The sequence below is a fragment of the Stenotrophomonas sp. YJH_SMC_120 genome (assembly GCF_059368675.1).
The window spans coordinates 109,486-166,620 of the sequence record NZ_JCAFRY010000007.1 but is presented as its reverse complement, the minus strand read 5'-3'; the positions used below and the strand labels follow the sequence as shown (position 1 = coordinate 166,620).

General features: G+C 66.4%; 49 protein-coding genes (2 of these 49 cut by a window edge). 30 read left to right on the top strand and 19 right to left on the bottom strand.

From position 1 onward, the window contains the following. The 8 genes from rplO to AC5P60_RS11445 all read left to right on the top strand — a co-directional run. Positions 1-64: the 3' portion of a 50S ribosomal protein L15 gene (gene rplO / locus AC5P60_RS11480; RefSeq protein ID WP_004154498.1), read on the top strand. 380 nt of this gene lie to the left of the window's left edge; the window shows 64 of its 444 coding nt (coding positions 381-444); its start codon lies off the left edge, out of view; it ends in the stop codon at positions 62-64. Positions 65-71: 7 nt separating this feature from the next. Beyond that, on the top strand, positions 72-1,439 hold the full coding sequence (gene secY / locus AC5P60_RS11475) for a preprotein translocase subunit SecY (RefSeq protein ID WP_005408215.1): 1,368 nt from the start codon (positions 72-74) through the stop codon (positions 1,437-1,439). A 347-nt stretch (positions 1,440-1,786) separates the two neighbouring features. Then, complete coding sequence (rpsM, locus tag AC5P60_RS11470; protein ID WP_004154500.1) at positions 1,787-2,143, top strand: 30S ribosomal protein S13; 357 nt, start codon at positions 1,787-1,789, stop codon at positions 2,141-2,143. 11 nt (positions 2,144-2,154) lie between these two features. Next, complete coding sequence (gene rpsK / locus AC5P60_RS11465; protein WP_004145443.1) at positions 2,155-2,544, top strand: 30S ribosomal protein S11; 390 nt, start codon at positions 2,155-2,157, stop codon at positions 2,542-2,544. 15 nt (positions 2,545-2,559) lie between these two features. Beyond that, entirely contained in the window at positions 2,560-3,189 is a 630-nt protein-coding gene (gene rpsD / locus AC5P60_RS11460; protein WP_004145446.1) for a 30S ribosomal protein S4, read from the top strand. Between the two features lie 55 nt (positions 3,190-3,244). Then, positions 3,245-4,243 (top strand): DNA-directed RNA polymerase subunit alpha, encoded by a 999-nt coding sequence (locus AC5P60_RS11455; RefSeq protein ID WP_005408216.1) that lies wholly within the window; start codon positions 3,245-3,247, stop codon positions 4,241-4,243. Positions 4,244-4,434: 191 nt separating this feature from the next. After that, complete coding sequence (gene rplQ, locus AC5P60_RS11450) at positions 4,435-4,818, top strand: 50S ribosomal protein L17 (protein ID WP_005408217.1); 384 nt, start codon at positions 4,435-4,437, stop codon at positions 4,816-4,818. Between the two features lie 241 nt (positions 4,819-5,059). Then, entirely contained in the window at positions 5,060-5,566 is a 507-nt protein-coding gene (locus AC5P60_RS11445; RefSeq protein WP_005412342.1) for a disulfide bond formation protein B, read from the top strand. A 121-nt stretch (positions 5,567-5,687) separates the two neighbouring features. On the opposite strand, the gene AC5P60_RS11440 is transcribed toward AC5P60_RS11445, so the two are convergent. Beyond that, a complete protein-coding gene (locus tag AC5P60_RS11440) occupies positions 5,688-7,814 on the bottom strand; it encodes a TonB-dependent receptor (RefSeq protein WP_483693530.1) in 2,127 nt (708 codons plus the stop codon). A 221-nt stretch (positions 7,815-8,035) separates the two neighbouring features. Between AC5P60_RS11440 and AC5P60_RS11435 the strand changes: the two genes are divergently transcribed. Further along, positions 8,036-9,421 (top strand): class II 3-deoxy-7-phosphoheptulonate synthase, encoded by a 1,386-nt coding sequence (locus AC5P60_RS11435; RefSeq protein WP_033835443.1) that lies wholly within the window; start codon positions 8,036-8,038, stop codon positions 9,419-9,421. Between the two features lie 850 nt (positions 9,422-10,271). Beyond that, complete coding sequence (locus tag AC5P60_RS11430) at positions 10,272-11,456, top strand: mechanosensitive ion channel family protein (RefSeq protein ID WP_033835444.1); 1,185 nt, start codon at positions 10,272-10,274, stop codon at positions 11,454-11,456. Positions 11,457-11,547: 91 nt separating this feature from the next. Here AC5P60_RS11430 and AC5P60_RS11425 read toward each other — a convergent pair whose 3' ends face one another. The 3 genes from AC5P60_RS11425 to typA are packed head-to-tail and all read right to left on the bottom strand — an operon-like array spanning position 11,548 to position 15,538. Continuing rightward, the gene (locus AC5P60_RS11425) at positions 11,548-13,170 is read right to left on the bottom strand and encodes an amidase (protein ID WP_049433061.1); all 1,623 of its coding nucleotides are present in this window, start codon (positions 13,168-13,170) and stop codon (positions 11,548-11,550) included. Positions 13,171-13,211: 41 nt separating this feature from the next. Next, the gene (locus AC5P60_RS11420) at positions 13,212-13,679 is read right to left on the bottom strand and encodes a DUF2127 domain-containing protein (protein WP_483693529.1); all 468 of its coding nucleotides are present in this window, start codon (positions 13,677-13,679) and stop codon (positions 13,212-13,214) included. An 11-nt stretch (positions 13,680-13,690) separates the two neighbouring features. Next, on the bottom strand, positions 13,691-15,538 hold the full coding sequence (gene typA, locus AC5P60_RS11415; protein WP_005412346.1) for a translational GTPase TypA: 1,848 nt from the start codon (positions 15,536-15,538) through the stop codon (positions 13,691-13,693). A gap of 273 nt (positions 15,539-15,811) precedes the next feature. Between typA and AC5P60_RS11410 the strand changes: the two genes are divergently transcribed. The 6 genes from AC5P60_RS11410 to AC5P60_RS11385 all read left to right on the top strand — a co-directional run bounded on the left by AC5P60_RS11410 (position 15,812) and on the right by AC5P60_RS11385 (position 22,506). Further along, on the top strand, positions 15,812-16,303 hold the full coding sequence (locus AC5P60_RS11410) for a peptidylprolyl isomerase (protein WP_005408225.1): 492 nt from the start codon (positions 15,812-15,814) through the stop codon (positions 16,301-16,303). A gap of 118 nt (positions 16,304-16,421) precedes the next feature. Continuing rightward, positions 16,422-17,408, top strand: coding sequence for a malate dehydrogenase (locus AC5P60_RS11405; RefSeq protein ID WP_004153634.1), 987 nt, complete (start codon positions 16,422-16,424; stop codon positions 17,406-17,408). A 122-nt stretch (positions 17,409-17,530) separates the two neighbouring features. Next, on the top strand, positions 17,531-18,145 hold the full coding sequence (locus AC5P60_RS11400) for an RluA family pseudouridine synthase (RefSeq protein ID WP_483693528.1): 615 nt from the start codon (positions 17,531-17,533) through the stop codon (positions 18,143-18,145). Between the two features lie 658 nt (positions 18,146-18,803). Continuing rightward, a complete protein-coding gene (gene prpE, locus AC5P60_RS11395; protein ID WP_005408227.1) occupies positions 18,804-20,684 on the top strand; it encodes a propionate--CoA ligase in 1,881 nt (626 codons plus the stop codon). 216 nt (positions 20,685-20,900) lie between these two features. Further along, on the top strand, positions 20,901-21,404 hold the full coding sequence (locus tag AC5P60_RS11390) for a hypothetical protein (protein WP_033835447.1): 504 nt from the start codon (positions 20,901-20,903) through the stop codon (positions 21,402-21,404). Positions 21,405-21,450: 46 nt separating this feature from the next. Continuing rightward, positions 21,451-22,506, top strand: a complete 1,056-nt coding sequence (locus AC5P60_RS11385; protein WP_005408229.1) for a suppressor of fused domain protein — start codon at positions 21,451-21,453, stop codon at positions 22,504-22,506. 67 nt (positions 22,507-22,573) lie between these two features. On the opposite strand, the gene AC5P60_RS11380 is transcribed toward AC5P60_RS11385, so the two are convergent. The 5 genes from AC5P60_RS11380 to AC5P60_RS11360 all read right to left on the bottom strand — a co-directional run bounded on the left by AC5P60_RS11380 (position 22,574) and on the right by AC5P60_RS11360 (position 28,152). Next, entirely contained in the window at positions 22,574-23,185 is a 612-nt protein-coding gene (locus tag AC5P60_RS11380) for a glutathione S-transferase N-terminal domain-containing protein (protein WP_005408230.1), read from the bottom strand. A gap of 84 nt (positions 23,186-23,269) precedes the next feature. Next, complete coding sequence (locus AC5P60_RS11375; RefSeq protein ID WP_004154513.1) at positions 23,270-23,728, bottom strand: cell wall hydrolase; 459 nt, start codon at positions 23,726-23,728, stop codon at positions 23,270-23,272. Between the two features lie 298 nt (positions 23,729-24,026). Beyond that, positions 24,027-26,057, bottom strand: a complete 2,031-nt coding sequence (locus AC5P60_RS11370; RefSeq protein WP_483693527.1) for an FAD-dependent oxidoreductase — start codon at positions 26,055-26,057, stop codon at positions 24,027-24,029. Positions 26,058-26,296: 239 nt separating this feature from the next. Next, positions 26,297-26,926, bottom strand: a complete 630-nt coding sequence (gene yczE, locus AC5P60_RS11365; protein ID WP_005408232.1) for a membrane protein YczE — start codon at positions 26,924-26,926, stop codon at positions 26,297-26,299. Positions 26,927-27,132: 206 nt separating this feature from the next. Beyond that, positions 27,133-28,152, bottom strand: coding sequence for a zinc-binding alcohol dehydrogenase family protein (locus AC5P60_RS11360; RefSeq protein ID WP_038645543.1), 1,020 nt, complete (start codon positions 28,150-28,152; stop codon positions 27,133-27,135). A 357-nt stretch (positions 28,153-28,509) separates the two neighbouring features. Here AC5P60_RS11360 and AC5P60_RS11355 point away from each other — a divergent pair, with 357 nt between their 5' ends. The 4 genes from AC5P60_RS11355 (at position 28,510) to AC5P60_RS11340 (ending at position 31,587) form a co-directional block, all read left to right on the top strand. After that, positions 28,510-29,610: an OmpA family protein gene (locus tag AC5P60_RS11355; protein WP_005408234.1), complete on the top strand. Its 1,101-nt coding sequence runs from the start codon at positions 28,510-28,512 to the stop codon at positions 29,608-29,610. Positions 29,611-29,829: 219 nt separating this feature from the next. Beyond that, complete coding sequence (locus AC5P60_RS11350) at positions 29,830-30,336, top strand: hypothetical protein (protein WP_005408235.1); 507 nt, start codon at positions 29,830-29,832, stop codon at positions 30,334-30,336. 20 nt (positions 30,337-30,356) lie between these two features. Continuing rightward, on the top strand, positions 30,357-31,166 hold the full coding sequence (locus AC5P60_RS11345) for a pseudouridine synthase (RefSeq protein WP_033835451.1): 810 nt from the start codon (positions 30,357-30,359) through the stop codon (positions 31,164-31,166). An 85-nt stretch (positions 31,167-31,251) separates the two neighbouring features. Beyond that, positions 31,252-31,587, top strand: coding sequence for a hypothetical protein (locus tag AC5P60_RS11340; RefSeq protein ID WP_005412356.1), 336 nt, complete (start codon positions 31,252-31,254; stop codon positions 31,585-31,587). An 84-nt stretch (positions 31,588-31,671) separates the two neighbouring features. On the opposite strand, the gene kbl is transcribed toward AC5P60_RS11340, so the two are convergent. Beyond that, positions 31,672-32,880 carry a glycine C-acetyltransferase gene (gene kbl / locus AC5P60_RS11335; protein WP_005408238.1) on the bottom strand — a complete coding sequence of 403 codons (1,209 nt, stop codon included), beginning with the start codon at positions 32,878-32,880 and terminating at the stop codon, positions 31,672-31,674. A gap of 198 nt (positions 32,881-33,078) precedes the next feature. Here kbl and AC5P60_RS11330 point away from each other — a divergent pair, with 198 nt between their 5' ends. After that, positions 33,079-33,774, top strand: coding sequence for a TorF family putative porin (locus tag AC5P60_RS11330; RefSeq protein WP_005412357.1), 696 nt, complete (start codon positions 33,079-33,081; stop codon positions 33,772-33,774). Between the two features lie 132 nt (positions 33,775-33,906). On the opposite strand, the gene tdh is transcribed toward AC5P60_RS11330, so the two are convergent. After that, positions 33,907-34,929 (bottom strand): L-threonine 3-dehydrogenase, encoded by a 1,023-nt coding sequence (gene tdh, locus AC5P60_RS11325; RefSeq protein WP_010483949.1) that lies wholly within the window; start codon positions 34,927-34,929, stop codon positions 33,907-33,909. A 399-nt stretch (positions 34,930-35,328) separates the two neighbouring features. Between tdh and AC5P60_RS11320 the strand changes: the two genes are divergently transcribed. The 7 genes from AC5P60_RS11320 to AC5P60_RS11290 all read left to right on the top strand — a co-directional run bounded on the left by AC5P60_RS11320 (position 35,329) and on the right by AC5P60_RS11290 (position 43,921). Continuing rightward, positions 35,329-37,491: a S46 family peptidase gene (locus tag AC5P60_RS11320; RefSeq protein WP_483693526.1), complete on the top strand. Its 2,163-nt coding sequence runs from the start codon at positions 35,329-35,331 to the stop codon at positions 37,489-37,491. A 191-nt stretch (positions 37,492-37,682) separates the two neighbouring features. Then, positions 37,683-38,327, top strand: coding sequence for a histidine phosphatase family protein (locus tag AC5P60_RS11315; RefSeq protein WP_005408242.1), 645 nt, complete (start codon positions 37,683-37,685; stop codon positions 38,325-38,327). Between the two features lie 40 nt (positions 38,328-38,367). After that, positions 38,368-39,639: a bifunctional tetrahydrofolate synthase/dihydrofolate synthase gene (gene folC / locus AC5P60_RS11310; protein ID WP_483693525.1), complete on the top strand. Its 1,272-nt coding sequence runs from the start codon at positions 38,368-38,370 to the stop codon at positions 39,637-39,639. 81 nt (positions 39,640-39,720) lie between these two features. Beyond that, positions 39,721-40,764, top strand: a complete 1,044-nt coding sequence (locus tag AC5P60_RS11305; RefSeq protein WP_483693524.1) for an SPOR domain-containing protein — start codon at positions 39,721-39,723, stop codon at positions 40,762-40,764. A 46-nt stretch (positions 40,765-40,810) separates the two neighbouring features. Continuing rightward, positions 40,811-41,590: a CvpA family protein gene (locus AC5P60_RS11300; RefSeq protein ID WP_495201741.1), complete on the top strand. Its 780-nt coding sequence runs from the start codon at positions 40,811-40,813 to the stop codon at positions 41,588-41,590. A 30-nt stretch (positions 41,591-41,620) separates the two neighbouring features. After that, positions 41,621-43,087, top strand: coding sequence for an amidophosphoribosyltransferase (gene purF / locus AC5P60_RS11295; protein WP_005408246.1), 1,467 nt, complete (start codon positions 41,621-41,623; stop codon positions 43,085-43,087). Between the two features lie 9 nt (positions 43,088-43,096). Continuing rightward, the gene (locus AC5P60_RS11290; RefSeq protein WP_483693523.1) at positions 43,097-43,921 is read left to right on the top strand and encodes a ferritin-like domain-containing protein; all 825 of its coding nucleotides are present in this window, start codon (positions 43,097-43,099) and stop codon (positions 43,919-43,921) included. Positions 43,922-43,988: 67 nt separating this feature from the next. On the opposite strand, the gene AC5P60_RS11285 is transcribed toward AC5P60_RS11290, so the two are convergent. Then, positions 43,989-45,446 (bottom strand): T6SS phospholipase effector Tle1-like catalytic domain-containing protein, encoded by a 1,458-nt coding sequence (locus AC5P60_RS11285; protein ID WP_483693522.1) that lies wholly within the window; start codon positions 45,444-45,446, stop codon positions 43,989-43,991. A 225-nt stretch (positions 45,447-45,671) separates the two neighbouring features. On the opposite strand from AC5P60_RS11285, the gene AC5P60_RS11280 reads away from it, so the two are divergent. Next, positions 45,672-46,925: a M12 family metallo-peptidase gene (locus tag AC5P60_RS11280; protein ID WP_033835456.1), complete on the top strand. Its 1,254-nt coding sequence runs from the start codon at positions 45,672-45,674 to the stop codon at positions 46,923-46,925. An 87-nt stretch (positions 46,926-47,012) separates the two neighbouring features. On the opposite strand, the gene lpxH is transcribed toward AC5P60_RS11280, so the two are convergent. From lpxH to AC5P60_RS11260, 4 genes are all read right to left on the bottom strand, one after another. Continuing rightward, positions 47,013-47,759, bottom strand: a complete 747-nt coding sequence (lpxH, locus tag AC5P60_RS11275) for a UDP-2,3-diacylglucosamine diphosphatase (RefSeq protein WP_033835457.1) — start codon at positions 47,757-47,759, stop codon at positions 47,013-47,015. 94 nt (positions 47,760-47,853) lie between these two features. Further along, positions 47,854-48,393: a phosphatase PAP2 family protein gene (locus AC5P60_RS11270; protein ID WP_005408251.1), complete on the bottom strand. Its 540-nt coding sequence runs from the start codon at positions 48,391-48,393 to the stop codon at positions 47,854-47,856. Next, positions 48,374-49,519 carry a glycosyltransferase family 4 protein gene (locus AC5P60_RS11265; protein WP_111109071.1) on the bottom strand — a complete coding sequence of 382 codons (1,146 nt, stop codon included), beginning with the start codon at positions 49,517-49,519 and terminating at the stop codon, positions 48,374-48,376. Before AC5P60_RS11265 ends, AC5P60_RS11270 begins: the two co-directional genes overlap by 20 nt. Before the next feature lie 142 nt (positions 49,520-49,661). After that, a complete protein-coding gene (locus AC5P60_RS11260; protein WP_483693521.1) occupies positions 49,662-52,586 on the bottom strand; it encodes a TonB-dependent receptor plug domain-containing protein in 2,925 nt (974 codons plus the stop codon). A gap of 143 nt (positions 52,587-52,729) precedes the next feature. Between AC5P60_RS11260 and AC5P60_RS11255 the strand changes: the two genes are divergently transcribed. Beyond that, a complete protein-coding gene (locus tag AC5P60_RS11255; protein WP_231522206.1) occupies positions 52,730-52,903 on the top strand; it encodes a hypothetical protein in 174 nt (57 codons plus the stop codon). Positions 52,904-52,980: 77 nt separating this feature from the next. Here the strand turns inward: AC5P60_RS11255 and ppx are convergent, their stop codons facing one another. The 3 genes from ppx to phoR form a co-directional block, all read right to left on the bottom strand. Next, positions 52,981-54,507 carry an exopolyphosphatase gene (gene ppx / locus AC5P60_RS11250; RefSeq protein ID WP_005408255.1) on the bottom strand — a complete coding sequence of 509 codons (1,527 nt, stop codon included), beginning with the start codon at positions 54,505-54,507 and terminating at the stop codon, positions 52,981-52,983. A 271-nt stretch (positions 54,508-54,778) separates the two neighbouring features. Then, complete coding sequence (gene ppk1 / locus AC5P60_RS11245) at positions 54,779-56,866, bottom strand: polyphosphate kinase 1 (RefSeq protein WP_005408256.1); 2,088 nt, start codon at positions 56,864-56,866, stop codon at positions 54,779-54,781. A 4-nt stretch (positions 56,867-56,870) separates the two neighbouring features. Next, positions 56,871-57,135, bottom strand: the 3' end of a protein-coding gene (phoR, locus tag AC5P60_RS11240) for a phosphate regulon sensor histidine kinase PhoR (RefSeq protein WP_005408257.1). 1,067 nt of this gene lie beyond the right edge of the window; only the last 265 of its 1,332 coding nucleotides appear in the window; its start codon lies off the right edge, out of view — the gene reads right to left on this strand; its stop codon occupies positions 56,871-56,873.

The following is a 57,135-nucleotide window of genomic DNA, read 5'->3' as shown; positions in this document are numbered from 1 at the left end:
TATTGCTGCCACGGCGGGTGCCAAGGCCGCGATCGAAGCTGCCGGCGGCAGCGTAACGGAGTAAGAAAATCATGGCGCAAGCTGGCATCGGTAACCTCGCGGGCGGAATGGGCAAGTTCACTGAACTTCGCCAACGTTTGCTGTTCGTCGTCGGGGCTTTGATCGTCTATCGCATCGGCTGCTACGTGCCGGTGCCGGGCGTCAATCCCGATGCCATGCTTGCCATGATGCAACAGCAGGGCGGCGGCATCGTGGACATGTTCAACATGTTCTCGGGCGGCGCCCTGCACCGTTTCAGCATCTTCGCGCTGAACGTGATGCCGTACATCTCGGCATCGATCGTGATGCAGCTGGCCGTGCACATCTTCCCCGCCCTGAAGGCGATGCAGAAGGAAGGTGAGTCCGGCCGCCGCAAGATCACCCAGTATTCGCGCATCGGCGCCGTGCTGCTGGCAGTGGTGCAGGGCGGCTCGATCGCGCTGGCCCTGCAGGGCCAGGTCTCGCCGTCGGGCGCTCCGGTCGTGTACGCGCCGGGCATGGGCTTCGTGCTCACCGCCGTGGTCGCGCTGACCGCCGGCACCATGTTCCTGATGTGGGTCGGTGAGCAGGTCACCGAACGCGGCATCGGCAACGGTGTGTCGCTGATCATCTTCGCCGGTATCGTCGCAGGCCTGCCGGGTGCGATCATCCACACCTTCGACGCCTACCGCGACGGCAACATCCAGTTCATCCAGCTGCTGCTGATCGCCATCGTCGTGCTCGCCTTCACCTTCTTCGTGGTGTTCGTCGAACGTGGCCAGCGCCGGATCACGGTCAACTACGCGCGCCGCCAGGGCGGTCGCAACGCGTACATGAACCAGACCTCGTTCCTGCCGCTGAAGCTCAACATGGCCGGCGTCATCCCGGCGATCTTCGCCTCGAGCCTGCTGGCGTTCCCGGCCACCCTGGCCATGTGGTCCGGCCAGGCTGCCAATCAGAGCAGCTTCGGCCAGGTCCTGCAGAAGGTCGCCAATGCCCTCGGCCCGGGCGAGCCGCTGCACATGATCGTGTTCGCTGCGCTGATCACCGGTTTCGCGTTCTTCTATACCGCGCTGGTGTTCAACTCGCAGGAAACCGCCGACAACCTGAAGAAGTCGGGCGCGCTGATTCCGGGCATCCGCCCGGGCAAGGCCACCGCCGATTACATCGACGGCGTGCTGACCCGCCTGACCGCAGCCGGCTCGGCCTACCTGGTGATCGTCTGCCTGCTGCCGGAACTGATGCGCACGCAGCTGAACGCCTCGTTCTACTTCGGTGGTACTTCGCTGCTGATCGTGGTGGTGGTGGTGATGGACTTCATCGCCCAGGTGCAGGCGCACCTGATGTCCCACCAGTACGAGAGCCTGCTGAAGAAGGCCAACCTGAAGGGCGGCAACCGCGGCGGTTTTGCCCGCGGCTGATTGGCCTGTTATACTTTCGTCTTCCTGACGTGATGGTCCCTCCGCTTCGCGGACTCCGGCCACACAAACGAAGGGCGGCCCCCGCAGCGGTTCCGGGTGGGGGTGTGATGAGGTGGTCCCGCGCTGGAGTAGCGCGGGCGGCCCCGGGGGGAACCCCAGGTCCAACCCCATCCGGCGCCGGAGCCTGGGCACACTCCCCAGGCCGGGTTCATGAAACCAATGGTTTCACGGGCTTCCATGTAAACCGGAACCTTGTTAGTATCGCTAGTTCACTTTTTTGATCCATCCCGCCGGATTGGCGTGCCCGAGGCGCGCTGTCGGCCATCACTCAGCTGGAGAACCGCGTCATGGCGCGTATTGCAGGCGTCAACCTGCCAGCCCAGAAGCATGTCTGGGTCGGGTTGCAAAGCATTTACGGCATCGGCCGTACCCGTTCGAAGAAGGTCTGCGAAGTCGCAGGCGTTGCTTCGACCACCAAGATCCGCGATCTGTCGGAGCCGGAAATCGAGCGCCTGCGCGCCGAAGTCGGCAAGTACATCGTGGAAGGCGATCTGCGCCGTGAGATCGGCATCGCGATCAAGCGCCTGATGGACCTGGGCTGCTACCGCGGCCTGCGTCACCGTCGTGGCCTCCCGCTGCGTGGCCAGCGCACCCGTACCAACGCCCGCACCCGCAAGGGTCCGCGCAAGGCGATCAAGAAGTAAGGGACTGAGAAATGGCTAAGCCCGCTGCTAAGACCAAGAAGAAGATCAAGCGCGTCGTCACCGACGGCGTTGCCCACGTCCACGCTTCGTTCAACAACACCATCGTCACCATCACCGACCGCCAGGGCAACGCTCTGTCGTGGGCGACCTCCGGTGGCGCTGGCTTCCGCGGTTCGCGCAAGTCGACCCCGTTCGCTGCCCAGGTGGCCGCTGAAAAGGCCGGTCGTGCTGCTCTGGACTACGGCGTGAAGTCGCTGGAAGTTCGCATCAAGGGCCCGGGTCCGGGCCGTGAGTCGGCCGTGCGTTCGTTGAACAACGTCGGCTACAAGATCACCAACATCATCGACGTGACGCCTATCCCGCACAACGGGTGCCGTCCGCCGAAGAAGCGTCGCGTCTAAAGGGAGCGATAAGAAATGGCTCGTTATATCGGTCCTACCTGTAAGCTCGCCCGCCGCGAAGGCGCCGACCTGTCCCTGAAGAGCCCGGCGCGTGCGCTGGACTCGAAGTGCAAGCTGGAGCAGAAGCCCGGCCAGCACGGCGCCACTGCCCGCAAGGGCAAGCTGTCCGACTACGCCACCCAGCTGCGTGAAAAGCAGAAGGTCAAGCGTATCTACGGCCTGCTGGAGCGTCAGTTCCGCAACTACTACAAGAAGGCCTCGACCAAGAAGGGCAACACCGGCGAGAACCTGCTGCAGCTGCTGGAAACCCGCCTGGACAACGTCGTCTACCGCATGGGCTTCGCCGTGACCCGTCCGGCTGCCCGTCAGCTGGTGTCGCACCGCGGCGTCACCGTGAATGGCAAGTCGGTCAACCTGGCTTCGTACCAGGTCAAGGCTGGCGACGCCATCGCTCTGTCTGAAAAGGCTGCCAAGCAGCTGCGCGTCCAGGAAGCCCTGACCGTCGCCGCCCAGCATGACCTGAGCCCGTCGTGGGTTGAAGTGGATTCCGGCAAGTTCACCGGCATCTTCAAGGCTGTTCCGGATCGTTCGGATCTGCCTGCGGACATCAACGAAGCGCTGATCGTCGAGCTGTATTCGAAGTAATTCACATTGGAGAGCCCCCGGCGACGGCCGGGGGTTCACTAGGAGAACCCGCAACATGACGGTTACCGCCAACCAGGTTCTGCGTCCTCGCGGTCCGCAGATCGAACGCCTTACCGACACCCGTGCAAAGGTCGTTATCGAACCTTTGGAGCGGGGTTACGGGCATACGCTGGGTAATGCCCTGCGTCGCGTGCTGCTGTCGTCCATCCCGGGCTTCGCCATCACGGAAGTCGAAATCGACGGCGTGTTGCATGAGTACACCACGGTCGAAGGTCTGCAGGAGGACGTGCTCGAAGTCCTGCTGAACCTCAAGGACGTGGCCATCCGTATGCACTCCGGCGACAGCGCCACCCTGTCCCTGTCCAAGCAGGGCCCGGGCGTTGTCACCGCTGCCGACATCAAGGTCGACCACAATGTGGAGATCCTGAACGGCGACCATGTGATCTGCCACCTGACCAAGGACACGGCAATCAACATGCGTCTGAAGATCGAACGTGGTTTCGGCTACCAGCCGGCTGCCGCGCGTCGTCGTCCGGACGAAGAAACCCGTGCCATCGGCCGCCTGGTCCTGGATGCCTCGTTCTCGCCGGTCCGCCGCGTCGCCTATGCCGTGGAAGCGGCCCGCGTCGAACAGCGTACCGACCTGGACAAGCTGGTCATCGATATCGAGACCAACGGCACCATCGACGCCGAGGAAGCCGTGCGCACCGCCGCCGACATCCTCAGTGACCAGCTGTCGGTGTTCGGTGACTTCACCCACCGCGACCGCGGTGCGGCCAAGCCGGCAAACAACGGCGTGGATCCGGTGCTGCTGCGCCCGATCGACGATCTGGAGCTGACCGTGCGTTCGGCCAACTGCCTGAAGGCTGAAAGCATCTACTACATCGGCGATCTGATCCAGAAGACCGAAGTGGAGCTGCTGAAGACCCCGAACCTGGGCAAGAAGTCGCTCACCGAGATCAAGGAAGTGCTGGCTCAGCGCGGCCTGTCGCTCGGCATGAAGCTGGAGAACTGGCCGCCGGCCGGTGTCGCCAGCCACGGCATGCTGGGCTGATATCGGTAATGCCTGAAGGCTCCACCGTTCGCGGTGGGGCCTTCAATGCAACACACCATGCCATGACGAACCGCAGGTTCGCGCGGCAGGTCGTCCAGGACGGGCGGCCAGGACCATCCGCAGTCCGCGCAGCAACGCCAGGATGGCGACAACGATCTACACAGCCACATCATTAACCAAGGAATATCACCATGCGTCACCAGAAGTCTGGCCGTAAGTTCAGCCGCACCAGCGCCCACCGCGAAGCGATGTTCAAGAACATGGCCGCCTCGCTGTTCAAGCACGAGCTGATCAAGACCACCCTGCCGAAGGCCAAGGAACTGCGCCGCGTTGCCGAGCCGCTGATCACCCTGGCCAAGGTCGACTCCGTCGCCAACCGCCGTCTGGCCTTCGCCCGCCTGCGCGACAACGAAGCCGTGGGCAACCTGTTCACCATCCTGGGCCCGCGCTACGCGAACCGTCCGGGCGGCTACCTGCGCCTGCTGAAGTGCGGCTTCCGCGCCGGCGACAACGCGCCGATGGCCTACGTTGAGCTGGTTGACCGTCCGGTCGTGGCCGAGGAAGTGGCCGAGTAATCGGACCGCTCCAACGCGACACAGCGAAAGCCCGGCCTCTGCCGGGCTTTTGCGTTTCCAGGGCTCGGATCCCTTTCCGCAGGAAAGGGCCCTGACCCCGGGCAGGCAGCACCGCAGGCCAGAGCCCTTTGCATTCGCACTGGGATCTGACCCGCACCGTTCCGACAGGCGTCACCTGTGGCGGTTCGAATGGCACGCACTCTCGGTTACGCTTGGCGCCTGATCCATTTGAGCGTTGACGATGAATCCACTGCGCTGGCCCTTCCGCGCCCAGTTCTTGCTGGGCTTCCTGATCTGCGCGGGCCTGCTTGGCTACGCGATCTTCCTGCAGTTGAAGATGGGCCTGGAGCCGTGTCCGCTGTGCATCTTCCAGCGCCTGGCCTTTGCCGCGCTCGGCCTGCTGTTCCTGATCGGTGCGCTGCACGGGCCCTCCAACCGCCCGGGACGCGCGACCTATGGCGTGCTGGCGTTCATTGCCGCCGCAGTGGGTGCCGGCATCGCCGCGCGCCACGTCTACGTGCAGATGCTGCCGCCGGAAATGGGCTCCACCTGTGGCCCGCCGCTGGCGTTCCTGAGCGAGACCATGGGACCGCTGGAAGTATTCCGCACGGTACTGACCGGTACCGGCAACTGCGGCAACATCGACTGGACCTTCCTGGGCCTGACCATGCCGATGTGGTCGGGCGTGTGGTTCGTACTGCTGGCGTTGTGGGCGCTCGTGGTGTCGCTGGGCAAGGTCAAGCGCTGAAAGCGAAACGGGGTCGGGTCCCTTGGCATCGCAAAGGGCTCTGACCCCAATCGTTGACGAAGGGTAGTGCCGGCCGCTGGCCGGCACACCGTGAGGATGCCGGCCAGCGGCCGGCACTACCTCAGAAGTCCTGCTGCAGGCTCAGGTAAGCACCTCGGCGCGGTCCCCACTGCGGGGCGAAGACGCCGACACCGCCACCGTCGCGCAGCTGGTAGCTGCGATCCAGTGCGTTGATCACGGCCAGTTGGACGTGCAACGGATGGCCGCTGTCGGCATTGAAGTCGTGCCCGGCGCTGAGGTTCACCTGCAGGTACGACGGCAGCTCGCCGCCGTTGGGTACGCCCTCGATGTCCGAACGCAGGCCGCTGCCGAACACGTAGTTGGCACCGATCCGGTTGTGTCCGGCAAAGGCGTAGCTGAAGCCACCCGATGAGGTCAGTTTCTGGTCGTGGTCGAGGTAGATCCAGTGGTCGGCCACATAGGCCAGCGCGTCCGGATCGAGGTTGTACTGGCTGGTGATCACCTGGGTGCCGATGGCCTTGTTGTACGCCGCGTTGAAGTAGGCGCTGAACGGGCCGTTGCTGTAGTCGGCACTGAACTCCAGTCCACGGATGTGGCCACGGCGATAGTTGAACGTCGAGTAGATGTAGGCGGCGCCGAACTGGCCTTCGTCCTGCAGGCGTGCGACGCGTCGGTCATACGCGTCCAGGCCCAGGGTCAGGTGCTCGCCCAGTTGCTGCGAGACGCCGATGTCGTAGTAGTCGCTGCGCTCGGCCAGCGGCGTGTTGTTGCCGCCGCTGGGCTGCTGGTTGGTGGTGCCGTCGTACAGCGCGATGTCGCTGCTGGCAATCAACTCGCTGGCCGGTGGCGTGAAGTAGCGCGAATAGCCGGCGTGCACGGTGGTGCTGTCGCTGGCATTCCAGACCACGCCCACGCGCGGGCTGAGCTGGCCTTCGGTGCGGCCGAAGGCCTTGTAGCGGTCGCCACGCAGGCCGTAGTTCACGGTCCAGTCGTCGCCGATCTTCCACTCGTCCTGTACGTACAGTGCCAGCGTACTGGCGTGGAACGCGCTGCGGTCGGGGATCAACAGCGGTGTCGTGCCGGACTGCTGGCCGCCGTCATCAACCGGGAACACCCAGCTGTTGCTGCTGGCCCGCGCGTTCTCGTAATTGCCGTACAGGCCATAGCGCAGCGTGTGGTCGTTGCCCAACGGCGTTGAGAAGTCGGCCTGCAGGGTGTTGGCGCGGTTGCTGCGCTGGACCTGCGAGGCGACGCCACTGAACACCAGGTCGCCCACCACGTCCGGGTTGAACGCCACGTCGCTGTAGCGCTGTCCGGCCGATAGCTGGTACGCGGTGCCGCCCAGCGTGCCCTGCAGCACCAGCATGCCGAAGCGGGTGGTCTCGCGCTGGGTCTCATCCAGCTGGCTGGAGTCGAAGGTGGTGGTGTCCAGATAACCGAACTGTGGGGTCTGCCCGGGGTTGACCGGGATCTGGAAGCGGTTGTTGGCGAAACCGGCGAACACGCTCAGGCGGGTGTTGTCATTGACCAGGTAGGTCAGGTCGGCGAAGGCCTTGCCCTGGTGGGTGTCGTCGTGCAGCGGCTTGCGTGAGTTGGTGGGGTTCTCCAGGCCGACCTCGTTCTGGTCGTAATTGCCGGTCAGGAACCAGCTCCAGCGCCCCTGGCTGCCCCACCACGAGGCGTTCGGATTGATCTTGCCGAACGAGCCGGTGGTCAGCCCCGCGCTGCCGCCATTGCCCAGCCCGGCACCGTTGCGGGTGGTGATGTCGACCACCGCTGCGGTGCGCTCGCCGAACTGCGCCGGCAGTGCGCCGTCCATCAGGCGGATGCTCTTGATGGTGCGCGCGTCCAGGGTCTGGCCGAAGCCGGAGATCGATTCGGGCAGCAGCACGCCGTTGATGCGGTACTGCAGGTTGGCGTGGTCGCCACGCACATGCACGCCGCCATAGGAGTCCTGGACCATGCCAGGGGCCTGCAGCAGTACCTGGCTGAGTGGCGCGGAGGCACCCAGCGGCTGCTTCTGGATGTCCTCGGCGGTGATCTGGTACTGGCTGCTGCCGATGTCCGGCGACAGCGTGTTGCGGGCCTGGTCGAGCTGGGCGTGGACGGTGACCGCATCCAGATCCTTGACGGACGAAGCGGGGGCGTCGGCTGCCGAGGCGAAGGCGGGCAGGCTGGCCAGAGCCAGGGCGAAGGTGATGCCGGTAGCGAGGGGCGAGGGCTTCATGGTGGGAGAGGTGGCGGCTGGATGTGGAAGGGGCCGGTCCATGACATTGAAGTGTTACTCCGTAACAAATCATGCGCCTGTCCCGGGCGGCTGACCATGCAGGATCTGGCCGCTGGCGTCGGCCTTTCTCTGCCGTTCAGGCGAGCCGGTAGGCCGGACCGGCCCTTTGCGTCAGCGGCCGGCTCTGCGACCATGACCGCCCCCCATCCCGGAAGTCTGCAATGAGCCTGTCCGCCGTTCCGCCTGTGCCCGATCCCGCCGCGACCGCCGCTGCCTGGTCGCCGGAGAGCTGGCGGGGCAAGACCGCGCTGCAGATGCCGACCTATCCCGACCCGGTAGCCCTGGAGGCGGCCCTGCACGAGCTTAAGCGGCTGCCACCGCTGGTCACCTCATGGGAGATCCTGGCGCTGAAGCAGCAGCTGGCCGAGGCCCAGGAAGGCAAGCGCTTCCTGCTGCAGGGCGGCGACTGCGCCGAGAACTTCAGCGACTGCGAATCGGGCACCATCTCCAACCGGCTGAAGGTCCTGCTGCAGATGAGCCTGGTGCTGGTGCACGGCCTGCGCCAGCCGGTGATCCGCGTTGGCCGCTTTGCCGGCCAGTACGCCAAGCCGCGTTCGGCCGATACCGAGACCCGCGACGGCGTGACCCTGCCGAGCTACCGCGGCGATGTGATCAACGCCCCCGCTTTCACTGAAGCAGCGCGTCTGCCGGACCCGAAGCGGATGCTGCAGGCCCACGCGCATTCGGCGATGACGATGAACTTCGTGCGTGCGCTGATCGACGGTGGTTTCGCTGACCTGCACCACCCCGAATACTGGAACCTGGAGTGGGTAAGCCACTCGCCGCTGGCGGCCGAGTACCAGAAGATGGTGGCCTCGATCGGCGATGCGGTGCACTTCATGGAGACCCTGGCCGGGGCCCGCGTGCACAACCTCAACCGCATCGACTTCTACACCTCGCATGAAGCGCTGCTGCTGCCCTACGAGCAGGCGCTGACCCGCCAGGTGCCGCGCCAGCAGGGCTGGTTGAACCTGAGCACGCATTACCCGTGGATCGGCATGCGCACGGCTGCGCTCGATGGCGCGCACGTGGAATACCTGCGTGGCGTGCGCAATCCGATTGCGATCAAGGTCGGCCCGTCGGTGACGCCGGACCAGCTGCTGCGCCTGATCGATGTGCTCAACCCGCACGACGAACCGGGTCGACTGAGCTTCATCCATCGCATGGGTGCGGCGCAGATCGCCGAGAAGCTGCCGCCGCTGCTGGATGCCGTCAAGCGTGATGGCCGCCGCGTGCTGTGGGTGTGCGATGCGATGCATGGCAACACCGAAAGCACTGCCAATGGCTTCAAGACGCGTCGCTTCGACAACGTGCGTGGCGAAGTGGAGATGTCGTTTGATCTGCATGCGGCCGCGGGCACGCGCCTGGGTGGCGTGCACCTGGAGCTGACCGGCGAGGACGTGACCGAATGCACCGGTGGTGCGCGCGAACTGACCGAGCGTGACCTGGAGCGTGCGTATCGCTCAACGGTGGACCCGCGGTTGAATTATGAGCAGTCGCTGGAGATCGCGATGGCGATCGTGCGCAAGCAGGAGCAGGTGCGGTAAGGGGTTTTCGGCAGGGCTTGCAGCCCTGCACCTGCTGCAATCAACGTCAACGGCAAAAGCCGAAGCCGAAGCAGCGGCAACAGCATGCATTCCATGGGCTGGCGGGGCGGTGTCGGAGTGCGGGGACGCTGCAAGTACGTCCCTGTGAGCTTGGCAGCCGCATCCATGCGGCTGACACCCCGCACTCCGACACCGCCCTACCTTCGACAGGTTCAGGTCGCTATTGGTGGGTGCCGACCGTTGGTCGGCACATCTGTCAGATGTCGAATGAATCATCCACGCATGGCGTGGATCTACTGGTAACTGCGGCGATTGGCATGCGCGCCTGTTGGTAGGTGTCGACCGTTGGTCGACACGATTTTTCTGTCAGATAGCAGTATTCAAAATGGGCTCCGACCCCGTGCCGACCAACGCTCGGCACCCACCATCAGCAGCAGGTTCCGACAGATCGCAGAAAACTGTCGAAGGCGGGGTGGGTCCGGTTGCGGGGGCGTGAGCCGCATTGGCCCGAGGCATGCCTCGGGCGGGTTGGGCAGGACGCCCAACCCCGGTCTTGCCGTGTGCGCAGGACTGCGCACACGAGCAAGCGGCGACCGAGCTTACATGGGTGAGGGCGCTTTGCTTGCGAAGCACCGCTTCGCAAGCGCCCGAACGCACAGCCGCCGGCGGCTGGGCCGAGCCCCGGAGGGGACTTGCAGCGCCCCCCGCAACCGGACCCACCCCGCCATCCCACAGGAAACCCGCTTCTGCTTCGGCTGTTGCTGTTGCCCCAGCACGCAGCAGGTGCAGGGCTGCAAGCCCTCCCGACCAACACCCTGCTTACGAACGGCTGACGTGACGCTCATGCGCCATGCGCGAGGCTGTCCACCTGGTTGTTCGACTGGAGGTGGCAACGGTGCACTGGCAGAGCGCACAGGCCTACGCATGGCCGTTGGGATTGGCCGTAGTGGTGGGCGGCATAGGCGCGTGGCTGATCCTGTGGATCTATCACCGGCTGAAAGGGCGTGATCGCCGACGTGCGCGTATCGGTCGAGTACTCGGGTTGCCGCTGGCTACCGCGTGGCCGCTGCTGCTGCTGATTCCCGCCTTGCAGGCGACGCCGCTGCAGGATCCGTTGCTGGGCCATCTGCAGCACGGACTCCACATTGCATTGATGGCCTGCTTCGTCTGGCTGCTGGTACGCGCGGTGGCGGCGGGCGAGCGCGCGATCCTGCGCAGCCATCCCATCGATGTCTCCGACAACCTGGAGGCACGCCGCATCCAGACCCAGACGCGCGTGCTCAGCAGGGTGTTGATGGGCGGCATCATCGTGCTCGGTGCGTCGCTGGTGCTGTTGACCTTCCCGATGGTGCAGAAGATCGGCACGGCGCTGCTGGCGTCGGCAGGCCTGATCGGGCTGGTGGCGGGCATCGCCGCCAAACCGGTGTTCGGCAACCTCATCGCCGGCCTGCAGATCGCACTGACGCAGCCGATCCGCCTGGACGACGTGGTGATCGTCGAAGGCGAGTGGGGACGCATCGAGGAGATCGGCAGCAGCTACGTGGTGGTGCGGATCTGGGATGAGCGGCGGATGGTGGTGCCCTTGACCTGGTTCATCGAGAACCCGTTCCAGAACTGGACGCGGCGCAGTGCCGATCTGCTCGGCACTGCGTTTCTGTGGCTGGACTATCGGGCACCGATCGCGGCGATCCGGGCCGAGCTGGAGCGCATCTGCCATGGCCAGGCGCTATGGGATGGGCGCGTCTGCGTAACCCAGGTGACCGAAACCAACGAGCGCGCGATCCAGGTGCGCCTGCTGGTCAGCGCGCGCAGTTCCGGTGATGCCTTTGATCTTCGCTGCCTGGTGCGCGAACGCATGCTCGATTTCCTCGCACGTGAGCACCCGCAGTCGTTGCCGCAGGTGCGTGCGCGGCTGCAACACGAAGACGAGCTGGATATGCCGCGTGGTCCACGTGCACGCACTGCGGATGTGCGTTCACCGGGTGCTGAAGATGGTGAGGCGGCGATCGTGCCGGTGGAGCCACAGGATCGGTAGTGCCGGCCGCTGGCCGGCAACGCCGGAGCGATCGAGCTGCCGGCCAGCGGCCGGCACTACCGGAAGCAAGATGTCGCGGCGTCACCGGAGCTCAGGGCTCGCCGGCGTCGATCAGCGCATCGGTATCAAAGTGTGGCGGCCGCCGCGCACGGGTGCGCTGCTCGTAGGCGTAGGCCATTTCGATCAGCTTCGGCTCGCTCCAGGCGGTGCCCATGAACAGCAGGCCGACGGGAAGGCCGTTGATCTGGCCCATCGGCACGGTCAGGCTGGGGTAACCGGCCACGGCAGCGGCGCTGTAGCTCTCGCCCGGGAAGTCGTCGCCTTCGCTGCGGATCGGCCACGCCACACCGGTGGTCGGCGCCACCAGCGCATCGAGCTGATGGGCGACGAGGGCTGCATCGATGCCTTCCGGACCGGCCAACCGGCGCGCATCACTGCGCGCGCGGATGTAGGCAGGGTCTGCCAGGCCGGTGGTGGCATCGGCCTCCACCAGCAGCTCCTGGCCGAACAGGCCCAGTTCCTGCTTGCTGTGCGTCTGGTTGAAGGCGATCAGTTCGGCCAGGCTGCGCAGTGGCGCGCGGTGGGTGCTGAAGTAGCGCTCCAGCCCGGCCTTGAATTCGTACAGCAGCAGCGTGCGCTCAGCCTCGGCCCACGCGCCCTGGTTGGGCAGCTCCACCGGCACCACCACGGCGCCGGCGCGACGCAGCTCGGTCGCTGCCTGATCGATCAGCGGCGGCATGCCGCGGTACTTCAGCAGCGGCGTCTGCAGCAGACCGATGCGTTTGCCGCGCAGACCCTGCGGGTCCAGGCGCGCGGTGTAGTCGTAGACCGCACGGCCGGGCATGGTCGCGGTGGCGGGATCGGCGTCATCGCGGCCGGCGATCGCAGTCAGCACGGCGGCAGCATCGGCGACGCTGCGGGTCATCGGGCCGGCGGTGTCCTGGCTGAAGGAGATCGGCACGATGCCATCGCGACTGACCAGCCCGACCGTCGGCTTCAGACCGACCACGCCGTTGATCGCGGCCGGGCAGACGATGCTGCCGTCGGTTTCGGTGCCGATCGCCACGCTGGCCAGGTTGGCGGCCACGGCCACCGCGCTGCCGCTGCTGGAACCGCACGGTGAATGGCTGATGCGGTAGGGGTTGCGGGTCTGGCCGCCGCGCGCGCTCCAGCCGGAGATGGAGTCATTGCCGCGGAAGTTGGCCCACTCGCTGAGGTTGGTCTTGCCCAGCACTACGGCGCCAGCCTCGCGCAGCCGGCGTACCAGGTAGGCATCGTCCGGACGGAAGCCCTGCAGGGCCAGCGAGCCGGCACTGGTGACCATCGGTGCGGCGTTGATGTTGTCCTTCAGCAGCAGGGGGATGCCATGCAGCGGCCCACGCAGGCGCCCTTCGCGGCGCTCGCGGTCGCGTGCGGCGGCTTCCTTCAGGGCCTCGGGGTTGAGCTCGATCACCGCGCGCAGGCGGGGCCCGGTGCGGTCCAGGGCGGCGATACGCTGCAGGTAGGCCTGGGTCAGGGTGGTGCTGTCCAGATCTCCGGCAGTCATCCGCGCCTGCAGGTCGGCGACATCGGTTTCGGCGTACGGGAACGGCACGTTGCGGCTCGCAGGTTCGGCCGCATGCGCGCTGGGTGTGGCCGGGCTGCAGCCAGCCGAAAGCAGCGCCGGCAGCGCGGCGAGCAGGCAGGTCAGCAGAGGCGGCAAGGACGGGCGCATGGGGCGGCTTGGTCGGCTCCAATCCCCAGTGTAGCCGGTGCTCAGCGGTGGCGCTTGCGCAGGTCGCGGGCGAGGACGTAGACCACGATCAGGTTGATCGCCAGGATCGTCCATGACGGCCAACCGGGATGGCGGATGATCGCGAAGACGTCGAAAGGCAGGTACAGGGCGGCGGTCAGGCAGCCCAGCCAGGACGCCCAGGCCTTGGCCCGCCACAGGCCCCAGGCTTCGACCAGGTGCAGCAGGCCGTAGCCGATCATCCCCGCCGCGGCCAGGTGGACCGCGTCGGGACTGATCATGTGCAGCAGCGAGGGCAGGGTGCCATGGTCCGGATCCAGGCTGAAACGCCGGATCAGGGCCATGATGCCGTGCCGCAGCGGCTGCGGTCCGAGCACTTCCAGCCCGGTGGCGGCCAACAGTGCCAGCATCGCCTTGCTCGCTTCGAGCAGGGCGATGACGTGCAGACCCGGATGCCGGTGTGGATCCGGGTTGTAGCCGTTCTGGTTCACGGGGTGCTGGCTCAGCCGCCGCGCGAAGCCTTCTTGCGATCGCTCTCGGTCAGGAACTTCTTGCGCAGGCGGATCTCCTTCGGGGTGATCTCGACCAGCTCGTCGTCTTCGATGAAGTCCAGGGCCTGTTCCAGCGAGTACTTGATCGCCGGGGTCAGCTGGATCGCATCGTCCTTGCCCGAAGCGCGCATGTTGGTCAGCGGCTTGGTCTTGATCGCGTTGACGGTCAGGTCGTTGTCCTTGGAGTGGATGCCGACCAGCTGACCTTCATACACGTTGTCGCCTTCAGCAGCGAACAGCTTGCCGCGCTCCTGCAGCGGGCCCAGCGAGTAGGCCGGCGTGGTGCCCGGTGCATTGGCGATCATCACGCCGTTGATGCGCTTGGCAATCGCGCCCTGTTCCTTCGGACCGTAGTGGTCGAACACGTGGAACAGCAGGCCCGAACCCTGGGTCAGGGTCTTGAACTCGTTCTGGAAGCCGATCAGGCCACGGGCCGGGATCTGGTACTCCAAGCGCACGCGGCCCTTGCCGTCCGATTCCATGTTCTTCAGCTGGCCCTTGCGGGTGCCCAGCTTTTCCATCACGCCGCCCTGGTGGATTTCTTCGATGTCCACCACCAGCTGCTCGATCGGCTCCATCAGCTGGCCGTCGATTTCCTTGATGATCACTTCCGGGCGCGACACGGCCAGCTCGTAGCCTTCGCGGCGCATGTTCTCGATCAGCACCGACAGGTGCAGTTCGCCACGGCCGGAGACCAGGAACTTGTCGGCGTCTTCCAGCTGCTCGACCTTCAGGGCCACGTTGTGGACCTTTTCACGGTCCAGGCGGTCCTTGATCTGGCGGCTGGTCAGGAACTTGCCACCGGACAGGTCCTTGTTGCCGGCGAACGGCGAGTTGTTGACCTGGAAGGTCATCGAGATGGTCGGCTCGTCGACGGTCAGCGCCGGCAGCGCTTCCGGGAAGTCCGGTGCGCAGATGGTGTCGGAGATGGTCAGCTCCTGGATGCCGGAGATGGCCACGATGTCGCCGGCCTCGGCCGAATCCTGCTCGATGCGCTCCAGGCCCATGAAGCCCAGCACCTGCAGCACCTTGCCGTTGCGCTTCTTGCCTTCACGGTCGATGACCGCGACCTGCATGTTCTTCTTCAGGGTGCCACGCTGGATGCGGCCGATGCCGATCACGCCCACGAAGTTGTTGTAGTCCAGCTGGCTGATGCGCATCTGGAACGGGCCTTCCGGATCCACTTCCGGCTTCGGCGCGTGCTGCATGATCGCTTCGTACAGCGGGGTCATGTCGCCGTCGCGCACGGTGTCTTCCAGGCCGGCATAGCCGTTCAGGCCCGAGGCGTAGACGATCGGGAAGTCCAGCTGCTCGTTGGTGGCGCCGAGCTTGTCGAACAGGTCGAAGACCTGGTCGATCACCCATTCCGGACGGGCGCCCGGACGGTCGACCTTGTTGACCACGACGATCGGCTTGAAGCCCATCGCGAAGGCCTTCTGGGTCACGAAGCGGGTCTGCGGCATCGGGCCGTCCATCGCGTCGACCAGGATCAGCACGGTATCGACCATCGACAGCACGCGCTCGACCTCACCACCGAAGTCGGCGTGGCCGGGGGTGTCGACGATGTTGATCCGGTTCTTGATGCCGGTCTTCTTGTCTTCCCAGGTGATGGCGGTGTTCTTGGCCAGGATGGTGATGCCGCGTTCCTTTTCCTGGTCGTTGCTGTCCATCACGCGCTCGGCGAGGACGGTGCGCTCGGACAGGGTGCCGGACTGCTTCAGCAGCTGGTCGACCAGGGTGGTCTTGCCATGGTCGACGTGGGCGACGATGGCGATGTTGCGAAGATTTTCGATGGACATACGAAAGGGGGCCAGTCGGCGCCGGATTTGGAAAAAGAAGTCCAACATTATACGTCGAACTTGACGATTCGCGAAAAGGTGGATTTCACATCCGTCGCGGGGCCCATTCAGCTGGCTGTCCGCCGCGTCGGCCGGGGCCGCCAGCGCCCGGAGACGCGGCTTCCCGTCCATGGGCTGAAGCCGGGTTCTTCACCGATGGTCGAAGCCGCCGCCGCCACGAGGCAGGTGTAAACTAGGTGGCTAGACGCGTTCCCCTCTGCATCAAGGATCTTCATGTCCCTCATCGCCACTTTCGACACCACCCAGGGCCCGATCAAGGTCGAGCTGTTCGCCGACAAGGCGCCGCTGACCGTGGCCAACTTCGTGAACCTGGTCAAGCACGGCTTCTATGACGGCCTGATCTTCCACCGCGTGATCGCCGACTTCATGATCCAGGGCGGCTGCCCGCAGGGTCGTGGCACCGGCGGCCCGGGCTACAAGTTCGAAGACGAGAAGAACGGCGTGAAGCACGAGGTCGGCTCGCTGTCGATGGCCAACGCCGGCCCGAACACCAACGGCAGCCAGTTCTTCATCACCCACATCAAGACCGACTGGCTGGACGGCCGCCACACCGTCTTCGGCAAGGTCCTGGAAGGCCAGGCCATCGTTGATTCGGTCAAGCAGGGCGACGTGATCCATTCGATCACCCTGGAAGGCGACGTCGACGCCGTGCTGGCCGCCCAGGCCGACCGCGTCGCGGAGTGGAACAAGCACCTCGCCGCCTGATCCCCCTTCGAAACGGCCACCCATGGGTGGCCGTTTCCCTGTTCCCCGCCGCCCGCCTGGCCTGCGTGGCTCTGCCCGCGGCGTCCCATCAAACGCTTGCAAGCAAGAGGAAACCCCCATGAAAGCACCCGTTCGTGTTGCCGTGACCGGCGCCGCCGGCCAGATCGGTTATGCCCTGCTGTTCCGCATCGCCTCCGGCGAAATGCTGGGCAAGGACCAGCCGGTCATCCTGCAGCTGCTGGAACTGCCGGTGGACAAGGCCCAGGCCGCCCTGAAGGGCGTGATGATGGAGCTGGAAGACTGTGCCTTCCCGCTGCTGGCCGGCATGGTCGGCACCGATGACGCCGAAGTCGCGTTCAAGGACGCCGACATCGCCCTGCTGGTCGGCGCACGTCCGCGCGGCCCGGGCATGGAGCGCAAGGACCTGCTGCTGGAGAACGCCAAGATCTTCACCGCCCAGGGTGCAGCGCTGAACAAGGTCGCCAGCCGTGACGTGAAGGTGCTGGTGGTCGGCAACCCGGCCAACACCAACGCCTACATCGCGATGAAGTCGGCCCCGGACCTGAAGCCGGAAAACTTCACCGCCATGCTGCGCCTGGACCACAACCGCGCGCTGAGCCAGCTGTCGACCAAGCTCGGCAAGCCGGTCGGTGGCATGGAGAAGCTGGTGGTGTGGGGCAACCACAGCCCGACCATGTACCCGGACTACCGTTTCGCCACCGCCGATGGTGCGTCGATCGCCGATGCGATCAACGACCAGGAGTGGAACGCCAACACCTTCATCCCGACCGTCGGCAAGCGCGGCGCGGCGATCATCGAAGCCCGTGGCTCGTCCTCGGCTGCTTCGGCCGCCAATGCAGCGATCGACCACGTGCGTGACTGGGTGCTGGGCAGCAACGGCAAGTGGGTCACCATGGGCGTGCCGTCCGACGGTTCCTACGGCATTCCGGAAGGCGTGATCTTCGGCTTCGCGGTGACCACCGAGAACGGCAAGTACACCCTGGTCAAGGATCTGCCGATCGACGACTTCAGCCAGAAGTACATCGACAAGACCCTGGCCGAGCTGGAAGAAGAGCGCGCCGGCGTCGCCCACCTGCTGGGCTGATGCAGGCGGTACCGGCTCCGGCCGGTACGTCTTCCATCAAGGTAGGTACCGACCGTTGGTTGGTACGCAGAAAACGGGGAGGCTTCGGCTTCCCCGTTTTCATTTGGAGCTCCTGGAACCGCATGATCCACCTGCACTACATCGATGACGCACTGCTGGTGGCCGAGAAGCCGGCTGGCCTGTTGTCCGTACCCGGCCGCAGCGCCGAGAACCAGGACTGCGTGGTCGCGCGCCTGCAGGCGCTGTATCCGGATGCGTTGACCGTGCACCGGCTGGACCAGGTGACCTCCGGCCTGCTGCTGCATGCGCGTGGCAAGGACATGCAGGCGACGTTGTCGATGCAGTTCGAGCAGCGCCAGGTTGGCAAGCGGTATGAAGCGGTGGTGCAGGGGCTGCTCGAGGGTGATTCCGGTGAAGTGGACCTGCCGTTGATCGTTGACTGGCCGAACCGGCCGAAGCAGATGGTCGATCACGAACGCGGCAAGCCGGCGTTGACGCGTTGGCGCGTGCTGGTGCGCGATGTTGAAGCGCGGCGCACGCGCGTGGCGTTGGAACCGATCACTGGCCGCAGCCATCAGCTGCGGTTGCACATGGCCACTATTGGCCATCCGATTGTTGGCGACGTGCTGTATGACGCGGCACCGGCGCACCGCGTGCATCTGCATGCGTGCAGCCTGCGGTTCACGCATCCGCTGACGGGCGAGGCGCTCGCGTTCGATTCCGCGGCTCCGTTCTAGGGGGTCGGCAGGGCTTGCAGCCCTGCACCTGCAGAATCAACGTCAACATCAACATCAACGTCAAAAGCGGGCTGTCCGTGGGTTGGCGGGGAGGTATGGGTGGGCAGGACACGCCGTAAACCCATCCATGGGGGCTCGATGGCGCCATCCATTGCGCCAACGGTCCTGCCCACCCACACCGCCCCGCCTCTGACAGATTCCCGCGGCTGTTGGTAACTGCGGCCGTTGTTCCGCACGGCTGTTGGTAGATGTCGACCTTGGTCGACACGATTTTTCTTTCAGATATCGAATGAGTCATCCACGCATTGCGTGGATCTACCGTGTCGACCAAGGTCGACACCTACCAGCGCAATCCGCCGTTCCGACAGATGGCAGGAAACTGTCGAAGGCGGGGTGGGTCCGGTGGCGGGAGTGTCCGCGGCATGGATGCCGTGGCCAAGCCCCCATGGACGGGTTTACGGCGTCTCCCGCCACCGGATCCACCCCGCCATCCCCCAGTAAGCCAGCTTCTGCTGTTGCTTTGGCTTTGGCTTCGGCTTCTGCAGGTGCAGGGCTGCAAGCCCTGCAGAACAAACCCACCCCCTACCAAGGTAGGGCGGCCCGCGCGGCAGCACCGGACTATCCTCGAACCCATGACTTTGTCTGGGAGGGCTGCGTCATGAACTACGAGGAAACCTACCGTCGCTCGATCGACGAGCCGGAGGCCTTCTGGGGCGAGGAAGCCAAGCGCATCCATTGGCATAAACCGCCGCAGCAGGTGCTCGACTACAGCAACCCGCCGTTCCGGCGCTGGTTCGTCGGCGGCGAAACCAATCTCTGCTACAACGCCGTCGACCGCCACCTGGCCGAGCGCGCCGACCAGCTCGCGCTGGTCGCCATCTCCACCGAAACCAACAGCACACGCGAGATCACCTATCGCCAGCTGTACCGCGAAGTGAACGACTTCGCCGCGGTACTCAAGCACCTCGGTGTCGGCCACGGTGACCGCGTGGTGATCTACATGCCGAACATGGCCGAGGCGGTGTTTGCGATGCTGGCCTGCGCGCGCATCGGTGCGGTGCACTCGGTGGTGTTCGGTGGCTTCGCCGCGCACAACCTGGCGCTGCGCATCGACGATGCCAAGCCCAAGCTGCTGATCGCGGCCGACGCCGGTATGCGCGGTGGCAAGCTGATTCCGTACAAGCCGATGGTCGACGCCGCCTGCGCCGAAGCGGCGTCGCCGCCACCGCATGTGCTGATCGTGTCGCGCGGGCTGGATGCCGCCGAACCCCGCGTGCCGGGCCGTGATGTGGACTACGCCACGCTGCATGCACAGATCGGGGAAGTGGATGTGCCGGTGCAGTGGCTGGAAGCGAGCGAACCGAGCTACCTGCTGTACACCTCCGGCACCACCGGCAAGCCGAAGGGCGTGCAGCGCGATGTGGGCGGCTATGCAGTGGCGATGGCGCAGTCGATGGAGACCGTGTTCGACTGCAAGCCGGGCCAGGTGATGTTCTCCACCTCCGATGTCGGCTGGGCGGTGGGCCACTCCTACAATGTGTACGGCCCGCTGATCGGTGGCTGCACCTCGCTGCTGTACGAAGGCCTGCCGACCAATCCGGATCCCGGCATCTGGTGGGCGCTGTGCGAGCAGTACAACGTGCGCACGATGTTCTCCTCGCCCACCGCCATCCGCGTGCTGAAGAAGCACGACGCGGACTTCATCCATCGCCACGACCTGCGTGCGCTGAAGTACCTGTTCCTGGCCGGCGAGCCGCTCGACGAGCCGACCGCGCACTGGATCAGCGAAGCGCTCGGCAAGCCGATCATCGACAACTACTGGCAGACCGAAACCGGCTGGCCGGCACTGACCCTGCTGCCGGGCCTGGAGATGAAGCCGGTGCGTTTCGGCTCGCCCGGGTTCCCCAATCTCGGCTATCGGATGAAGGTGATCGACGAGAACACTGGCGAGGAAGTCGCACCGGGGCAGAAGGGCGTGCTGGTGGTGTCGCCACCGCTGCCGCCGGGTTGCATGAGCACCGTGTGGAATGATGACAGCCGCTTCCTGCAGAGCTACTTCAGCCACTTCAAGGAACTGCTGTACAGCTCGCTGGACTGGGCGATCCGCGACGACGATGGCTACACCTTCATCCTCGGTCGCACCGATGATGTCATCAATGTAGCCGGGCACCGTCTGGGCACGCGCGAGATCGAGGAGGCCATTTCCAGCCATCCGCGGGTGGCCGAGGCCGCCGTGATCGGGGTCAAGGATGAACTGAAGGGGCAGGTGCCGCTGGTGTTCGTCACCCTCAAGCAGGGCCTGGATGGCGAGGATCCGGCGCCGGTGGTGGCCGAGATGATGGCGACGGTGACCACCTCGCTCGGCGCGGTCGCACGCCCGGCGCACGTACACGTGGTCAATGCACTGCCCAAGACCCGCTCCGGCAAGCTGCTGCGGCGCTCGCTGCAGGCGCTGGCCGAACAGCGCGACCCGGGTGACCTGTCGACGCTGGACGACCCCAGCGCGCTGGAGGAGATCCGCCGCGCGCTGGGCCGTTGATCCGGTAGTGCCGGCTACTGGCCGGCCCCCCCCCTCAATCCCGAGGTTGCCGGCCAGCGGCCGGCACTACCCGCGGCACTTGCGCTAAGCTCGGCCTGTCATCGACCTGCAATACGCGGCGCGCGCCGGGGAAGGCGCGTGCCGTCCGGGGATGGCACACAGGGGGGCGTGCCCGTCAGGGCGCGCCGGCATTGTGCATCGAGGGAGGGGGAGGCAATGGCATTGCTGCACGCCAAGACGGCTGCTGGCCGTCAGGAAATCGAAGACCGTGGCCGGCGCCTGCCGGCGGCACTGCGTTCGATCCTGCTGATGGTCGACGGCCATCGCGATGACACCGAACTGCGTGGCCTGTTCGAAGGCCTGCGCGCGCCGGCCGATGCACTGGAGCAGCTGGAAGCGCAGGGCCTGATCGAAGTGATCGGTGGCAATGCCGAGCTGGCACCGGTACGTGGCATCAGCACCGGCCGCGAACAGGATCCGGCGTTGTACCAGCAGCTGTACGACGCGATGAGCGAGGCGGTGCGGCGCCACCTGGGCCTGAAGGGCTACTTCATGCAGTTGAAGATTGAACGCTGCACCGATGCACTTGCACTGGAACGCCTGTGCCCGGAACTGCTGGCGGCGGTGGGCAAGGCGCGCAGCCCGGCGCTGGCGCAGCGCTGGTGGCAGGAAACCCAGGCCGCCGTGGTCAATGGTGGCGGCGAGGTCGTGCAGGCATGAGCCACCGCGTAAAGTGATCGGTTCACTTCCCCACAAGGAGTCCCGCGTGCAGGACGACCACGACGACACCGACACCCCAGGCTGGGACGCGATCAATGCGGCGCTGGCGCCGCTGTATGCCGGCCAGGAACCCCGTCACTACGGTACGGCGTTGCCGTACACGCTGGGTGGCCAGGATCCACTGGATGGCATCAGCGTTTACTGGGTGGATGCACCGGTACCGCATTGGCACTACATCACCTACGGCTTCTCCGAGCTGTACACCAAGGAGAGCAGCGATGCCGCCGCCAGCGGCTATGGTTTCGAGCTGACCTTCCGCCTGGCTGCTGAAGCCGGTGAGCACGCCGGCAGCAACCCGCCGGTGTGGCCGATGAACCTGCTGCAGAACCTGGCGCGCTACGTGTTTGGCAGCGGCAACGTGTTCGAGGATGGTCACCATCTGAACGCCAACGGCCCGATCGCGCTGGAGACCGGCACGCGCCTGTGCCACCTGGCCTTCATCGCCGATCCGCAGTTGCCTGCGCGCGACACCGCCAATGGCCACCTGCAGTTCCTGCAGCTGGTCGGGCTGACCGATGAGGAGATGGAAGCGGTCAAGCGTTGGTCGACGCGCGGCGTGCTGCAGGCGCTGCAACCGGCGATGCCGCTGTGGATCAGCGACCTGCATCGCGGCAACCTGTTGGAGGATCCGACACTCGCCGCACAGGTGCGGGCCGGCAGCGAGCGCGAGGGCTCCAGCACCGGCATGTTGTTCATCGAGACACTGGATTGGCGGCAGGAGGCGGGGGTCACCACCCTGGTGCTCGGCGCCGGGCAGGTGGCCAGTGTGTGCGAGCTGCTGCCATTGCGCCTGCGCCACGGCAAATCGCTGGAACTGGCCAGCCGCGAGCGGCAGTGGGAGTTCATTCCGGCAGCGCGCGGTGAAACCGGCGAGGTATCGGCCGACAGCGCGCGCTGGGCGCTGGACGAGACGGGGCTGCAGGCCCTGGCGGGCGTGCGTGCCGAACGTGGCATCTACCCGGTGGCGGGAGCGCTGCGCATCGAAGTGGTGCCGACCTACCTGCGCGATGCCAACGGTGAAGTGATCCGCCAGATCGGCTGAGTGTGGTGATGGCGCCGGTGGGGTCAGAGCCGCCTGCTGTGCAGACGGATCCGACCCCGGGTCAGGCTCAGGCCAGGCCTTCGGCCTTCAGTGCGGCCTGCACGCCGGCATCGGCGTCCATGCGTGCCTTGTAGGCGGCCAGGTTGTCCAGGCCCGACAGGTCGACCTTGGTGCCGGCGGCCCAACGCAGGGTGATGTAGAAGTACGGGTCGGCGAAACTGCGGAAGCCGGCCAGCCAGGGCTTGTCGGCCAGCTGCCTGTCAGCGGTCTCGAACAGGCCACGCAGGCGCTTGTGTGCGGCGGCGCGGATCGCATCGAACTGGCTTTCGTCGGCGATGAACTTGCCCGGTGCGAACAGCGGCGAGAAGGCCGGATGCACGTCGGAATTGACGAAGGCCAGCCAGCGGGTAGCTTCGGCACGCTGGCGCGCGCTGCCATCGCCGCCGAGGCCGGCCTGCGGGTAGGTGTCGGCGATATAGCCCATGATCGCGGCGTTCTGCAGCAGCACGAAGTCGCCATCGACCAGCGCGGGAACGGCGCCGGCCGGATTGATCTTGAGGAATTCCGGACCCTTGAGGGTGTCCTTGTTCAGCAGTTCGACCTCGAACGGCTGGCCGGTCCACTGCAGGGCGATGTGGTCGGCGGTGGAACAGGCACCGGGCTTGCTGTACAGCTTCATGGGAACTCCAGGTGATGCGGGCGGGAAACGCCCACTATCCCAGAGCCTGCCAGCGGGCGGCAACGCTGCCGCCAGCACGGATCGTTACGACTGCCGCGGCTTGAGGTTCTGCACCTTATAGAAGGTGTGATCGCCGATGGTGGCCACCTGGTAGGCGTTGCGCCAGTTCGGGCTGGCGATGGACAACGCGGCGAAGTGGCTGGCACCGGGCACGATCTCGCGGCGCTCGCCGGCCGGCAGCGCCCAGTTGCGCTCGGCGTCGAAGGCCACGTTCATTGCCTCGCTCCAGGCCGCGTCATTGCCCAGCTGGGTGCCGGGGGAGACGATGGTCGGCGCGAACTGCTTGCGCGCGGTGACCACCTGGCACATCGAGTCGCCCCACAGGCCACTGTCGAGGCGGCGCAGGGCGACCTCGGCAACGGCTTGCTGGCCGCGCAGGGTCTGGTCGCGGGCTTCCAGATAAACGGTGGTGCTCAGACACAGTGAATCAGCGGCCGGCTGCGGCAACAACTGCGACAGCCAGAGAATCCAGGCCAGTTTCATATAACTCCTTGCTCCGTATGGGCCGCACTCTCCGCTTCCAGTCGAGGGGGCGACAGGATGCGGGGTACGACTTGGCGTCATGGGGAGGCGGCCATCGGGGCCGCCCCGTGGGCAGCCCCAAAAGAAACGACCAGTACCGATCGTGGGGGCTGCGCCGGCTCACCGGAAACTGGCTGGTGAGCGGAAAGATGGCGCAAGGTAGGGGGGCGTAGCCGAACGCATCGTGAACCGTCCGGCTTGACATTCAGGTTCGGGAGGGGTGACGGAAATCACATTCCGTCCCCCATTCATGCGCTCATCAGAGCGCGGCGGCCACCCGGCTGCCCTGGTCGATGGCCCGCTTGGCGTCCAGTTCGGCCGCTACATCGGCACCGCCGATCAGCTGCGCGTTGATGCCGGCGGCCTGCAGCTCGGCCTGCAATGCGCGGTTCGGTTCCTGCCCGGCGCAGATCACCACATGATCGACCGGCAGCAGCTGTTCGCTGCCTTCCACGCGGATGCGCAGGCCTTCGTCGTCCACGCCCAGGTACTCGACGCCGCCGAGCATGCGCACGCCCTTGGCCTTCAGCGTGGCGCGGTGGATCCAGCCGGTGGTCTTGCCCAGCCGCGCGCCGGGCTTGCCCGGGCTGCGCTGCAGCAGCCACAGCCGCCGCGGCGATGCCTCGGGCTGCGGCCTGGCCAGCGAGCCGCGGGCCTCGAACGTGCTGTCCACGCCCCATTCGGCCATCCAGCGCTGTGGGTCCAGCGAGGGGGACTCACCAGCGTGGCTGAGGAACTCGCCGACATCGAAGCCGATGCCGCCGGCGCCGATGATCGCCGCACTGGCGCCCACTTCGACCCGGCCCAGCAGCACGTCCAGGTAGCTGACCACCTTGGCGTGGTTGGCGCCGGGGAAGTCGACCTTGCGCGGCGTGATGCCGGTGGCCAGCACCACCTCGTCGAAGCCGGCCAGGCTGGCCGCGTCTGCTCGCGTGCCCAGGCGTAGCTGCACGCCGGTTTCAGCCAGCTTGTGGCGGAAATAGCGCAGGGTCTCGTGGAACTCTTCCTTGCCGGGGATGCGCTTGGCCATGTTGAACTGGCCACCGATCTCGTCGTTGGCATCGAACAGGGTGACCTGGTGGCCGCGCTCGGCGGCCACCGTGGCGCAAGCCAGGCCGGCCGGACCGGCGCCGACCACCGCCACCTTTTTCGGCGTGGCAGCCGGGCGGTAGACCAGCTCGGTCTCGTGTGCGGCACGCGGATTGACCAGGCAGCTGGCCAGCTTGTTCTCGAACACGTGGTCCAGGCAGGCCTGGTTGCAGGCGATGCAGGTGTTGATCGCCTCGGCGCGGCCGGCGCGGGCCTTGTTGGGCCATTGCGGGTCGGCCAGCAGCGGGCGCGCCAGCGACACCATGTCGGCGCCGCCGCTGGCGAGGATGTGCTCGGCGACGTCGGGCATGTTGATGCGGTTGGTCGCCACCAGCGGCACCGTTACATGCGGCTTGAGCTTGGCGGTGACACCGGCGAAGGCGGCGCGCGGCACCGAGGTGGCAATGGTCGGGATGCGCGCTTCGTGCCAGCCGATGCCGGAATTGATGATCGTCGCGCCAGCCGCCTCGATGGCCTGGGCCTGCTGCACGATCTCTTCCCAGTTGCTGCCGTCGTCAACCAGATCCACCAGCGACAGGCGGTAGATGATGATGAAGTCCGGGCCGCAGGCCTCGCGGATGCGGCGCACGATCTCCACTGCAAAACGCATGCGTTGGTTGGCGTCGCCACCCCAGCGGTCGGAGCGCTTGTTGGTGCGCGGGGCGATGAACTCGTTGATGAGGTAGCCCTCCGAGCCCATCACTTCGACGCCATCGTAGCCGGCTTCGCGGGCCAGCTTTGCGCTGCGTGCGTAGTCGGCGATATGCCGCTCGACGCCGCTGGCCGACAGCGCACGGGGGGTGAACGGGTTGATCGGCGCCTTCAGCTTCGACGGTGCCACCGAAAGGGGATGGTAGGCATAGCGGCCGGCATGCAGCAGCTGCAGGCAGATCTTCGCGCCGTGCTGGTGCGCGGCCGCGGTGAGCTGCCGGTGCGGGCGCACTTCCCAGGGCCAGGACAGCTTTCCGCCAAAGGGCTTCAGCCAGCCGACCACGTTCGGCGCGAAGCCACCGGTGACGATCAGGCCGACGCCACCTTCGGCGCGTTCGGCGAAGTAGGCGGCCAGGCGCGGGAAGTCGCGGGCGCGATCTTCCAGGCCGGTGTGCATCGAACCCATCAGCACGCGGTTGCGCAGCTGGGTGAAGCCCAGGTCCAGCGGGGCGAACAGGTGGGGATAGGCGCTTTCGTTGGCTGGCGACATGATCGATACGCTTGCGTACGGAAGCGCGAAGCGTGCCGGGAAACGGCGGCTGGGGCAAGGGGCGCGGGCGGTAGTGCCGGCCGCTGGCCGGGTACGCTCGGCACATGCGTGCTGTCGCTCCCGCATTTCGCTGCGCGAACCGCGGGCCCCACTTACCTGCCTCCACCCCCCGCGCCTGCGGCGCTGCCCCCGAACTCCGGGGGCGGTAGTGCCGGCCGCTGGCCGGCATCCCGATCAGCTCAGGGTGATTGCGGTTGCCGGCCAGCGGCCGGCACTACCGGGGGACGCCCAATCCCGAACCAGCCCAGCGTTACTCCGCACAGGGGGCCGATCAGCAGGGCGAAGGCGAGGGTGCCGACACCGACATTGCCGCCGAGCCACCAGCCCAGCAGCAGCACGCTGCCCTCGATCAGGCTGCGCACCTTCCAGATCGGCCAGCCGGTGCGGGCATGCAGGCCGGTCATCAGGCCGTCGCGCGGGCCGGGCCCGAGCTTGGCGCCGATGTACAGGCCGGTGGCCAGGGCGACCAGCAGCATGCCGGCGCAGAACATCGCCAGCTGCCAGCCAAGGCCGACCGCCGGGGGAAGCAACCACAGCCCGAACTGTGCGGACGGGCCGATCAACATCACGTTGAGCACGGTGCCGACGCCCGGCTTCTGTCGCAATGGCCACCACAGCAGCAGCACCAGCGCACCGATCACATTGGTGGCCAGGCCGAACGATAGCGGCGTCTGTGCGGCGATGCCCTGCGACAACACGTCCCAGGGGGCCACGCCGATCGCTGCACGGATCATCAGCGAGGCGCCGAAGCCGTACAGGAACAGGCCGATGATCAGTTGCAGCAGACGCAGGGGCAGGGCGGTGGGCATGGCGGCGCTCGGGGAGAGGGGGGATCTGTTTCCACCGTAATCCCAATTCAGTCACTCCCATAGATACAGATGCCGGCCGATCCACCGCTACAGGAGTCGTCGATCCTGCGTATGGGCCGTTCTGTGGAGCTGGGCCATGCTCGGCTGCTTTGCCTGGCACCGCCAGCCGAACATGGCCCGGCACTGCACCGGCGTTCCAGCCTGGCTCAGTCGCCCCAGCCGGCCAGCGCCAGCTTGCCCACCGTGCGCCCGCTGGCCAAGCGCTGATGCGCGATGTCCAGATTCGCCGCATTGATCGCGCCCAGCGTCTCGCTGAGGGTGCCGCGCAGCTGGCCAGCGTCGATCATGCTGGCCGCGCGGCTGAGGATGCGGTGCTGTTCGATGCGGTCCGCCGTGGCGAAGCGCGAACGCGCGAACATGAACTCCCAGTGGATGCCGATGCACTTGGCCTTGTAGGGATCACCGATGCGCAGCGCGCCGCGCGGTTCGACGATGAGGCCGACATGGCCCTGTGGCGCCAGCAGCTGACCCAACGCATCCCAGTAATGGTCGGTGTCGGCCAGGTTGAGCGCGACCTGTACTGCGTCGATGCCCAATGCCTGCAGCTGGGGCAGCAGCGGCTGCCGGTGGTCGATTACATGCTGGGCACCCATCTGCCGGCACCAGTCGATCGACGACTCACGCGAGGCGGTGGCGATCACCTCGAATCCGGCGTGCCGGCCCAGCTGGATCGCCATCGATCCAACACCGCCTGCTCCGCCGATCACCAGCAGGTGCTGGCCGGCATGGCGGCGATCATCCAGCTGCAATGGCATGCGCTGGAACAGCAGTTCCCATGCGGTGAGCGTGGTCAGTGGCAGTGCGGCCGCTTCGGCGAAGTCGAGCGTGGTCGGCTTGCGCGCTACCAGCCGTTCGTCCACAAGATGGAACTGCGCATTGCAGCCCGGCCGGGTGACATCACCGGCGTAGTAGACCTCGTCGCCGGACGCGAACAGGCTGGCGTCCTCGCCGATCGCTTCGACCACCCCGGCGGCGTCCCAGCCGAGTACGCGGGGTGCTTCGAGCGTGGCCGGATCGGTGGCCGCCCGCTGCTTGCCGTCGACCGGGTTCACCGAGACGGCCTCGACCCGGATCAGCAGGTCGCGGCCACCCGGAGGCAGCGGCGGGGGGAGGTGGATATCGCAGAGGGCGGGGGCGGATTCACGACTCAGGGCGACGGCTTTCATCTCGGCTCCGGCTGGGTTCGTGGCTCCATCATAGAGTTCCTCACGTTTCAGCAGATACGCTGAATCGGGTGGAGCAAGCTGTTGCGCAATATGTCGTATTCCGCACTTAAACCCCGTCAAACCCTTGCAGCGTGAGGGTCTTGCGGATTTTCATCATCCTGTATAGGGTTTCAACGTCGGACCGGTGGAGGGTCGGGCGCGATACTTCACATGTTACGGGACTGTTAACATGACCTTCACCCGCCTGAGCATAATGTTCGCGGCGGTGGCGTGCTGAATCGGCTGTCGAACATCGACGCACTAGTGCTGGCCCATGCCTCTACCGGTTTCATACCCCCGAAATAGGAGCTGTACTCAATGAACAAGAAGATCCTTACTGCCGCGCTGCTGGGTGGTCTGGCTTTCGCCCAGGCTGCGTCCGCGCAGGAGTTCGATGACCGCTGGTACCTGACCGGTTCGGCCGGCTTCAACTTCCAGGACAGCGACCGCCTGACCAATGACGCCCCGTTCGTCACCCTGGGCCTGGGCAAGTTCATCAGCCCGAACTGGTCGCTGGACGGTGAGCTGAACTACCAGAACCCGAACTTCGACGCCAACAAGGACATGAACTGGTCGCAGTACGGCGTCTCGCTGGACCTGCGTCGCCACTTCATCAAGGAAGGCCGCGGCTGGAACCCGTACCTGCTGGCCGGCCTGGGCTACCAGAAGTCGGAAGAAGAGTACAACCCGATCAGCGGTGGCCTGGCTGACCGCAAGGACGGCAACTTTGCCGCCAAGGTCGGCGTCGGTCTGCAGACCACCTTCGAGAAGCGCGTCGCTGTCCGTGCCGAAGTCGCCTACCGCGCTGATTTCGACGACCAGAGCGTGAACCCGAAGCGTGCCGGCAACGATGAAAGCTGGTTCGGCGACGTGCTGGCTTCGGTCGGCGTCGTGATCCCGCTGGGCCCGGCTCCGGTCGCGGCTGCTCCGGCTCCGGCTCCGGTTGCCCCGAGCTGCGCCGACCTGGATGACGACGGTGACGGCGTCAACAACTGCGACGACAAGTGCCCGAACTCGCAGCCGGGTCAGACCATCGGTCCGGACGGTTGCCCGGTGCCGGTCTCCATCGACCTGAAGGGCGTCAACTTCGACTTCGACAAGTCGAACCTGCGTCCGGACGCCGTGGCGATCCTGAGCGAAGCCACCGAGATCCTGAAGCGTTACCCGGATCTGCGCGTTGAAGTCGCCGGTCACACCGACTCGAAGGGTACCGACGCTTACAACCAGAAGCTGTCGGAGCGTCGTGCTACCGCCGTGTACAACTACCTGACCAAGAACGGCGTTGACGCCGGTCGCCTGGTCGGCCCGATCGGCTACGGCGAGAGCCGTCCGATTGCTCCGAACACCAACCCGGATGGTTCGGACAACCCGGAAGGTCGCGCCAAGAACCGTCGTACCGAGCTGAACGTCCAGAACTAAGTTCTGACGCTCTGCCAGTAGGACACAGCAGGACCTGGCTTCGGCCGGGTCTTGTTGTTTCTGCGGCCCGGAATCCGGTGCCTGCCGGTCCGGGGGTAACCGTTCGTCGGGTTTTTGTCCGTAAAACCAATGGGTTGCCGTATTCATTGAAAGTGGCGCTTGAAAGCTGTCGCGGCATTGCTAAACTCGCCGCGTCACTTCCTTTCCTGGATGCCCTTCATGCTGCGCTCTGCATCGGCCGCCGTTCTGGCGCTGGCCCTGGTTCCCGCCGCCCACGCTGCGGTCGATTGCTCGGTCAACACCAGCGCCTCGCCGCTGCCGTTGCCGGCCACGACCATCGCGCCGGTGGCCGACGAGCTCTACATCCGTGGCAACCAGCTGGGCATGCCGGCCGGCGTGCTGAGCAGCAATTACGATCCGTCGCAGTCGCTGGACCAGGTGCTGCAGCGCCTGCGCATCGATGGCTGCCAGAACATCGCCAAGGCCATTCCGAGCGCACCGGCGGTGAAGCCGAACGATCCGGCGGCCTACAAGCCGCAGACCGAATTCGACAACACGCCCTGGCGCTTCGACATGAGCCAGAACGGCAAGCGCATGACCGCCGAAGAGTTCGACGCCTGGATGAAGGCGCGTGGCGTGCGTGTGGTCAAGGCGCGTCCGGCTCCGGCCGCCACTCCGGCCCCGGCCGAAGCACCGGCCGAGACCAAGCCGGTCGACAAGAAGTAAGCACCGCGGGGAGCAGAGGCTTGCGCACGCGCCGCCCACCTGCCGCCCCCGCCGCCCGCTCCCACGCATCGCGTGGGCGTGCGACTCCCGCTGCCACAGCCGCCGGTGTCCGTCATGGCCTGGCGCGCGTGCTGTCCAAGGCCGGCGTCTGCTCGCGCAGCGAGGCCGCGCGCTGGATTGCCGAGGGCCGCGTACGCGTCTCCGGCCGCATCGTGCGGGATCCCGAGTTCCCGATTGGCCAGCCGGCGCCGCCGATCGAGGTCGATGGCCAGCCGATGGGCGCGCCGCAGCGCCTGTACCTGATGCTCAACAAGCCACGCGGGGTGGTGACCACCGTGCAGGACGAGCGTGGCCGCGACACCGTCTACCGCTGTTTCGATGGTGCAGGGCTGCCGTGGATAGCGCCGGTCGGGCGCCTGGACAAGGCCAGTGAAGGGCTGTTGCTGTTCAGCAACGATCCGCAGTGGGCCGCGCGCCTGACCGATCCGGAAACGGGTCCGCAGAAGACGTACCACGTGCAGGTCGACCGCCTGCCCGATGACGCCACGCTGGCGGCCCTGCAGGCCGGCGTGGAGGACGAGGGCGAGTTCCTCGTGGCCCAGGCCGTGCGCGTGCTGCGCAGCGGCGACAAGACCGCGTGGCTGGAGGTGGTCCTCGACGAGGGCCGCAACCGCCACATCCGCCGCCTGCTGGCGGCCTTCGACCTGCAGGTGCTGCGCCTGGTCCGGGTTGCGATCGGCGGGCTGCAGCTCGGCGATCTCGGCAAGGGTCAGTGGCGGATGCTGGAGGTCAATGACCAGCAGCGGCTGGGGGCCGCTGCACCGGGCTGATCATCGCCCGCGGCCGGCGGTTGCCGGCCACCGTTCCAGGCGTAGGGGGCGCCTGGTTGCTGAACTTCCCGAACGGAGCCTGCCCATGTACCACCCGACCCTCAACCAAACCCTGCGCTGCGCAGGTCTGCTGCTGCCGATGGTGCTGCTGACCGCCTGTGGTGGCCACAAGAAGGTGGCCAAGGCAGAAACGCCGGCCGAAACCCCGGTGGTGGAAGTGAAGACCCCGGAGCTGGATGGCCGCGGCAGCTACCGCTTCCTGATGAGCAACGGCGACAAGAAGATGACCGCCGACGAGTTTGATGCCTGGATGAAGGCCAACGGCATCCGCGTTGCCAAGGGCAACGGCCAGGACGCTGCCGCCAAGCCGGTGGTGGTGGCCAGCAAGGACGAGCCGAAGGGCAAGAAGAAAAAGAAGTGATGCCGGGAAGGTGCCGACCTCGGTCGGCACGCCCTCAAGCTCTGGTAGGTGCCGACCTTGGTCGGCACGCTTTGACCGCTGGGATCAACCCTTGATCACGCCCAGCTCGACGCCAATGCGGGTGAACGCATCGATCGCGCGGTCCAGGTGCTCACGGCTGTGCGCAGCGCTGATCTGGGTGCGGATGCGCGCCTGGCCCTTGGGCACTACCGGGAAGAAGAAGCCGATCGCGTAAATGCCTTCTTCCAGCAGGCGCTCGGCGAACTTCTGCGCCAGCGGCGCGTCGTACAGCATCACCGGGCTGATCGGGTGTACGCCCGGCTTCACGTCGAAACCGGCGGCGACCATCTTTTCGCGGAAGTAGCGGGTGTTCTCCACCAGGGTGTCGCGCAGGTCGTCAGCGGCGGCCAGCATCTCGAACGCCTTGATGCCGGCGGCCACCACATGCGGCGGCAGCGAGTTGGAGAACAGGTACGGCCGCGAACGCTGGCGCAGCAGCTCGATCACCTCGGCGCTGGCGCAGGTGAAGCCGCCCAGTGCGCCGCCCATGGCCTTGCCCAGGGTGCCGGTGATGATGTCGATCTTCTCCAGCACGCCCTTCACTTCGGCCGAGCCACGGCCGGTGGCGCCGAGGAAGCCGGTGGCGTGGCACTCATCGATGTGCACCAGCGCGTTGTACTTCTTCGCCAGCGCGGTGATCTCGTCCAGCGGGGCAATGAAGCCGTCCATCGAGAACACGCCGTCGGTGGTGATCAGCTTGGTCTTGCAGCCGGCGGCATCGGCGGCCTGCAGCTGGGCTTCCAGGTCGGCCATGTCGCAGTTGGCGTAGCGGAAGCGCTTGGCCTTGCACAGGCGCACGCCGTCGATGATCGAGGCGTGGTTCAGTGCATCGGAAATGATCGCGTCGTTCTCACCGAGCAGCGGTTCGAACAGGCCGCCGTTGGCGTCGAAACAGGCGGCGTACAGAATGGTGTCCTGCTTGCCGAAGAAGTCGGCGATCTGCTTCTCCAGCTGCTTGTGCAGGTCCTGGGTACCGCAGATGAAGCGCACCGAGGCCATGCCGAAGCCGTGGGTATCCAGCGCATCCTTGGCGGCCTGGATCAGGTCCGGATGGTCGGCCAGGCCCAGGTAGTTGTTGGCACAGAAGTTCAGCACCTTGCGGCCATCCTCGAGGGTGATCTCGGCCGACTGCGGGCTGGTGATGATCCGCTCGGACTTGAACAGGCCCTGGGCGCGGATGGCGTCCAGTTCCTCGGCGTAGTGGCGGGTCAGGGCGGAGGAGGCGTCGGTCATGGCGTGGGCACGGCTCTGAACGGGGAAACCGTTGATTCTACCGGGCTACGACGGCCTTCGACCGGGCCGGGCAGGGCACCGCCACGGGTGGCACATGTTGCATCGCAATAGCAAACGGGTTAAAAATTCGTGAACCGCGCCTGTCTGGCGCCGGTTGCCCGCTCCCCCTTCCCGCCCCCGCCACCCTCGGAGACGCCCATGAAGCACGCCCGTGCCTGCCTCGCCATTGCCGCTGCCCTGACCCTGGCCGCCCCGTTCGCCGCCAGCGCCCAGGAAAACGAATCGCCGTACAGCTGGAACGTCACCGCTGTTTCCGATTACCTGTTCCGTGGTGTGTCGCAGACCGACGAGGATCCGACCCTGCAAGCCGGTTTCACCTACACCAGCCCGGTTGGCCTGTACGCAGGCGTGTGGGGCTCGGGCGTGGATTTTGGTGCGGGTGACCCGAAGACCGAGGTCGACTACCTGATCGGCTACGGCGTGGACGTCACCGAGCGCGTCAACTTCGACGTGCTGCTGAACCGCTACACCTACCTGAAGTCCAGCCACCAGAACTACAACGAGCTGATCACCACCACCACGCTGGATGACACCTACAAGCTGACGGTGGCCTACACCAACGATGTCTGGAACAGCAGCACCGATGGCTGGTACTTCGGCCTGGGCGGCAGCTGGGGCCTGCCGAAGGACTTCACCTTGAATGCCAACGTCGGTCGCAGCACCTTCGAGGACGGCATCGCCAAGGACTACACCGACTGGAACGTCGGCGTCGCGCGCCAGTTCGGCCTGTTCAACGTCGGCCTGGGCTACTACGGCACCGACGGCAACGGCCGTGACAATTCCGGCAAGCTGGCCCACAGCCGGGTGATGCTGAGCGTCGCCGTCGGCAAGTAACGCCGCAGGCGTTACGGGTAGTGCCGGCCGCTGGCCGGCAACACCAAAGAAAAAGGCGCCCATCGGGCGCCTTTTTCAATTTCAAGGTGTGCCGAGCAAGCTCGGCACCCACCCATCGCGCACGGCGAAGGGTCAATTCCAGCTCAAAACAACCTTGCCGGCCTTGCCTTCTTCCATCAGGTCGAAGCCCTTCTGGAAGTCGTCGATCGGCAGCTGGTGGGTCATCACCTTGCCGAGCGGGAAGCCGGACAGCACCAGCTGGGTCATCTTGTACCAGGTCTCGTACATCTTGCGGCCGTAGATGCCCTGAACGGTCAGGCCCTTGAAGATGATCTTGTCCCAGTCGCAGCCGGCGCCCTTGGGCATGATGCCGAGCATGGCGATCTTGCCGCCGTGGTACATGCAGTCGAGCATGTCGTTGAACGCACGCGGGTTGCCGCTCATTTCCAGGCCCACGTCGAAGCCCTCCATGTGCAGTTCCTTCATCACGTCCTTCAGCGACTGGTTGGCCACGTTGACCACGCGGGTGGCGCCCATGTCGGCGGCCAGCTTCAGGCGGAAATCATTGACGTCGGTCACCACCACGTTGCGCGCACCGATGTGCTTGCAGATGCCGGCGGCGATGATGCCGATCGGGCCGGCACCGGTGATCAGCACGTCCTCGCCGATCACGTTGAACTCCAGCGCACAGTGCGCGGCATTGCCGTACGGGTCGAAGAACGCAGCCAGCTCCGACGGGATCTGGTCCGGGATCGGCCACAGGTTGCTGGCCGGCATCACCATGTATTCGGCGAAGGCGCCGTTGACGTTGACGCCGATGCCGACGGTGTTCGGGCACAGGTGCGGGCGGCCGCCACGGCAGTTGCGGCAGTGGCCGCAGACGATGTGGCCTTCGGCCGAGACGCGCTGGCCGATTTCATAGCCGGTCACGGCCGAGCCGAGTGCGGCGACGCGACCGACGAATTCGTGGCCGATGGTCAGGCCCGGCTTGATGGTGCGCTGACTCCACTCGTCCCACAGGTAGATGTGCAGGTCGGTGCCGCAGATCGCGGTCTTCTCCAGCTTGATCAGGACCTCGTTCGGGCCCGGGGTCGGCACCGGAACTTCTTCCAGCCAGATGCCCTTGGCCGCTTCGCGCTTGACCAGGGCCTTCATCGTTTGCTGCGCCATCGGGGTGGAACTCATCAGGGGGAAAGCGCGGATTATAGGGTGCCGCGCGGATTTCCCATGTTGCGCTGCGGGTGCATTGGCGGAACGAAAGGCGTGCGCCGGCGGGCGTTTCGAACGTGCCGCAAACAGCAGCGCCTCCTTGATTCCGGGGGAGGGGGCGTGGTCACCCTGGCCGGGACACGCAAAAGCCCATCCATGGTGCTCGATGGCGCCATCCATGGCGCCAACGGTCCCGGCCAGGGTGACCACGCCCCCTCTGGACCATTCCATGTGCGCGGCCGACGTGCGCATGGCAGCGCGAGAAGCAGGCCCATGACTTCCGGGGTTCGGGCCGGGGCGGGGCGGCGGGCTACAATCGAGGGTTCCACTACCAGGGGCCGCTCCATGCGCTCGAACCTGCTTGCATTCTCCATCGTCGCCAGCCTCGGGCTGGCCCAGGTCGCCCATGCCGCTGAAGGCATGTGGGTGCCGCAGCAGCTGCCGGAAATCGCCGGCCCGCTGCAGAAGGCCGGCCTGAAGCTGTCCCCGGAACAGCTGTCCAACCTGACCGGCGACCCGATGGGCGCGGTCGTCGCCCTCGGCGGCTGCACCGCCAGCTTCGTCTCGCCGCAGGGCCTGGTGGTCACCAACCACCACTGCGCTTATGGCGCCATCCAGCTGAATTCGACCGCGCAGAAGAACCTGATCAAGGACGGCTTCAACGCGCCGACCCTGAAGGACGAACTGAGCGCTGGCCCGAACGCCCGCGTGTTCGTGCTCGACCAGATCACCGACGTCACCACCCAGGCCAAGGCCGCCATCGCTGCCGCCGGCAACGACCCGCTGGCCCGCAGCCGCGCGCTGGACGCCTTCGACAAGGCCCAGGTCGCCGCCTGTGAAGCCGATGCCGGCTTCCGCTGCCGCCTGTACAGCTTCTCCGGAGGCAACACCTACCGCCTGTTCCGCAACATGGAAATCAAGGACGTGCGCCTGGTCTACGCGCCCCCGGGCAGCGTCGGCAAGTTCGGCGGCGACGTCGACAACTGGATGTGGCCGCGCCACACCGGCGATTTCTCGTTCTACCGCGCCTACGTCGGCAAGGACGGCAAGCCGGCCGCCTTCGCCGCCGACAACGTGCCGTACCAGCCCAAGCACTTCCTGAAGTTCGCCGACCAGCCGCTGGGTGCCGACGACTTCGTGATGGTGGCGGGCTACCCGGGCCGCACCAACCGCTATGCCCTGGCCGGTGAATTCAACGAAACCGCCAGCTTCACCTACCCGACCATCGCCAAGCACTACAACGCCGTGCTGAAGATGATCGCCGACGCCGGCAAGGCCGACGCCGACGTCAAGGTGAAGTACGCCGCCACCGCCGCCAGCATGAACAACGTGGCCAAGAACTACCTGGGCCAGCTGGAAGGCTTCAAGCGCATCGACGCCGCTGGCCAGAAGCAGGCTGAAGAAGCCGCCGTGCTGGCGTGGCTGAAGAAGCAGGGCGCTGCCGGCAAGCCGGCCCTGGCGGCACACGCGCAGCTGCTCAAGCATCTGGATACCAGCAAGTCGACCCGCGAACGCGACCTGTTCGTCGGTCAGTTCAACAACACCTCGGCCGTTGGCGCGGCGATCACCCTGTACCGCCTGTCGATCGAGCGCAGCAAGCCGGATGCCGAACGCGAAGCCGGTTACCAGGAACGCGACCTGACCACCATCGAAGGTGCCCTGAAGCAGATGGACCGCCGCTACGTGGCGAAGATGGACCAGCAGCTGCAGGCCTACTGGCTGGACCAGTACGTGGCCCTGCCGGCCGCACAGCGCGACAACGAAGTGCTGAACAAGTGGCTGGCCGGCAGCGATGCCGCTGCGGTGAAATCGCTGGTGGGCAAGCTGTCGGGCACCGAGCTGGGCAGCCTGGATGCACGCCTGAAATGGTTCAAGGCCGACCGCGCCGCGTTTGAGGCCAGCAACGATCCGGCCATCCAGTACGCCGTGGCCGTCATGCCGGCACTGCTGAAGCAGGAAGAGCAGAAGAAGATCCGCGAAGGCGAATCGCTGACCGCGCGCCCGCTGTACCTGCAGGCCGTGGCCGACTACAAGAAGAGCCAGGGTGAGTTCGTCTACCCGGACGCCAACCTGTCGCTGCGCATCACCTTCGGCAACGTCATGGGCTATGGCAAGGACGGCGTGAAGTACACCCCGTTCACCACCCTGGAAGGCGTGGCGGCGAAGGAAACCGGTGAGGATCCGTTCGATTCGCCGAAGGCGCTGCTCGATGCGGTCAAGGCCAAGCGTTACGGCGGCCTGGAAGACAAGCGCATTGGTTCGGTGCCGGTGAACTTCCTGTCCAACCTGGACATCACCGGTGGCAACTCGGGTTCGCCGGTGCTGGACGCCAACGGCAAGCTGGTCGGCCTGGCCTTCGATGGCAACTGGGAATCGGTCAGCTCCAACTGGGTGTTCGACCCGGTGATGACCCGCATGATCGCCGTCGACAGCCGCTACATGCAGTGGATCATGCAGGAAGTGGCGCCGGCGCCGCAGCTGCTGAAGGAACTGAACCTGGCGAAGTGAGGTAGTGCCGGCCGCTGGCCGGCAACCTCGACCGGATAGCCGGAGTTTCCCAAACCCCGCGACCCACGTCGCGGGGTTTTTTCATGCCCGGCCCGGCCCGGTGCGCCGAACAGGTATCATCCCTGTTCCGCGTACTTCACAGGATGTGAACGAAACGCGGAAACCTCCTCCCCCCAGGACCCCTTGCACGCATGCGCATCCTGCTTGCCCGCCACGGCGAAACGCCGTGGAACGCCGAAGGCCGCTACCAGGGCCAGATCGATATTCCGCTTTCGCCGATCGGTGAAGCCCAGGCCCAGGCACTGGGTGCCCGCCTGGCCTCGGTGGACATCACCCGTGCCGTCGCCTCGCCGCTGTCGCGCGCGCAGCGCACCGCGCAGCTGGCGCTTGGCGCCGCCCGCGCCGACATGCTGCTGACCGAGCCGGAGCTGCAGGAAATCGCCCACGGTGAATGGGAAGGGTTGCTCGCCAGCGAGATCCACGAGAAGGATCCGTCGCGCCTGCAGGCCTGGCGCGAGGAGCCGGATACGGTGCTGATGCCCGGCGGCGAATCGCTGCGCTTGGTGCTGGAGCGCAGCTGGCGTGGGCTGGCGCGTGCCACCGAAGGCCTCGGCGAGCACGACACCCTGCTGGTGGTTGCGCACGATGCGGTCAACCGCGTGATCCTGTGCAAGGTGCTGGGCCTGCCGCTTTCCCGCCTGTGGACCTTCCGCCAGGCACCGACCACGCTCAACCTGCTCGAAGGCGCCGACCTGGACAGCCTGGAAGTGGTGCGCCTGAACGACTGCGCCCACCACACGCCGTTCTTCGGCGAAGCCAAGCACCGCGCCCTCTGATCCATCCCCCGCATCAACTGCTTCTGCTGGAACCGCTGCCGTGACGAACACCCCGACCACCCTGGCCGACTGGCTGGACTACATTGAACGCCAGCACCCGGCGAGCATCGACATGGGCCTGGAGCGCGTGCGCGCTGTGGCCGCGGCGATGGGCCTGGGCGCGCCGGCCAAGCGCACCATCGTGGTCGGTGGCACCAACGGCAAGGGCTCAACCGTGGCTTTCATCGAAGCCATTGCACGCGCCGCCGGCTGGAAGGTCGGTGCCTACACCTCGCCGCACCTGCTGCGCTACAACGAGCGCGTGCGCATCGACGGCCAGGACGTGGACGATGCCGCGCTGGTCGCCGCGTTCAATACGATCGAAGCCGTGCGTGGCGAGATCACGCTGACCTATTTCGAGTACGGCACGCTGGCCGCGCTGCAGCTGTTCGCCGACGCCGGGCTGGACCTGGCGGTACTGGAAGTGGGCCTGGGCGGCCGCCTCGATGCGGTCAACATCGTGGACGCCGACGTGGCGGTGATCACTACCGTGGACATCGACCATGCCGAGTGGCTGGGCGAGGATCGCGAGGCGATCGGGACCGAGAAGGCCGGCATCATCCGCGGCTGGAAGCCGGTGATCCTGGGCGAGACCGATCCGCCGTCGAGCGTGCTGCGCCGTGCCTATCTGGTTGGCGCCAATGCGATCCGTGGTGGCAGCGACTATTTCTACGAGCCGATCGATGCGCAGCGTTGGCGCTGGCGCGATGTCGGCCTGCGCATGGAACTGCCGACCCCGGCGCTGGCCGGCCCGATCCAGCTGGCCAATGCGGGTGCCGCCATCGCCGCGCTGCGCGCGCTGGACAAGCCGGTGCCGCGTGCGGCGTGGGCCGCCGGTGTCGCAGCGGCGCGCATTTCCGGCCGGCTGCAGGCATTCGAGCGCGATGGCGTGCAGATCCGCGTCGACGTCGGCCACAACCCGCAGGCGGCGAGCCAGCTGGCGCGTGCGCTGAAGGCCGAGGTCTCTGCCGGGCGCACCCTGGCGGTGTACGCCGCGCTGCAGGACAAGGACGCAGCGGGGGTGGTGCAGGCGCTGGAGGACGTGGTGGGCGAGTGGACCCTGGCCGGGCTGGAAGGCCCGCGCGGGCAGAGCGCCGCCCAGCTGCAGGCACGCCTGGCCGGCACCACCGCCGCCACGGCGCTGCTGGCTGACAGCGTCGAACAGGCACTGGCGCAGGTGCTGGCCCAGGCCGAGCGCGGTGACCGCGTGCTGGTGTTCGGCTCCTTCCATACCGCTGCGGCCGCCCTGCAATGGCTGCAGGGCGATGCCTGATACGCGTTCAGCCAACGCCGACGCCGTCCGGTCCGGCACCCGTATAATCGATGCCAATCTCCGGACAGTTGCCTGCCTCACGTGGATACGCCTCTGAAACAGCGTCTGATTGGTGCCATCGTGCTGGTGGCACTGGCCGTGATTTTCCTGCCGATGCTGGTCAAGGGGCCGGCACCGGACAGCGGCGTGGCCAATGTGCCGATCGCCGCGCCGGATGCACCGGCCGATGGCCAGTTCGAAACCCGTGAGCTGCCCCTGGTCGCCCCGGCCGGTGGTGCCACCGGCCTGCAGACCGGGCAGGCCAAGCCGCTGCAGGACGCCGCCACGCCGGCCACTGCGCCGACCGTGGACACCTCGCCGACGGTCGCCGCCGGCAACTATGCGGTTACCTTCGGTGCCTACGGCAGCAAGGCCGACGCCGACGCGGTGATCGCCTACCTGAAGCGCTCGCAGCTGCCGGGCTTCGCCGAAACGGCGACCATCAACGGCCGCCAGGCATGGCGCGTGCGCGTGGGGCCGTACGCCGACCGTGCACAGGCCGAGGCCGCCCGTCTGCAGGCGGTGAAGATCCGTGCCGATGTGAAGGCCGAAGTGATCACCCTGGATGCCGCAGCGGACAGCAGCGCCCCGGTGGCAGCCACCCCGGCACCGGCTAAGCCGAGCGCCAGTACCCCATCTGCCGCCACCGCGCCGTCGGCCAGCAGCAACCCGGTGCGCAGTGAAAGCCTGCCGCCGAGTACGCCGACTGCAACGACCACTCCGGCGGCCAAGCCCGAGCCGCCGAAGCCGGCGCCGAAGCCCGAAACCCCGAAGCCCGAGCCGAAGCCGGAGGCCACCGCCAGCAAGCCGGCAACGGCCCCGGCCACGCCGGCAGCACCGGCCGCCAGCGGCGTCGGCTTTGCCGTGCAGCTGGGCGCGTTCGGCCAGGCCAACGATGCCAACGCCCTGCGCGACAAGGTCCGCGCCGCCGGCTTCAGTGCTTTTGTCGAGCAGGTGCGCACCGAAAAGGGCACCCTGCATCGCGTCCGCGTCGGGCCGGTGGCCAACCGTGGCGATGCCGAGCAGCTGAAGGCGCAGGTTGCCGCCAAGGTCGGCGTGGCCGGCATGGTCCGACCGCACCCATGACCCACGCGCAGCCTCGTTGCCAGCGCCGCCGAAGGAGCGGGGCGCCATGATCGACGTGGTGCTGCTGATCGTGATCGCCGCCTCCACCCTGCTGGGGATGCTGCGCGGCTTCGTGGGAATCGTCATCGGCACCCTGTCGTGGCTGCTGGCTGCGTGGGCGGCCTTCGCCTTCGGCAATGACGCCGCCCATTGGTGGGCCGCCCCGGCGGCCCCCGGTGGCGAACACTTCGTCGGTGGCTACCTGGGGGTCGGCATCGGCGTGATGATCGGGGTTGCGGTGATCGGCATGGTCATCAAGGCTCTGGTCCACCGCAGCATGCTGACCAGCCTGGACCGCCTGCTGGGCGGGGTGCTGGGCGCCGTGCGGGGCGGCCTGATCGCCGCGATCCTGCTGCTGCTGGGCAGTTTCACCCCGCTGACCGCCGAGCCCTCCTGGCAGCGCTCGGCGGTGCGGCCACTGCTGAACCCCACCGTTGCCTGGATGAACAGCAAGCTGCCGCACTGGGAGGTTCCCGGGGCCGATCTGCTGCCCAAGGCCTTGCCGACCGACGGGCTGTCCCCATCTGCATTGATGGAGTTGGGCAAGAACGCGGGCGCCGGGTTGGGAAAGCCGGGCGCGGCAGGCGATAATGGCATCCTCAACCAGGTAGTGGCAGGCAGCGGATGGCTGCGGCCTGCGAAAGCGGAACAGGGCGATTCCTACGATCCGGCCGAAGTGCGTCCGGACGCCCCAGCACTGCCGGACACTATCGAGCCGGGCGATCCGGCCAATGTCGACCGCAGGCGCGGCGACCACCGCGGCCAGGTACGGCCACCTTCCTTGTAACTGGGCACAGCCCAGCGGAGACCTCGCACCATGTGTGGCATCGTCGGAATCGTCGGCAACCAGAACGTCGCCGGGCAGTTGTATGACGGCTTGACCGTCCTCCAGCACCGTGGCCAGGACGCGGCGGGCATCGCCACCGCCAACGGCAGCCGCCTGCGCGTGCAGAAGGCCACCGGCCTGGTCCGCGATGTGTTCGATGCCCGCACCATGTCCACCCTGGAAGGCAGCGTCGGCATCGCCCACGTGCGTTACCCGACTGCCGGTTCGGAAGGCATGGACGAGGCGCAGCCGTTCTACGTCAATTCGCCGTACGGCATCGCGCTGGCCCACAACGGCAACCTGATCAATACCGAGGCGCTGCGCCAGCAGGTGTTCGAACAGGACCGCCGCAACGTCAACACCGATTCGGACAGCGAAGTGCTGCTGAACGTGTTCGCCTATGAACTGGAGCAGCAGCGCCAGCTGAGCCCGGAAGCCGCGATCCGCGCTGTGGCTGGCGTGCATCGCCGCTGCAAGGGTGGCTATGCAGTGGTCAGCGTGGTGCTGGGCCTGGGCCTGGTCGCCTTCCGCGACCCGCATGGCATCCGTCCGCTGGTGCTGGGCAAGCGCAGCCATGCCGAGGGCGACGAGTACATCGTGGCGTCCGAGTCGGCCGCGCTGGACGTGCTGGGCTTCCAGCGCGTGCGCGATGTGCAGCCGGGCGAAGCGCTGGTGATCACCGCGCGCGGCGAGCTGTTCTCGGAAATCTGCGCCGAGCCGGCCGAGCACACCCCGTGCATCTTCGAATACGTGTATTTCGCACGCCCGGATTCGATGATCGACAACGTGTCGGTGCACAAGGCGCGCATGCGCATGGGCATCAAGCTGGGCGAGAAGATCCTGCGCCTGCGCCCGGACCACGACATCGACACCATCATCCCGATCCCGGATACCTCGCGCGACGCTGCGCTTGAGATCTCCAACGTGCTCGGCGTGAAGTATCGCGAAGGCTTCATCAAGAACCGCTACATCGGCCGTACCTTCATCATGCCGGGGCAGGGCGAACGCGTGAAGTCGGTGCGTCGCAAGCTCAACCCGATCCACCTGGAGTTCCGCAACCGCGTGGTGCTGCTGGTGGACGATTCGATCGTGCGTGGCACCACCAGCCAGCAGATCGTGCAGATGGCCCGTGACGCGGGCGCGCGCAAGGTCTACCTGGCCAGCGCCGCGCCGCCGGTGCGCTACCCGAACATCTACGGCATCGACATGCCGGCGGCCGAGGAACTGGTCGCGCACAACCGCACGGTGGAAGAGATCGAAGCCCACCTGGGCTGCGACTGGCTGATCTACCAGGACCTGGAAGACATGGAAGCGGCAGTGAGCGAGGGCAATCCGGCGCTGCGCAACTTCGATTCGTCCTGCTTCAACGGCCACTACCCGACCGGCATTGAACCGGGCTACTTCGAGCGCATCCAGCAGCTGCGGTCGGACGACGCCAAGCACAAGCGCCGCGCCTGAGGACCAGGCGTGGTTGACGTGCCCGATGTTGCTGGCGACCTGCTGCGCGCAGCGCAGCAGTGCCTGGCCGAAGCCGACCCGCTGCGCAAGGTTGCGCTGACCCAGGCCTACGCCGCTGCGTTCCGTGCCGGCCGCCTGAAGGTGGCTGCCGACGCGCCACCGCCAGAGCCGATCCGCATGCCGGGCCGGCCGGCGCAGCTGGTGCTGGTGCATCCGCGCGAAGTGCCGCGGCGCGGACTGGGCGGTGTGGAAGGACGGGCTGCCTTCATCCACGCCATCGCGCATATCGAACTCAACGCGATCGACCTGGCTTGGGACGCGGTGTACCGCTTTCGCGGCCTGCCGCCGGCGTTCCATGCCGACTGGGTCAGCTGTGCCGACGACGAATCGCGGCACTTCATGTTGCTGCGGGAGCGCCTGCAGGTGCATGGCCACGACTACGGCGACTTCCCCGCGCACAACGGCCTGTGGGAAATGTGCGAAAAGACCGCGCACGATGGCCTGGCACGCATGGCGCTGGTGCCGCGCGTGCTGGAAGCGCGCGGCCTGGACGTGACGCCCGGCATGATCGGGAAACTGCGCAATGTCGGTGATGGCGAGACCGCCGATGTGCTGGAAGTGATCCTGCGCGAGGAAGTGGCACATGTGGCTGCCGGTTCGCGCTGGTACCGCTGGTACTGCGACCGCGCCGGCGCCGAACCGCGTGCACGTTTCAAGGAACTGCTGGTGGAGTACGCCGGCGGCTACCTGCACGGACCGTTCAACATGGAAGCGCGCCTGCTGGCCGGTTTCGATGCGGATGAGCTCGCCAACCTGGTCGAACAGGCCGGTTGAAGAAAAGGGGACGGAGGGGATCAAGTCGTTTGTGGCACAAACGACTGATCCCCTCCGTCCCCTTTTCTCAGGCGTTCGGCAACACCACGCGCTTGCCATCCACCGTCGGCCGGTTGATGTAGAACAGGCCGGGACCCGGCCGGTAGGGCAGTTCGCTGACGCCGGCATCGGCCGCGTAGGTCAGTGCGGTGTCGCCCAGTGCATCGAAGTTCCAGTGCGCCGATTGCATCAGGTAACGCCGGCGCAGCAGCGCCTCCTGTGTCTGCGTCAGCGGCTGTCCGGCCACCAGGCGCCGTGCGATCGGCTGCAGGGCGGACGGCAGCTCCCAGCCAGGAACCTCGGCGGCATTGGCGGTCCATTGCACGCCGGCGTCGATGGCCTGCTGCTGCATCACCTGCAGTGCGATCAGCTGGTAACGCCAGTCGATGCGCCGACGCAGCACCACCGCGGCGGTCACATACAGCACCGGTGACAACAGCACGCTGCGGCTGCCGGCGCGACGCTGCTGCTGCCACTGGTGCCAGACATCCACCCAGACCTCCTTCTCACCCACGCCCAGCTGCTGGCGCCAGCGTTCGGCATCGGCCTGCGTTTCAGCGTAGACCGTGGTGGCCCGCAGCAACGCCAGTGGAGGGACCTGGTAGTCGGCAACCGCGGGGCGGCGCAACTGTTGCCGGCGCGGGCGGCTGAGCAGCTTGGGACCTTCTTCCAGCTGGTTGTAGCCACCGCCGATATTCGCGTGTACGCCGGGTAGGGCGATCTCGGCAAACGGCGGTGCCACGCTGGTCAACGGATAGTGCTGGCGATGTTCATCGCGTGCAGTGAGCTGCACGACGCGACCGGCGATGCCGCCGTGCAGGGCCAGCTGCGGCCGCTCATCGGCGCGGCCGCCATTGACTGCAACAACGGTGTCGAACAGTCCGATGAAGCGCAGAGCCGGCGTGGCCGGGGCGAAGTTCGCAGTGCAGGGCAGGCCGGCGGCCTGCAGCAGCTGGCGCCAGCGCACGCCGTCCCAGCCCTGCAGTTGGTTGGCGATATCACGTGCGGCAGCAGCACCGCGTGAATAACCGAACAGGTCCAGCTGCACGCCATGCAGCGGTCGCTGCCAGCGTGCGGATAGTCCCGACAGTGCGGCCGGAAGCAGCACCTGCAGCGCGCGCTGCACTTTCGCGCGAACGCCACTGGCACCGATGCCGAAGGCCAGCCCGATCAGATCGTCGTCGGCATCATCGCGGGTACCCACGCCTTCGACATAGATCGACAGCGAGGGAGCGGCCATCGCATCACGGCGGCTGTCCGGATACAGCTGCTGCAGGCGCGCGATGTTGGTCAGGCCGTTGTCGTAGCTGCTGGTCAGCCGGCTCTGGTAGGTCGAATCATCGTCCGCGCGCAGCTTCGCCGGTCGAGGCTGCGGAACCTGCGGACGGCCGCGCGCCAGGTTGTGTGCGTTGTTGCGGGTGCCGTCGAAGAACAGGCCGATCCGCAGCAAGCCGACATCTTCGTCCGTGTCCTTCGCTGGTGCCATGTGCATTCCCCGTCGTGGCCGCGTCACGGTAGCGCGAAAGCGGTGTATTGGCGAAGTGTAGTGACGCTTTTGACCTTACTTAACGCAGATGCGGTCGATCACAGTTCCTGATTTTCATTCCCATCTTCTATTGAATTCACACAACCCGCGCAGGCCATATGGCCAAACCCGGCAAACCCGGGCGTGCTGCATCAACGCTGTTCACATCATTCAAGGAGCGACACAATGTTGTCCAGATCGATTGGCAAAGCGGCAGGTGGCCTGGTGTTGGGTTTGTCGGTGGCGGCAGCCGCGCATGCGGCACCGTTGTTCGAACCGGTGACGGTCATCAGCCGGGCATCGGCCAACAGCGAGCCTGCACTCGGCAAGCTGCTGGCCACCCCGTCCACGGCGACGGTGCAGGAAGTGCGTGTCGACGCGGCGGCTACGGCGCAGCCGCAGCTGGAATTCGAGCTGCTCGGCAAACGGGTGCAGGCGGTGCGCAGCAAGGTCGAGGCGCTGCCCGATGGTGGCAGCATCTGGTACGGCCAGTTCCGTTCGCCGTCCGACCGGTTGACCGCCGCCACCTCCAGCGGCCAGGACGATCCGGGCAATTCGTTGATCCTGGTACGTTCGGGCGACACCATCACCGGTTCGATCCGCAAGGACGGCAAGCTTTATCGCCTGCGTCCACTGGGTAACCGCCACGTGCTGGTCGAAGTCGACGAATCGAGGATGCCAGCCGATCATCCGGCTGACTACAACCAGCTGCCGAAGATCCCGATGGGCAACAACGACCGCATCGGCATCGCGCAGGCCTCGTCCGGTAGCCCGGCCACCATCCGCGTGCTGGTGGTGGCGACCAATGCAGCGGTAGCGGCTTATGGCGGCAACATGCAGTCGCTGGTGCAGCTGGCGGTGGCCGAATCCAACCAGGGTTATGTCAACAGCAACGTCGGCATCACCATGGAACTGGCCCGCTACGAGACCACCAGTTACACCGAATCGGGCAGCTTCGATACTGATCTCGCGCGCTTCCGCGGCACCAGCGACGGCTACATGGACAGCATCCACACCAGTCGAAACACCTACACGGCGGACGTGGGCGTGCTGCTGATCAACAACACGGCGTACTGCGGCCTGGCGTCGGGGATCGGCTCGACGGCGTCGACGGCGTTCGCTGCGGTGTACTGGGATTGCGCAACCGGCTACTACTCGTTCGCGCACGAGATCGGCCATCTGCAGAGCGCGCGGCATGACATCGCCACCGACTCGAGCACCTCGCCTTACGCCTATGGCCACGGCTATCGCTACGAGCCAGCCACCGGCACCGGTTGGCGCACGATCATGGCCTACAACTGCACCCGCAGCTGCCCGCGCCTGAACTACTGGTCGAACCCGAACATCAGCTACAACGGCATCCCGATGGGCAATGCCAGTACCGCCGACAACCAGCGCGTGCTGGTCAATACCAAGGCCACCATCGCGGCCTTCCGCTGAGGCCAGGCGCCGACCAGGCGCGGCGTCTACCCGGGCACGTGCACCTGCCCGGGTAGATGCCAACCTTGGTTGGCACCTTCGGACCCATCATTCGCGCGCGAGCGTATCCAGCGACCAGCCGCCGGCATCCACGCGCAGCACCGATCCCTGCTCGTACCAGTCACCCAGCACGATGCGGGTGCAGGCACGGCCACCGGCCTGCAGCGAATGGATCGCCGGGCGGTGGGTGTGGCCATGGATCATGGTGTCCACGCCATGGCGCGCGAACGTGGCATCGACTTCGGACGGCGCTACGTCGGTGACGGTCTCGAACTGCGCGCGATCACCCTGCTTCATTTCCGACTGGCGGGCCTGGCTGGCTTCGCGCGCCTTCTGCGCGAACGCGATACGCGCTGCCAGCGGCTGTGACAGGAACTGTGCCTGGAACGCCGGGTCACGCGTCTGTGCACGGAACTGCTGGTAGGGAATGTCATCGGTGCACAGCAGGTCACCGTGCTGCAGCAGCACCGGGCGACCGTAGAGGTCGATCACGCATGGGTCGGGCAGGATGCGCAGGCCGGCACGGCGCGCATAGTCTTCACCGAGCAGGAAGTCGCGGTTGCCGCGGATGAAGTACACCGGCACGCCGCTGTCGGAGAGTACCTTCAGTGCATCGGCCACCGCATCGGCGGCAGGCGAGGGCGTGTCGTCGCCGATCCAGGCTTCGAACAGGTCGCCGAGGATGTACAGCGCATCGGCGCCGGGCGCCTGCTCGCGCAGGAAGCGCAGGAACAGGTCGGTGATCTCCGGACGGCTGGGGTCCAGGTGCAGGTCGGAAATGAACAACGTGGTCATGCGGGCATTCTAGGGCATCAACGATGACGGTAGCGCCGCCGGCATCGTGGGGTTCAGATCCCTCTTCGAAGGAAAACGGATCTGACCCAGGGGGCTACACCGGCAACGGCAACCAGGCCAGGCTGGCCGAGGCCAGCCCGATGGCGATACCGGTGGCGGCCAGCACATCGGACGGGTAGTGCAGGCCGAGTACCACCCGCGACAGCGCCACGCCCGCAGTGAACGGCACCAGCAGTGGCGCCAGCCACGGGTAATAGGCCAGCGCCACGATGGTGAACGACACCGCGTGCAGGGTATGCCCGGAGGGGAAGCTGAACTCGTCCAGCGGTGCCACCCAGGCACGGATGCGCAGGTCGGCGGCATACGGACGCGGGCGCCGGGTCCAGCGCTTGAGGCCCTTGTACAGCAACAGCGCGGCCAGGCCGGTGGCGGCCATGTGCACCGATGCGCGCAGGCCGTCGAAGCCATCAAGCAGCACCAGGGCGCCCATCAGCACATACCAGAACACGCCGTCACCGAGCCGGCTGATGACCGCGAACAGGCGGCGCACGCGGCGGCGGCGGCAGTAGTGGTTGGCCCGCCGGCACAGGCGCGCTTCGCGGTCGGCCAGCAGTTCAAGCCGCGTTGTGCGCATGGCCGGTCCTCCGCGACTGGGCCAGTTCGGCCAGCAGGGCGTCGAATTCCGCCACCACCTGCTGCGGATGCAGGCGCTTCATGGCGCGTGCGGCGTTGCTGCCCAGCATGTGGCGCTGCGCGTCATCCGCGGCCAGTTGCACGGCCGCGTCGATGAACTGCTCGTCGTTGTCCACTGCGGCGCCATTCTCGCCATTGCGCAGGTACTCGCGCGCCGCGCCGTAGTCGAAGGCCACCGTTGCCACGCCGCTGGCCATGCTTTCAAGGGTCACGTTGCCGAAGGTCTCGCTGCGGCTGGGGAACAGGAACAGATCGCCGCTGGCAAAATGACGTGCAAGCGCATCGCCACGCTGGACGCCGCAGAAGATGAAGTCGGGATTTTCATGCGCCAGCTTTTCGCGGGCCGGGCCATCGCCCACCCACACGAAGCGGGCCTTCGGACGGATCTGCTGCAACCGACGGAAGGCCTTCACCGCCAGCCCGAGGTTCTTCTCCGCGGCGATGCGGCCAACGTAGATCGCCACCAGGCCGTTGCCGTCCACGCCCCACTCTTCGCGCAGGGCAGGGTCACGACGGTTCGGATCGAACTGCTGGCTGTCGACCGCGCGCGCCAGCAGGCGTACGCGTTCGAAGCCCTGTTCGCCGAGGAACTGCTGCAGTTCGCGGGTGGGTACCAGGGTTGCATCGGCCTGGTTGTGGAAGCGGCGCATCCAGCGCATCGCGGCGGCCTGTAGCCAGGCCACGCCGTAGTCGGGCAGGTACTCGTCGAAGCGGGTGTGGAAGCCACTGGCCACCGGGATGCCGAGGCGCCGTGCGGTGCGCACCGCCGACCAGCCCAGCGGGCCTTCGGTGGCGACATAGACGGCATCCGGGCGTTGCTGCTGCCAATGGCGACCGAGCCGGATTGGTGCCGGCATGCCGAAGCGCAGGCCGGGGTAGCGCGGCAGGGCGGCGCCGGGAACCAACAGGGTGCCCGGTGCGGAGTCCAGCGCTTCGTTGGCCTGGCGGGGCCGGATCAGGTCGATCTCATGGCCGGAATTGCGCAGTCCCTGCTCCAGCCCCTGCACGGTGAGGGCAACGCCGTTCACTTCCGGCGGATAGGTCTCGGTGACGATGGCATAGCGCATGGCGGGCCTCCGGGTTTCCGGCATGCTCGGGCCTGGCGATGTAGCCGATGTGACCGCTTTGCGACCGGCAGATGACGCGGCCGGAAGCGTACGCCACCACGGCCCCGAAGGGCCGTGGTGGGCACCGTGCGTGGTGCGTGGATCAGAAGCGCTGCTGGTATTTCATGTAGATGAAACGGCCGATGTCGAAGCCACCGTAGTAGGAGAAGTTGGCACTCGGCTGGCTGTACATGGCCGGGCCCTGGCGGCCGAACACGTTGTTGGCGCCGATTGAAACGGTGGCGTCCCACGGCAGTCTGTAGCGCGCCTGCACGTCATGGAAGTTGACCGATCCACGACGGTTGTAGTCGCGCGTACCGCTGAACCACGGCGCGCGCTGGTCGGGGTGGGAACACTCGTTCGGATAATCCTCCGCACCCAGGCAGCGTTCCTTGACGGCGGAGAAGTAACGCAGGCCCCAGGTCAGGCCGAGGTTGCCATGCTCCCAGCCCAGCGACGCGTTGGAGCGCACGCGGAAGCCGATGCCGCCATTGCCGGCGATGCCATTGCTGGGGATGGCCGGTACGCCGGCTTCGTTGGTGGTCTTCTCTTCGGCGTTGACCACATAGGTGGACTTCCAGTCGGCGCTCAACCTGCCCCAGCGGGTTTCGACCTTGTGGCCGATCTCCAGGTCGTAGCCTTCTGCCTGGCGGAAGCCGCTGTTGCGGTTGCCGAAGTTGAGTTTGTTGACGATGCCCAGCTCCGGGTCGCGGGTGAAGCTGCTGCAGCGCTCGGCAATACCCAGCTCGTAGCAGTCGCGAAGGATGTCGTTGGGATGGTCGGAGACGATGGTGTTGTCGATGCGGATCTTCCACCAGTCCAGTGCGATGTGAAGCCCTTCGGCGAACGTCGGGCTCCAGACCAGGCCCAGAGTGCGGCTGGTCGAAGTTTCCGGCTGCAGGTCGGGATTGGAGCCGTTGGTGAAGGGCAGGGGCGTCTGCCCACTGCTGCCGGTGATGGGTTCATTGCCCTGGCCGAGCTGGCGGTAGGTGTCGGCGTTGGCGATGTCGGCAGCACAGCGCGCGCGGACCTCGGCACTGCTTGCGGCTGCGCCATGGACCGTATCGCAGGGATCGCGGAAGCCGGTGGTGAACGTCTCCGAGCCGCCGCCGTACAGGTTGGCGATGGTCGGCGCACGGAAGCCCTGTGCCCAAGTGCCGCGGACCAGCAGCTGATCGATCGGCTTCCAGGTGAAGCCGAACTTGCTGTTGAGGGTTCCGCCGAAGGTGGAGTAGTCCGAGTACCGTGTCGCCGCGCTGAGGGTCAGTTCGCGGGCACCGGCGAGGTCGCGCAGCACCGGCACGCTCAGTTCCAGGTAGGCCTCGTCGACACGGTAGCCGCCACCGGTGGGGCCTGCCGCCAGGTTGGTGGTGGCACCGGTCTGCGCAAGCGCATCAGGGATGAAGCGGCCGTCCTCGCGGCGGCTCTCGGCCCCAACGGCGAAGGCCAGCTCGCCGGCGGGCAGGCTGGCAAGGCTGCCGCTGAGGTTGGCGAACAGGTTGCGGGTGGTGGTGCGGCCGCGGGTGAGTTCTTCCGGGAACAGCCAATCCTGGAGCTCCGTGTTGCCGGTCAGGCCATAGGGATCGTCCTGGCCATACGGAACCAGCGGGTTCCAGGGTTTGCAGCCTGCGATCGGCGCATCCGGCGTTCCGCATTCGACCTTGCCGGTTGCCGGGTTGTAGAACGAAGGACCGGTGGCATCGGCCACGCGCTGCTTGTGCAGGTTGCCGGTGGTGCGTTGGGTCAGCTCACTGCGGTTGTACTGGTAACCCGCTTCCCAGTCGAAGTCGCGACCGCCGAATTGGAAGTTGCCCTCGAATGCCGCGACGGCCTGCCAGGTGGTCAGATCGCTGGTGCTGACGCGAGGAATCTCCCAGGTACGACGGTTCCAGTGCACATCGCTGGGCGTGTCGTAGCCGTGATGGTTGCCGAACGGATTGAACCAGCTGTCGGCCGACATCGGGGTGATTTCGGCTGGGCCGGACTGGAAGGGGTAGCCGGCCACCTGGCGCGTGGTGGTGCGCCGGTTGTAGGCCAGCTGGGTGTTGAAACGGACCTGGTCGTTCAGCTCCACGCGCGCATCGACGAAGATCGAATCGCGCTTGATCGGCGTCTGCAGATGCATCTGCTCGTTGCTGTTGCTGACATCGCCGGTGAACGGTGTGTTGTCGCTGAGGTGGAAGCTGTCCGGCCCACCTGGCTGGCTGCCACGGTCGAGCGAATAGCTGCAGCCCCGGCTGTTGCTGCAGCCGGGGCCCTTGAAGCCGGTGATGCGACCCCATTGGCCGACCGTGGTCCAGCCGTCATCCGCGTGGCCGTCGGTATAGGTATAGGCACTGAAGCCGCGGTCCCTGGCCCAGACGCCCTTTTCTTCGACATGCTCGGCAGCAACACTGATGGAAGCACGGTCATTGGACCAGCCGGCAACCACGTCGTACTGGGTACGGGCACCGTCGCCTTCACTGTATTGGCCGTGATAGACGTTGGCGGTTACACCCTGAATGTTGCGCCGGGTGATGATGTTCACCACGCCGGCCATCGCGTCGGACCCGTAGATGGCCGAGGCACCGTCCTTGAGCACTTCCATGCGTTCCACCGCAGCGGCAGGAATGCTGGAGATGTCCTGAAAACCCGAAGTGGTCATGCCCAGCCGCTTGCCGTTGACCAGCACCAGGGTGCGCTGCGCACCGAGGCCACGCATGTTCACGTAGCTGCCGCCGGCGGCTTCGCCGGCGCTCAACGGGCTGGCGCGGCTCAATGCCGGGCTGCCGGTCGCGGTCAGGTTCTGCAGGATGTCGGCAACGGAGTTGAAGCCCTGTCGCTCGATGTCGGCGCGGCTGACGGTCAGCACCGGCTGTGCGGTTTCCAGGTCGACCTGGCGGATGCGTGAGCCGGTGATTTCGATGCGGTCCAGCGTGGTGGCTTCCGGTGCCTGCTGCGCGAGCGCTGGAACGGCCAGGGTTGTGGTCGCCGTGATTGCAAGCGCACGACGGATCGCCAGCCCCAGTGCGGGAATACGGATGGTCATGGGTGTCTCTCTCTCAGTCTTCGAAGTCTTCGGTGCGCAGCCAAGCGGGCCGCGCCAACGCCACCGCAGGCGGTGGTTGTTCGAACCTAGTGAAGGAGGAGAGGGAGAGGTATGGGGAAAGGACGAAATCGCCATGGAGCGGCATGACGCTTCCGCACAAACCGGAAGTGAATCAATCGATTGATCTGATCGACGGCGGAGCGATGGACGATGCACCCTCGCCCCGACTCTGGACCGAAAGCGTCATGGCAATGGCAGGCAGCGACAACCTGCGCGGAAACAGTAAAGACCATCGCTCCGAAGGGCCGTGGTCGTAGAGCTTCAACAGTTTGTCGAACACGCGCGGAACAGGCCTTTGGCGACGCGTCATGACGTGCCGCCCTGGCCGTAGGGATCAGGCCACGAACGGCCGGAACTGGATGCCCAGCCCGGCGATGCCGTCGGTCTCGCCGATCAGGTCGGCGCGGAGCAGTGGACGCGCATCGATGAAGGCCTGCGGCACGATCAGCGACAGGCGGTTGTCGTCCGCGGTCAATTCCAATGCCGGCAGCGGATCGTCCTCGTGGGCGCGGTTGAGCAGTACCGCCAGGCGCAGCAGGGCGGCCAACCGCCGTGCAGTCAGCAGCAGGCGCTCGGGCAGGGCGTCGAACGCGGTCTTGGTCACGCTGCGGCGATGGCTGCGTACCAGTGCGGCCAGCATCTGCTGCTCCTGCCGCGAGAAGCCGGCGATGTCCGAGTGTTCCAGCACGTAGCTGCCATGCACGTGGTAGCCGCTGTGGGCAATCATCAGGCCGAGCTCGTGCAGGCGCGCGGCCCAGCCGAGCATGCGTGCGTCGTCGGCATCGAGTTTCCAGCGCTCCTGCACCTGCTCCAGCAGCGACAGCGCGGTGTCCTGCACGCGGTCGGCCTGTACCGTGTCGATGCCGTAGCGCTGGCTGAGCGCGGCCACCGATTCGTCGCGCAGGTCGTTCTCACCGGCACGGCCGACGATGTCGTACAGGATGCCTTCGCGCATCGCCGCCTTGCTGACCAGCAGCTTCTGCAGGCCCAGGGCCTGGAAGGCGGCCTCCAGCACCAGGATGCCGCCGGCGATGATCGGGCGGCGGTCGCTGGACAGGCCCGGCAACTGGATGTCGTCGATCTTCTTGGCCTTCAGCAGCTCGTCGCGCAGCTGGGGCAGGGCCTCAGCGGTGATCGCGCCCTTGCTCAGCTTCATCGTCGCGCAGATCTCGCTGATTGCCTTGTGCGTGCCTGAAGATCCGAGCGCTTCCTGCCAGCCCAGTGCGCGGTACTTGCTGGCAAAGGGCTGGAACTCGCGGCCGATCTCGGCCAGCGCGTCCTTCCAGCGCTTCTTGCTCAGCTTGCCGCCGGGGAAGAAGCGGCGGGTGCTGGCGATGCAGCCGGCCTGCAGGCTTTCACGCTCCAGGGTCTGCATGCCCATGCCGATGATGAATTCGGTGGAGCCGCCGCCGATGTCGATGACCAGCCGGCGCTGGCCAGGCTTGGGCGGTTGCGCGTGGGCCACGCCGAGGTAGATCAGGCGCGCTTCTTCGCGGCCACTGACCACTTCGATGGCATGCCCCAGCGCGGTTTCGGCCGGGACCAGGAAGGACTGCGGCGAGCGCAGCTGGCGTACGGTGTTGGTGGCCAGCGCGCGTACCCGGTGCGGCGGCACATTGCGGATGCGCTGGCCGAAACGGGCCAGGCATTCCAGCGCGCGCTGCCGTGCGGCGGAAGAGAGCCCACCTTTGCCATCCAGGCCATCGGCCATGCGCACGGTCTCGCGCAGCCGGTCGATCACCCGCAGCTGGCCGAGCGTGTAGCGCGCGATGACCATGTGGAAACTATTGGAGCCAAGGTCGATGGCGGCCAGCAGGTCGCCATCCTGCAATGCGGGCGGAGTCGTAGTGGTATGCGGCATGGGCGAATGTTAGCCGAAGGGGCGGTGTGCTCGTCACCGCGCGGCCTTCACATTTTGGAAGAGGGGAGTGCGGCAGGGCTGCGCCCTGCACCCGCCGAATCAACGGCAACAGCAAAAGCGAGCTATCCGTGGGTTGGCGGACCCACCCCGCCTTTGACAGATTTCTGCGATCTGATGGTGGGTGCCGACCGTTGGTCGGCACTGATCCTATCCCGCCCAAAATCGGTGCCTACTGCTCTTGGTAGGTGTCGACCTTGGTCGACACACCGGTTTACAGCCCCTGCATCAACGCCATCTGCGCAGAATGCGGGGCTTCGTCGTGGGCCGGGGCACGCTTGTGGTAGATGCCGTCGGCGTCCAGTTCCCAGGCGTTGAGGTTGTCGTCCAGGTAGTTCTGCAGCACCTCGCGGTAGACCCGCTTGGCCAGCTCCGGGTCGAGGATCGGGAAGCAGGTCTCGACCCGGCGCAGCAGGTTGCGCTCCAGCCAGTCGGCGCTGGCGCAGTACATCTCCGGTGCGCCGTCGTTGCCGAACCAGTAGACGCGGCTGTGCTCCAGGAAGCGGCCGACGATCGAGCGCACGCGGATGTTGTCCGAGATGCCCGGCACACCCGGGCGCAGGGTGCAGGCGCCGCGGATGATCAGGTCGATCTGCACGCCGGCCTGCGAGGCGGCGTACAGCGCGCGCACCACCTGCGGTTCGTTCAACGCGTTCATCTTGGCGATGATCCGCGCGGGGCGGCCGGCGGCGGCGATGCGCGTTTCGCGCTCGATGCGGCCGAGGATGCCGGTGTGCAGGGTGAAGGGCGACTGCAGCAGGCGCTTGAGCTTCATCTTCGAGGCCAGCCCGGACAGCTGCTGGAACAGCAGGTGCACGTCGTTGCCGATGTCCGCATCGGCGGTGATCAGGCTGATGTCGGTGTACGCGCGGGCGGTGCCGCTGTGGTAGTTGCCTGTGCCCAGGTGTACATAGCGGCGCAGCTTGCGGCCCTCGCGGCGCACGATCAGCAGCATCTTGGCGTGGGTCTTGTAGCCGACCACGCCGTACACCACCTGCACGCCGGCTTCCTGCAGGCGATCGGCCAGACCCAGGTTTGCCTCTTCGTCGAAGCGTGCGCGCAGTTCAACGACCACGGTCACGTCCTTGCCGTTGCGCGCAGCCTGGATCAGCGCATCGACAATCAGCGAATCCTTGCCGGTGCGGTACAGGGTCTGCTTGATCGCCAGCACGTTGGGGTCGATCGCCGCCTGCCGGATCAGGTCCAGCACCGCGGTGAAAGCATCGAACGGGTGGTGCAGCAGCAGGTCCTGGCGCGCCGCGGTCTCGAAGATGCCGTCGCTGTCGCGCAGCGTGCGCGGGGTCATTGGCGGGTACTTCAGGTCCGGCTGTGCGATCAGGTCGTACAACTGGATGATGCGGTTGAGGTTGACCGGGCCGTCGATGCGGTACACCGCGTTCTCGGTCAGGCCGAAGTTCTGCAGCAGGGTGCGCACGATCTCGCGCGGCATGTCCTGCGCGATTTCCAGCCGCACCGCCGGCCGGTAGCCGCGATCGACCAGTTCGTCGCGCAGTGCCAGCGCCAGGTTCTCCACCTCCTCCTCGTCCACCACCAGCTCGGAGTTGCGGGTGACGCGGAACTGGTAGGCCCCCTGGACTTCCATGCCCGGGAACAGCTCATCGACGAAGGTGGACAGCACCGAGGACAGGAACACGAAATTCTGCGACCCGCCGAGCTTCTCCGGCAGCTGGATGATGCGCGGCAGCGAGCGCGGCGCACGCACGATGGCCAGATGGCCGGCGCGGCCGAACGCGTCGGTACCCTTCAGCACCACCACGATGTTCAGCGACTTGTTGAGGATCTTCGGGAACGGGTGCACCGGGTCCAGGCCCAGCGGCGACAGCACCGGCATGATCTCGTTGCGGAAATAGGCGCGCAGCCAGCGCCTCTGCCGATCGGTCCAGGAGTGGCGGCCGAGCACGCCGATGCCGGCCTCCATCAGCGCCGGGCGCAGCGTCTCGTTCCAGCAGCGGTACTGTTGGTCGACCAGTTGTGCCGCGCGGTCGTGGATGGCGTTGAGGATCGCCTGCGGGCTCATCCCGTCCGGTGCCGGTGGCAGGCCGAATTCCTGCGCGTGGCGGACGGCGGCGGCGCGGATCTCGAAGAACTCGTCCAGGTTGGTGCAGGAGATGCACATGAAGCGCAGGCGCTCCAGCAGCGGCACCTGCGGATCCATCGCCTGCGCCAGCACGCGGAAGTTGAAATCCAGCTGCGACAGCTCGCGGTTGATGTAGAGCGCCGGGTCGCGCAACGGATCGTTGTCCGGGCTCACGGGGAGGGGGAGGGATCCGAGGCTGCTCATGGCGTCATTCTTCGATGGAAGTCAGGGGGGCGGACTCGCGCGGGCGCACGTGGTCGGCATCGAAATGGCAGGAAAACACCGAGCCCTTGCCGACCTCGCTTTCAATCTCCAGCCGCGCGTGGTGCAGGCCGAGGATGTGCTTGACGATGGACAGGCCCAGGCCGGTACCGCCGCTTTCGCGGGAGCGGCTGCTGGAGACACGGTAGAAACGTTCGGTCAGGCGTGGCAGGTGGGAAGCCGGGATGCCGTAACCGGAATCGCGCACTGCC

What these genes read in the sequence shown, in the direction of transcription:
- secY (WP_005408215.1), top strand. Translation starts at nt 72, where the DNA reads ATGGCGCAAGCTGGCATCGGTAACCTCGCGGGCGGAATGGGCAAGTTC.
- rpsM (WP_004154500.1), top strand. Translation starts at nt 1,787, where the DNA reads ATGGCGCGTATTGCAGGCGTCAACCTGCCAGCCCAGAAGCATGTCTGG.
- rpsK (WP_004145443.1), top strand. Translation starts at nt 2,155, where the DNA reads ATGGCTAAGCCCGCTGCTAAGACCAAGAAGAAGATCAAGCGCGTCGTC.
- rpsD (WP_004145446.1), top strand. Translation starts at nt 2,560, where the DNA reads ATGGCTCGTTATATCGGTCCTACCTGTAAGCTCGCCCGCCGCGAAGGC.
- AC5P60_RS11455 (WP_005408216.1), top strand. Translation starts at nt 3,245, where the DNA reads ATGACGGTTACCGCCAACCAGGTTCTGCGTCCTCGCGGTCCGCAGATC.
- rplQ (WP_005408217.1), top strand. Translation starts at nt 4,435, where the DNA reads ATGCGTCACCAGAAGTCTGGCCGTAAGTTCAGCCGCACCAGCGCCCAC.
- AC5P60_RS11445 (WP_005412342.1), top strand. Translation starts at nt 5,060, where the DNA reads ATGAATCCACTGCGCTGGCCCTTCCGCGCCCAGTTCTTGCTGGGCTTC.
- AC5P60_RS11440 (WP_483693530.1), bottom strand. Translation starts at nt 7,814, where the DNA reads ATGAAGCCCTCGCCCCTCGCTACCGGCATCACCTTCGCCCTGGCTCTG.
- AC5P60_RS11435 (WP_033835443.1), top strand. Translation starts at nt 8,036, where the DNA reads ATGAGCCTGTCCGCCGTTCCGCCTGTGCCCGATCCCGCCGCGACCGCC.
- AC5P60_RS11430 (WP_033835444.1), top strand. Translation starts at nt 10,272, where the DNA reads ATGCGCGAGGCTGTCCACCTGGTTGTTCGACTGGAGGTGGCAACGGTG.
- AC5P60_RS11425 (WP_049433061.1), bottom strand. Translation starts at nt 13,170, where the DNA reads ATGCGCCCGTCCTTGCCGCCTCTGCTGACCTGCCTGCTCGCCGCGCTG.
- typA (WP_005412346.1), bottom strand. Translation starts at nt 15,538, where the DNA reads ATGTCCATCGAAAATCTTCGCAACATCGCCATCGTCGCCCACGTCGAC.
- AC5P60_RS11410 (WP_005408225.1), top strand. Translation starts at nt 15,812, where the DNA reads ATGTCCCTCATCGCCACTTTCGACACCACCCAGGGCCCGATCAAGGTC.
- AC5P60_RS11405 (WP_004153634.1), top strand. Translation starts at nt 16,422, where the DNA reads ATGAAAGCACCCGTTCGTGTTGCCGTGACCGGCGCCGCCGGCCAGATC.
- AC5P60_RS11400 (WP_483693528.1), top strand. Translation starts at nt 17,531, where the DNA reads ATGATCCACCTGCACTACATCGATGACGCACTGCTGGTGGCCGAGAAG.
- prpE (WP_005408227.1), top strand. Translation starts at nt 18,804, where the DNA reads ATGAACTACGAGGAAACCTACCGTCGCTCGATCGACGAGCCGGAGGCC.
- AC5P60_RS11390 (WP_033835447.1), top strand. Translation starts at nt 20,901, where the DNA reads ATGGCATTGCTGCACGCCAAGACGGCTGCTGGCCGTCAGGAAATCGAA.
- AC5P60_RS11380 (WP_005408230.1), bottom strand. Translation starts at nt 23,185, where the DNA reads ATGAAGCTGTACAGCAAGCCCGGTGCCTGTTCCACCGCCGACCACATC.
- AC5P60_RS11375 (WP_004154513.1), bottom strand. Translation starts at nt 23,728, where the DNA reads ATGAAACTGGCCTGGATTCTCTGGCTGTCGCAGTTGTTGCCGCAGCCG.
- AC5P60_RS11370 (WP_483693527.1), bottom strand. Translation starts at nt 26,057, where the DNA reads ATGTCGCCAGCCAACGAAAGCGCCTATCCCCACCTGTTCGCCCCGCTG.
- yczE (WP_005408232.1), bottom strand. Translation starts at nt 26,926, where the DNA reads ATGCCCACCGCCCTGCCCCTGCGTCTGCTGCAACTGATCATCGGCCTG.
- AC5P60_RS11360 (WP_038645543.1), bottom strand. Translation starts at nt 28,152, where the DNA reads ATGAAAGCCGTCGCCCTGAGTCGTGAATCCGCCCCCGCCCTCTGCGAT.
- AC5P60_RS11355 (WP_005408234.1), top strand. Translation starts at nt 28,510, where the DNA reads ATGAACAAGAAGATCCTTACTGCCGCGCTGCTGGGTGGTCTGGCTTTC.
- AC5P60_RS11350 (WP_005408235.1), top strand. Translation starts at nt 29,830, where the DNA reads ATGCTGCGCTCTGCATCGGCCGCCGTTCTGGCGCTGGCCCTGGTTCCC.
- AC5P60_RS11340 (WP_005412356.1), top strand. Translation starts at nt 31,252, where the DNA reads ATGTACCACCCGACCCTCAACCAAACCCTGCGCTGCGCAGGTCTGCTG.
- kbl (WP_005408238.1), bottom strand. Translation starts at nt 32,880, where the DNA reads ATGACCGACGCCTCCTCCGCCCTGACCCGCCACTACGCCGAGGAACTG.
- AC5P60_RS11330 (WP_005412357.1), top strand. Translation starts at nt 33,079, where the DNA reads ATGAAGCACGCCCGTGCCTGCCTCGCCATTGCCGCTGCCCTGACCCTG.
- tdh (WP_010483949.1), bottom strand. Translation starts at nt 34,929, where the DNA reads ATGAAGGCCCTGGTCAAGCGCGAAGCGGCCAAGGGCATCTGGCTGGAA.
- AC5P60_RS11320 (WP_483693526.1), top strand. Translation starts at nt 35,329, where the DNA reads ATGCGCTCGAACCTGCTTGCATTCTCCATCGTCGCCAGCCTCGGGCTG.
- AC5P60_RS11315 (WP_005408242.1), top strand. Translation starts at nt 37,683, where the DNA reads ATGCGCATCCTGCTTGCCCGCCACGGCGAAACGCCGTGGAACGCCGAA.
- AC5P60_RS11300 (WP_495201741.1), top strand. Translation starts at nt 40,811, where the DNA reads ATGATCGACGTGGTGCTGCTGATCGTGATCGCCGCCTCCACCCTGCTG.
- purF (WP_005408246.1), top strand. Translation starts at nt 41,621, where the DNA reads ATGTGTGGCATCGTCGGAATCGTCGGCAACCAGAACGTCGCCGGGCAG.
- AC5P60_RS11285 (WP_483693522.1), bottom strand. Translation starts at nt 45,446, where the DNA reads ATGGCACCAGCGAAGGACACGGACGAAGATGTCGGCTTGCTGCGGATC.
- AC5P60_RS11280 (WP_033835456.1), top strand. Translation starts at nt 45,672, where the DNA reads ATGTTGTCCAGATCGATTGGCAAAGCGGCAGGTGGCCTGGTGTTGGGT.
- lpxH (WP_033835457.1), bottom strand. Translation starts at nt 47,759, where the DNA reads ATGACCACGTTGTTCATTTCCGACCTGCACCTGGACCCCAGCCGTCCG.
- AC5P60_RS11270 (WP_005408251.1), bottom strand. Translation starts at nt 48,393, where the DNA reads ATGCGCACAACGCGGCTTGAACTGCTGGCCGACCGCGAAGCGCGCCTG.
- AC5P60_RS11265 (WP_111109071.1), bottom strand. Translation starts at nt 49,519, where the DNA reads ATGCGCTATGCCATCGTCACCGAGACCTATCCGCCGGAAGTGAACGGC.
- AC5P60_RS11260 (WP_483693521.1), bottom strand. Translation starts at nt 52,586, where the DNA reads ATGACCATCCGTATTCCCGCACTGGGGCTGGCGATCCGTCGTGCGCTT.
- AC5P60_RS11255 (WP_231522206.1), top strand. Translation starts at nt 52,730, where the DNA reads ATGACGCTTCCGCACAAACCGGAAGTGAATCAATCGATTGATCTGATC.
- ppx (WP_005408255.1), bottom strand. Translation starts at nt 54,507, where the DNA reads ATGCCGCATACCACTACGACTCCGCCCGCATTGCAGGATGGCGACCTG.
- ppk1 (WP_005408256.1), bottom strand. Translation starts at nt 56,866, where the DNA reads ATGAGCAGCCTCGGATCCCTCCCCCTCCCCGTGAGCCCGGACAACGAT.